The organism is Eubacterium sp. 1001713B170207_170306_E7 (genome assembly GCF_015547515.1).
Classification (GTDB): domain Bacteria; phylum Bacillota; class Clostridia; order Eubacteriales; family Eubacteriaceae; genus Eubacterium.
The window spans coordinates 172,115-225,923 of record NZ_JADMVE010000001.1 but is presented as its reverse complement, the minus strand read 5'-3'; the positions used below and the strand labels follow the sequence as shown (position 1 = coordinate 225,923).

Genomic DNA, 53,809 nt, shown 5'->3' with positions numbered 1-53,809 from the left:
ACTGCCCGGTTCTCCTTAACAAGATACATTTTAGTTCATAAAGGACACACAAATGCCAAAATGTGTGTTATAATATATGGACTGTTAAATGTTTACATGCGAATAGGAGGCACTACACCAATGGGGCAGTTGTTAATTGCATGCGAAACCTTGAAGGATGAAATCCAAAAGGTAATGGATTTACATCAGCTGGAAATCCCTGTTCACTGGATGGGAAACTCACTCCATGCCGCTCCGGACCGCTTACGGGAAGCCCTGCAGGAAGTCCTCAACACCATCACGGACCTCGACCAGGTCCTGCTGGGTTACGGCAACTGCGGAAACGGCCTTGTAGGCATTTCGTGTCCCGGCGCCGCCATGGTGATTCCCCGTTTTGGCGACTGTATTGATATGCTCCTGAGCGGCAACCCAAAGCTGGATGAGATACGAAGCGATACCTATTTTCTGACAAGGGGCTGGCTCCGCGGCGAAAGTCCTGTGACAAAGGACCTGAGCTACCAACTTAAACGCTACGGAAAGGAGCAGTCAAAAAAAATCATGCAGGTACTCTTTAAAAACTATACCTACATGATGATGATCCAGACCGGCTCCTACGACATATCGGATGTCCAGGAGGAGCTCGACGCGTTCTCGGCCCTTACAGAGCTTGAGCTCATTGAGGGCGAGGGCAGCCTGACCATTCTGGAGCAGTTGCTGACAGGTCACTGGGCAGAGAATTTCTGCGTTATTCCGCCAGGGCAGCCGACAACGCTGGAGGACTTCAAAGCGCTTAACTTATGAAAAAAACTCCGGCGCCGGCAGCGGATGCCGGGCCGGAGGCTTGCGAACCCTCAGGAGACGACCGGTAAAATTTACCGGTCGTCTCCTGTTTATTCTACTGTGATCACTTCAACGGGACAGCCGTCCGCGGCTTCCTGAACACTGTCTTCCAGATTTTCCGGAATTTCTTCCATAATGACCTCGGCTACGCCGGAATCATTCATTTCAAAAACCTCAGGGCAGACCTGTGTACATAATCCGCAGCCAATGCAGCCACTTTCATCAATACTTACATTCATGACATTCAATCCTTTCTGAATCAATTCAACTGACAATTTATAATTACCCTTTTAAGGCCTTGTCAAACTGCTGCTCCAGAAAATTTCCTGTCTTTTGAGAAAACGCCTTATTTAATCAAGGCTTTCTCGATTTCACCCACATACAGGGTGTGGTAGTCCTTATCGGCGTACCACTTTTCATCGAGCTCCGGCCCGGCGGTAAAGCCTTCCGGACCCATCGGCAGCGCGTAGAGCTTTTTGCAGATCAGAGCGAGATTCCCTTCTTTAAAGTAAGGAGCCGTATCCGGCACCAGTGTCAACCCGCTTCTGGCGATCTTATCCTCATCCCGGCCCGAGACAGAGCCCAGATAGCCCAGCTCCTTTTTATAGCCTTCATCGAAGAAGGTCAGGGAAAAATGTTCTGAACTGTCCACAAATTCCCTGGTAAAGCGGCTTTCCCGGATGACGATAAAAGCGACATCCTTTCCCCACATAACTCCCAGGCCGCCCCAGCCGGCGGTCATAGTGTTGGCTTTCCCGGCCTTTTCGGCAGTAATCAGCATCCAGTCCTTCGCGATACGCTTAAAGGGGTTGAGGGATAAATCCCCGGTTGTTATTTCTTTATAATCAGACATTCTGTATCACTCCTTTATTAAAATTATTAACCATTATAAACCTTCCGGCTTAAAAAGTATACCCGTATCAAAAAATCATTAACCACCGGAAAATCCGGTGGTATGAACCGGCCCTGAAAGGGCATTTTGCTATGGTGCCCTTCCGGGCTCTGAAGATTTGACAGCCATAGCGCTTTTACAGGCGGCCCCTCAAAGGGGCTTTTTTCTATTTGCCTATTTCACCGATTCACCCGTAAACGGGTCTATATATTCTTTCATACTTATTTGATCACTCAATTTATCTTCCGATAATTGCTGCTGTATGTACTCTTTGATTCTCTTCTCATTTTTTCCCACTGTATCTACATAATATCCTCTCGCCCAAAATTTGCGGTTTCCATATTTGTATTTCAAATGCGCATGTCGATCAAAAATCATTAAGGTCGATTTGCTTTTTAAATATCCCATAAAGCTCGATATGCTGTATTTCGGTGGAATCTCCACTAACATATGAATATGATCCGGACATCAATGATTTCAATCCCTGGCTTCCTTTCAACCAATGTTCTCAATATTTGTCCAATATCTCTTCTTAACTTGTTATAGATTACCATTCGCCTATATTTCGGAATGATGATAATGTGATATTTGCATTGATATACCGTATGTGATAAACTGTTTTTGTCTTTCATAAAGACTTACCTCCTATCTGGATTTTAAGTATGGCTGCCAAACCTTACCTTATTTTCCACTTGATAGGAGGTTTTTTGAACCCTCGCTTTAAGCTTTTCCGGACCACTTGCATAGCAAGTGGTTTTCTTTATAATAAAAACAGCCGGAGCGGCAAACGCCGCCCGGCTGTTTTCGGCTTAATTAAAATTAAGCAACACTAACGTTTTTAGCCTGTAAGCCTCTTGGACCTTCTTCTGTATCAAAGGTAACTTCCTGACCTTCATTTAAAGTTTTGAAGCCATCGCCAACGATCGCAGAGAAATGTACGAATACATCGTCGCCATCTTCTCTAGAGATAAATCCAAAACCTTTTTCACTGTTAAACCATTTTACTGTACCTTTATTCATTTTACGGTACCTCCTAAATTAAAACTTCATTCCAGGAACATATAAATAAAAAAACACATATTTTTGTAAATCATTTCGAAAAGTAAAACCAAAATGACTTGCAAAAATATGTGAAATCAATTGATACTTCCTTGAATACGAGACTTATTATATACTCTTTTACGCTTTCTGTCAATCCCCAAAGCAAAACTTTTTCTTTTAAGCTTTTTTGAATAAAAAGCTGCTGCTCAGAAGGACCTCCGGTAGCAGCCATTAACGTCAGGAATACTGTACCACCGAGCGTGTGCCGGCAATGGCGGTATCGAGCAGGGCGCGGGCCTGGGCCAGGTCCTCCCTGACCCCTGGAAAAGAAAGATGAGCGAAAGCATCTCCCCTGAGCAGAAACTGGTAACAGCCATATTCCGCTGCCTGCAGCCATTTCAGGGCACGCAGCACATCCTTTTCCATGCCTTCACCCTTTAAGGCGCAGTGCCCCAGCCGGGCCGCGATATTTGGATACTCTGGACAGTCCTCATCAATCTGTCCGATGGCCCTGCGGTACCAGTACACTGCCTTTTCAAAACGCTGTTCCACATATTTGCCGTGGTAGTACATATCGCCGATTTTGTACATGCCGCAGTGATTGCCAAGGGCGGCGGCACGTCCGAAATAAGTCCAGGCCTTTTCATAATCCACCTCAACCTCACGGCCATAATAGTAGCAATACCCCAGGTTGTTAATGCCCCAGACATCGCCGGCCTCCGCGGCTCTTTCATACCATTGCCGCGCTTTGGTATAATCCTGTTCGATATTGACACCCTCGTAATACATGGCGCCGATCACGGCCATGGCGTGTCCGTTTCCCTGCTCTGCCAGCGTGTGGTACCAGGACCAGATACGGCCAAAGTCCGCCTCGCTCAGCATCTGCTTATTGGTTTTGTAAAAATAATAATCCGCTGCCTGTTCCATGGCCTCCGCATCGCCGGCTTCGGCCAGGCCTGTCAGCAGCTCCAGGGTTTCCTGCTCCATTTAGTCCTCACTTTCAATATAGCCCAGAGGTGTGTTCACCCCCGCCTTTTGTCCTTCCGCCACACAGATCTCACAGAGAATGCCGTCCGCTGGCGCGGTCACAGCAATGCTCTGCTTTTCAATCTCACCCTCTGCCACCAGCTCTCCCTGGGACACCAGCGCGCCGACTGTTTTCTGCCAATAGATCACAGCCTTTTTATAGGTCATAAGCACCGGCTCTTTTTTACATTCGCAGACATTTTCATCCTTGATAACCGGCGCTGCCCGGTGATCGATTAAAATCGGAAGCTTCATCACCACACCTCACATCTGGAAAAAGGGACAGGCCTTCCCTTTACAGTCCTCGTTCATATCGCTGAAGGTACACACAATTTCCCGGGGCGCCTCAAGGGTAATGTCCAGTGTCTGCTTCAAAAAGGACACAGCGTACTGCAGCGCCAGAAAGCAGTTGCGCTTGCAGCAGCGGGGGCCGTCGATTTCAGCAATCTTCATCAGGCTGCCGGCTGTAATCCGGTTGGTCATGGCCCAGGTTTCCACCGAGTGAGGTGTGGTCCCGGTCAAAACACTCATAAAAATCCCCAGCCCCACAGCCGCGCCGCAATCACCATACAGGCCACAAAAACCCTTGAGCACATTGAGCGCCCGGCTTCTGGCTTCTTCCAGAGAATCCCGCAGGGCCTGCTCGGGCTCATTCTGGAGCCGATACACCGCGGTCAGCATAACCGCCGGTACCAGATAATGGTGGTAAGGGTAGTGCATGGGAAATTCCGGATGCTTCATGATCCGAACAGCCTGCGCCACCGGTACCACCGGTGTTTCTTCTCTGTAAGCATTAATACATTCCTCCGTAATATAGGTATAACCATCAAAACACATTTCCATTTTCTCACTCCTCAATATTAGACTAAATCCAGTGTTATTTCTATTATAATGAGTCTACCCTGGCGCGTCAAGTGGACTTTTAATAAAGTCTTAAGCCTTGACGCGCTACACCAGTAAAATTTCATACAATAAAATAAAATTTTGGACATCGTGTTGATTGTAGCTCAATATGGGTATAGAATATACCATATAAAAAACACTACAGGCAAAGGAGATGCTAACCATGAGTAATGAAAAAGAACGCAACGATGAAATTATGTTTGGTGCAGATGTAAAGGATGATCCGGCAAGAACAGGTGAAAAGACCAAAGAACAGGAACGCGATGACGAGGTATTCTTCGGCGCTAAAGTGAACGAAAAGGAAGATAAGCCACTTTCCGGTGAAGAACAGGAACGCGCAGACGAAGTTCAATTTGGCGCAAAAGTGAAAAAATAAACAGAAAAAATCCCGGAGCTTAAGGTTCCGGGATTTTTTTATATACAGGTTTCCCGCAGTCTCTTGCCAGACTGCGGGAAATGTCAAAAGAGGGAATGAAGATCCTTTTTATATTTCTTCCGGGTCTGGACGGAGCCCCATAGGGTTTAACGCCTCCGCCCGGTTAAAATAAGCTCTGGTTTCCGCGACCACCACGCCGCTGAGGGCAATGATGGCAATCAGATTCGGCAGCGCCATCAGTGCGTTAAAAATATCTGCGATGGTCCAGACCGCCGAAACCGTCATAAACGGACCGATGAAAACAGCCAGAATATACAGCCAGCGATAGGTGGTCACCGCCGCACTTCTTCCATTGGACAGATATTCCAGACAGCGTTCGCCATAATAGTTCCACCCCAGAATCGTGGTGAAGGCAAAGAACACCAGACAGGCCATCAGCAGAAAGGAGCTGACCTGCGGCGCAAAGGGCAGGCCGGTCTGAAAGGCGTGGGTCGTAACCGCTACACCCTCAAGGCCGATATTCCAGGCCCCGGTGATCACAATACTGAGCCCCGTCATGGTACAGATGATAATCGTATCGATGAAGGTCCCTGTCATGGAAACCAGACCCTGACGGGCAGGCTCCTTAGTCTGGGCGGCTGCCGCCGCGATGGGGGCGCTGCCCAGGCCTGCTTCGTTTGAGAATATGCCTCTCGCAATCCCCTTCTGCATGGCCACGATGATCGCGCCGATGGCGCCGCCTGTAACCGCGCGGATACCAAAGGCGCTCTGAATGATTTCGAGCAGAGCGGCCGGAATGGCTTTAAAGTTCATGATCAGAATCAAAAGACAGCACAGAAAATAGGCAACCGCCATAAAAGGGACAATAATTTCAGAAACCCGTGCAATACGTTTGATCCCGCCGATCACCACCAGCCCCACACAAAGGGTTAAAATCAAGCCGCTGATCACCACCGTCCAGGAGTAGTCCGAGCCAAAAAGGCTGACCGTCCAGGCGTTATTGGGATCAAAAAAGCCGTTGACCGCAGAGGCAATTCCATTGACCTGCGTGAAGGTGCCAATACCTAAAAGACCGACTCCCGCGCCAAAGAAAGCGAAAATCTTGCCCAGCCAGCGCCATTTCACCCCCATACCGCGCTCGATGTAATAAAAGGGGCCGCCCAGCACATGGCCGTCCTGCTCAATGACACGGTACTTAATGGCCAAAACGCCCTCGGCGTATTTGGTGGCCATACCAAAGAATGCAGCGATCCACATCCAGAACAGCGCGCCCGGGCCGCCGGCGACAAGGGCTGTTGCCACGCCCACGATGTTGCCCGTACCGATGGTGGCCGACAAAGCCGTACACAAGGCGCCAAAGCTGGTAACCTCGCCGGTGCCGCCCTCTTCATTTTTAACCATGAATTTAAGTGCCTTCGGCAGATGGCGGATCTGTAAAATATGCAGACGGCAGGTCAGGTAGATGCCGACTGCCAGAATTAAGACAATGAGCGGAATTCCCCAAACCTTATCGTCCACCCATACTAGAAAATCAGTGAATTGTTGAAACATTTTTGTTCCTCCTTCTTGATGTCGTTGGAGTTGAACAAAAGCAAAATAACTGCTCTGTCCTTTTGCCTGAGAGATATCCCTGAAACAGGGGGTACACCTTCGGCGCTCTTATAAAGAGACTCTCCAGAGTTTTGTTGCATCTTAAGCCTTTCTTAAGGCAACGTATAAAAGTGTACCACATCTTAAAGCAAAAGACAATAGTCTTTTCAAGAGAGACAGAAATAAAAATACCTGAAATAAAAACAGCAGATCCGGCACAGGGTATGTACCAAAATCTGCTGTCCGCTATTTTTTAAATTTCACCACCATCTGAGGCCAGACCGGAACCGGTGTGAGAACAACGCCAAGCTCCTCCCTTACCCTTGTGGTAAACTGGAAGGCCAGCACATCCGGATTGACGCACCGTGCATTGGCAGCGTAGTGTGTGGTGCTCTCCGCAATGTCCTTTATCCGCCTGTATTCGCCGTATTCCAGGTTTTCTTCTGTCTCATAGACATATTGCTGTCCCTTGACACCAACGACCAGGAGCGGCTTTTTCTGTTCATCCATTTTTAATTTCCTCCTATTCTGGGAAATGATAGCGGCCCTGCGCGATCTTAAGCAGATCGCTGCCGAGATTTCCCTTTTTAATGGTATTAATATCCAGAATCACGATTCCCATCTCCCGCGCCCGGATATAAAGGCTGTGATTAACATTCAGACAATTGTCCGCAGTAACAAGGACAGCCTGGGCCATATCACCGCCGAAACGCTCACACAAGGTTTTAATCTCATATAAATCGTAGGGCGAACGCTTGGTAATGCTGGTTTTACAGGAAATAAACAGGGCCTTGATGCCCTTCATCAAAATCACATCAATTTCATTCTGCGGGTAATGCTCCCGATTCTCATAGTCCCATCCAATGACAGCGCTCATGACCAGATCGTCAAAGCCGCCGGTTTCCGCGGCGCTCAGGTAGGTACAGAGCTCCAGCCAGACGCCCTGATTGGTGAGAAGCCGTCTGATTTTCGTGCTTTCAAACCGAAAGCTGATGCGCCAGCTGTCTACGGCCAGATCGTGAATAGCGCCCGCCTTCTGCAAAGCGTAAAACACATCCAGATTTTTAAACTGCCGCAGCAGCATATTAACCCGGTCGTCCCGCTTCTCACTAACCTCCAGGCATTCGTAAGCCCGCTCCTCCTCAGCCGCGTTGCGGCATACATACTGGAACCAGACGCTGACATGGGGCCATTCCTCCAGAAACCGCAGAAACACCTGGCAGATCCGGCCGATACAGGCCTCCTGAGCCGCATCGCCCAGATCTGGATAATAATGGTCGGTGCGTTCCAGACGCGCGCCGTAAGCCAGCAGCAGATCGCTGATGCCAAGCTTCGGCAGCGCCAGAGGCTCCCGCCGTTCCCCTTCACCTGTGATCCAGATCAGCTCCTGACGATCCATATCCTTATACAGCTGCGGAACACCGCGCAGGGCGCAGAAATGCCCCACCAAAGCCAGCAGCAGATCCGGGCCGCCGGAAATCTCAAAGACACAGTCTGCGTGCTCCCAGGTGATCTGTTCAAGCATCCGCACCACCCGGTTGCCGTCCTTTAAATCCGTCTCGATAAACCTCAGCTCAGCCTCAATGCCTTTTCGCCGCAGCAGCCGCTCAATAAGGCTTTGTACCCGGTCTGTAAGGCTGCCCTTCAGGCCAATAAACACCAGGGCTTCGGGCTTAAAGATCAGCGACGCCAGAATATTTTTGACCGGATGGGCCGGATCATAAAGCTCAATTAAGGTTTTCATAAGCCTTTTCATAAGCCGCCAGAGTGCGCTCGTCAAACAGGACAAACAACACGCGGTCAAAGCTGCCGGCATGGGCGTCCCAAAAATCCTGGACAGTTTTCAGGGCAATGGCTGCCGCCTGATCCACCGGATAATGGTACACCCCGGTCGAAACTGACGGAAAGGCCACTGAGCGGGCGCCAGCTTCCAGAGCCCGTGTCATGGAATTCTGATAGCAGTCCTTCAAAAGCGCTGCCTCGTGCTGACCGCCGCCATGCCACACTGGCCCGACCGTATGGATAACATATTTGCAGGGCAGACGGTAGGCAGCCGTTGTTTTCGCGCCGCCGGTGGGACATCCCTTCAAGGTCCGGCACTCCGCTAAAAGCTCCGGCCCCGCAGCCCGGTGGATGGCGCCGTCCACACCCCCGCCGCCCAGCAGCGAGCTGTTGGCCGCGTTGACAATAGCGTCCACACCGTGGTCCTTTGTAATATCCCCCAGTAAAAGTTCAATGTTTCCCATCCTTATCCTCCTCTACTTCCATTTTACATAAAATTCCTCAAGGGTTTCCAGGCACACAGCGCCCAGAGTCCCGTTAAACACACACCCGCAGTCAATGGCCAGATGTCCGTTTCCCCAAAAGACCCGGTCAGGCTCGGCAAAGCTGGACGTAGGCGTATGCCCTGTCACCAGCACTGCCTCTTCAAAATAGACCCGGCTGTAATCTGGCCGCTCCCACACCAGCTCGTCGATGGTATAGTCGCTGAGAGCCTTTTTCTCGGAAAAGTGGCCAAGCCCGGCGTGGACCATAAAAAAGATCTGCCCGCCGGCCTCCACTGTCTCATACTGTTTAAAGCCCTCCAGGTATCCCAGCACTCGCCGCTGCTGTTCGCAGGGCAGTCTCAGATACTGATGGAGTGTTGTCTTCCCACCGTTCATCATCCATAAATGATAGTTGGCAAACCCTTCCGTGTCCAGAACCGCGTAAAAATCCCGCTCGGTCATACCGGGCTCCAGCTGGCTCAAAACACTGTAGGCCATGTACTCATGGTTGCCCAGAAGCGGCACCACATTGGGCGACTCAAGCATCTCCAGCAAAATGCCTATCGGGTCTGGACCCCGGTCCATCACATCTCCCAGGATATAAAGCGTATCCTCCTGTCCAAAGTCTATACGCTCCAGCATAGCCGTATAAGCCGCCCCGCAGCCGTGCAGATCACTCATCACGTAACGCATTGGCACCTCCTGTTTTATTCCTGTTTGATCAAATCCTCCCAGTTCACCTCATAGGGCGAATCGTACGACGGATTGCGCACAAAGGAAAAGGAAGCCTCGTCATAATAAAAATAGTTGGTATCGCAGATAATATCATCCCGGATCTTCTGCATTTTATCCGAATAATCCCGGGCGCTTTTGAGCCGCCCCTCCTTGAACTTGAGCAGATAGACATCCTTGTAGGCATAGTGCTTCTGCACGCCTGTGGATTCATAAAAATCCTCCACCAGATCCCGGCCGATAAACATACCGCCGCTGTAGGCCGCCGGGATATTGATGCCACGGTAAACCTTAAAAAGACTCAGAAAAAAATCCTGGCGGTTGGCCTCCGGAGCCACGCCCCTGATTTCCGGATAATCCCCCAGGGTGGTGATGTACAGGTTTCTCAGGCAAAGCCGGCCCTCGCGCAGACCGTACTGTCCATAAAAGCCTCTGGCGCAGGCTGGGCAGAAGGATATTGGAAAGGCGCCGTAATCCGAAGGATCAAACACCAGCGTGTTCTCCAGGGCTGTGATATTATACGCTTCATTTTTAAAAATATACTGATCTGTAAATTGAACTGTCATTTTTTATTCCTTTCCGTAACGGAAATTTCCTCTTGATTCCCCATCATTTTATGAAAAAAGGCAGACCTGAATAAAACCTCAGCCCTGCCCTCTATCGTTTTTCATTATACCCCAACGCCTTTAAAAAATCAACGCAGCTAAAGGTTTATACCTCAAAGCTTGGCCATCCGTTCAGGCTGTCTTTTTACGCAGGGCGGTCAAAGCCCGTTTGTAGGCTTTCGTCACTGCCGCGGGGCTCACCCCCTTTTGGGCCGCCAGATTTTTAAAGCTTCCCTTCTCCTCGTACCGCCAACGAAAAATCTCCTGCTGGCCTTGTTCCAGCTGCCCTTCTGACATCTGAGCACTCCAGATCTCCGCAGTTTCTCAAAGGGCCGGATGTGTCCCGTATCATTCCCATTCTGCCAGAGCAGCTTGGCCATATCTCCCATGGAGATGGACCCCTGTGAGGCGGTAATGCTGTCCGCAAACAAAAGCTTTGGTCTGGCCCGGCCAAGGGTTTCCCTTAAAACAAGCACCTCCTCCTGCAGCTGCCGGCTTTTGTCCATTTCCTCCGCCAATGCCTGAATCAGGCTGGCTTCAGGGTCCTCTGCTGTATCCCTTTTAAGGTTTCCGGCGCCATATAGGCCCTATATTTTAAAATAGAGGGGACTACCATACCCGTTACCCAGCTGCGAAACCGCTTCGCCTCGATTGTCCTGCTGCCAAGAATCAGAGCGATGAGCCCCTGCAGGTTCAGCACGGTGGTCATCTTCAACCACAAAAACGCATATTCCACTGATTTTATCACGGAATATGCGTTTATTTTTATGCTTTATTCACAATCTTTCGTTTGATCCCAAAATTCTCTGGTCTCCCGCCCAACGTCCTGCACACTTCTTACTTTTATATAGTGGGATAAATGCGGCGGGAAGAGCCTGCGATAGCTGCTGCTTGAAAACCGGCTGTCGATAAAGAGCACCATCCCCCGGTCTGCCTCATCCCGGATGACGCGTCCAACGGCCTGAAGAACTTTATTCATGCCTGGAAACTGATAGGCGTAGGCGAAGCCGCTGCCCTGTTTATCATCGTAATAATTCCTTATAATATTGCGCTCATCGCCAATTTGCGGAAGACCCACGCCTACGATAACCGTTCCGATAAGTCGGTCTCCCTTGAGATCGATTCCTTCGGAATAGATACCGCCCATGACGCAGAAACCAATAAGGGTTTCAGGATTTTCGGCGTCGAAAGCTGCCAGAAAGGCTTCTCTTGCGGCTTCGTCCATATCCCGCTCCTGGGCCATGGTCTTGATATCTGGAAAGCACTCCTTAAAAATCTCGAAAACTGCGTTAAGATAAGCATAGGATGGAAAGTAGACCATGTAATTGCCCTTTTTTCCTGCCGCAAAGGCGGCGATCATTTCAGCGATGGGGGCATAGCTCTCTTCTCTGTCCACATAGCGGGTGCTGATGGTATCTGCCAGAAGGATACCAAGCTTTGACGGGTCAAAGGGTGAAGGCAGCTCATAGCGCGGGGTTTCCTCCTCGCCGCCCAGCACTGCGATAAAATATTCCAGAGGGGTAAGGGTGGCTGAAAAGAGGACCGAGGCCTTGCCGCAGGCCAGACGTGCCCTCAGCAGCAGAGCCGGATCCAGGCATACCTGCTTCACGATGACCTCGCTGCCATAGGTGTGGACGGTGGTGATATAGTGCTCATCATAAAACTCGGCGATCTTTAAATAGGTCCGGACCTGAAAATAAAGCTCCAGCACCACGTCGGCCGCTGGGTGGTCCGGGTGCTTTTTCTGCCAGTCCTCACAGGCAAAGCAGAAGAAGCCCAGAAGCTCATTAAAATCTCCAAGCTCCTCTTTGCTGATACGGGACCGGCTGTCCGGGCAGCTTTTCCGCAGGTCGATCATGGCCTGATTCACCTTGTTCAGGGGCTCCTTCAGGCGTTTGTCTGTTTTGGTCAGCTGCCGTTTAAGATTTAGAAAATCTGATTTTCTAAGGGATGCGGAGTACATTTCTCTTGCCCGGTCCACCAGATTGTGGGCCTCATCCACTAGAAAGACGTAATCGCCTTTCTCATCCATGAAAAAGCGTTTCAGGGCGACCAAAGGGTCAAAAAGATAGTTGTAATCACAGATAATGGTGTCACACCAGAGGGTAAGATCCAGCGAGAACTCAAAGGGACACAGATTATTTTCAAGCGCAATGGCCTCAATGGCCTCTCTTGAAAAGACAGTTTCCTGCTGGAGCACCTCGTAGAGCACATCGCTCACACGGTCGAAATAGCCGTCGGCGTAGGGGCAGTCGTCCGGGTTACAGCTGCGTTCGTCCAGAAAGCAGATTTTATCTTTGGCGGTCAGAGTAACAGTCCGAAGCTCCAGGCCCTCTTCCTTCATAAGTGTAAAGGCGTCCACAGCAGCCTGGCGGGTGATGGTTTTGGCCGTCAGGTAAAAAAGCTTTTCTGCCAACCCGCTGCCCAGCGCCTTCACAGAGGGAAAAAGTGTAGATAAGGTTTTTCCAATGCCGGTGGGCGCCTGGCAGAAGAGCTTACCGCTTTTTTTGATGGTGTTAAAAACGGCCACAGCCATCTCTCGCTGGCCTCTGCGGTAGGTTTTATAAGGAAAATCCAAGGTGCGGATGGTTTCGTCCCGCTTTTCAACCCACTGGCGCTGCATCTCCGCCCAGCGGATATAGGCGTCTAACAGGGCAAGGTAGAAATCCTCCAGCTCGATAACGGAAAAGCTTTTACGGAACCGCCGGATCTCTTTTGTATCCACCTGATAGTAGGTGAGCTGAATATCGATGAAGTCAAGCCCCTGCTGGCTGCCGTAAATATAGCCGTAGCACTTGGCCTGGGCCCAGTGCACCGGGCGGCTGTCTTCATCCATGTCCTCCAGGCTTCGGGTGATGGTTTTGATCTCATCAATAACGGTGATACCTTCTTCCTCGAAGATTCCATCCGCCCGGCCCTGTATTTTAAAGGTGAACCCCTTGATGTCTGTGGCCTCGGCCAGGGTAACCTCTGCGCGGTAATGCTCTCCGGCTTCTTTTTGCAGCTTTCTGTGGATACGTGCCCCCTCCGCCGCCCGGTCAAACCCGCCAAAACGGCTGTCAATACTGCCTGAACGCATAATAAATTCTACCAGCTCCCGCACCGAAAGCTCTACCACCTCATAGGCCATGCTCATCCCTCCATTCTCAGTAAAGCTATTGTAGCACAAACCCGCACCAATGTGAAATTGCCTCTGCTGCCTTTGCATGCTATAATGGGCATAACTTACAAAGTGAGGTATCAGACGATGTACGATTATATGAAAAGCAATCCTGAAGAGGGCGCCTACCGCGGTGCCTTTGACGAAAGCCGGCGCAGGCTGCGGGCCCTTGATCCTGTGGCGATCACAAAAAATACTGGCTGCAAATACTATGAAAAAGCGGGTAATTTCACCCTTGACTGCTTTGGACAGCTTCTGACCATCCCCTACCCGGACGGCGATGTGTACTTTGCAGGCACAGCCGAAAAGCCAGATATTAGCTGGCGGCTCATCGCGCTCAATTATTTTTCCCACGCTGTGGAGCTTCCCCTTTCAGGAAGGTGGATTTCTTATAAGGATCAGCCCAGGGGCGCGGTCTTTTATCCGAATATCCGGCAGAATGTCATTGAGCCCATGGGCGTTTTTTATGACCGCTGTGACCCTGACCTCCTGAATGCGGCTCTGCCAGAGATCGGCTTTTCGATTGTCGAGGACAAGGCTGATCTCTGCGCACAGGGATTCTTTGCGCCGCGTATTCCTGCCCGTATCCAGTTCTGGGCCGGCGATGAGGATTTCCCGGGGGCCTTCCAGCTTCTCTTTGACGCTACCATCAGCGAGCAGATGCACATTGAGGACAGCGTGGCCCTCTGCAGCCTGGTGGCTGATCTGATCCAGCAGCAGTACCGGCTAAAACTTAAAAAAGCAGCTGACGACGACCGGTAAATTTTACCGGTCGTTAAAATGTCTGCTTTATTTTCATGAGGGCGGGTATATTTATACTATAAAAATAAATTTCAATCAGGAGAATGCCATGATTTTTTTAATACCTGCCATTATTATTTTCATCCTGTTTTACCGCCTGTACTACAAGCAGAAGCGCCCCATTGCCGGCGGCATTTTGATGACAGTCTTTCTCGCCCTTTTTCTTCTTGGACTTTTCGGCTATGCCTTAATGTCCCCTCTCAACCCGGTTATCTGGGTGATACTTGGAATTGTCGCGCTGGTATTTCTAATGATGCCCCTGCTGCTGCTTTTCTCAAGCATTGCGCTGATGATCAATGGACAGCGAATGGTATCGCGTGAAGGAGCACGGGTCAGTAATCTTTTAACCCTGCTTCTCGGGCTCATTATTCTTGCCGCGCTGTTACTGTTCTACACACTTCCCTTTTTTATGAATGTCAATCCTGTCATTCCACTGATCTATTCCATGCTGGCGATTGTTGTTTTGTTTTTTGGATTTCTGTTTATCAGCTTTGCCAATGCCTCTGCCCTTTACTATTTCAATAAGCCTTCCTACGACGAGGACTTTATTCTGATCCTGGGCTGCCGGGTAATTGACGGTAAGGCCACGCCGCTTCTGGCCAGGCGCCTGGACCGGGCCATTGCCTTTTATGAAAAGCAGGTGGAAACGACTGGAAAAAAGGCAAAATTTGTTGTTTCCGGCGGTAAAGGAACCGGTGAATCTGTTTCGGAGGCCTCTGTGATGAAGGATTACCTTTTATCCAAGGGCTATAGAGAATCGGATATTTTAGTTGAGGATCACTCCCACAACACGAAAGAAAATATGGTTTTTTCCAAGGCGATCATTGACAGGCTTAAGCCGAATGCCCGGGGCGTATTTGTAACCAGCAGTTTTCATGTTCTCCGGGCAAGCCTCTATGCCCGTGACGCTGGTCTTGATTTTACAGGTGTTCCGGCAAAGACAGCGCTTTACTACTTTCCAAACGCTTTCCTCCGGGAATTCATCGGAGTACTCTCAATGAACCGGCAGACCTATGCCATTGTCTTTGCGGCTCTGGCCCTCTGCACCATGGTTCCTCAGCTTGTCTTTTTAAACATGGGTCTTTTATAAAATAAAAAAAAGACAGACGCGATCGTCTGTCCTTTTTTTATTGAAGTTTTATTTCATGTATTTGTCAATAATGTCATCGGCTAATTCTTCCAGAACCCCCATGTCATAGAAGAACTGAAGTGCGGCGTAGCGGTTGCGCAGTTCCTTGGCATACATTAAAATATCCTTAAATTCTTCCTTTGTTACATTGAACTCTGCCGGGCTGGTAAGGCCGTGGAGTGCTTTTAACAGTTCAGGCGCTTTCTGAGTATCTGCCACCACGTCTTCCATCAGGCAGACCAGCTTCGCTTCGTTGTTCTGAATGCTGTCAATACGCTTTTCAACCACTTCAGGATCATTCTGGTATACCTGCTGGTATAGCTTGATCACTTCATCTGCACCCAGTCCAAAGGAACGTTTGATTTCTTTTTCCCATGTGTTGTAGTCAAAGGTTTCTGCGTGCGCGCGTGCTTTGTCATAATCAAAAGGCATGGTCAGGAATTTTGCGTACATATCGCTGACAATACAGGTTGCCATGCCCACACAGGTGCCATGCAGCTGACCGTATTCACCTTTAAAGATGGACTTCATTTCTAGGAAGTGGGAAATATGATGTTCGGAAGCAGACGCAGGTCTGGAGAAGCCGATATAGCTCATGGCAATCCCGATAAGCACCAGGGATTCCATGAGATACTGAAGGGCATCAGAATCTCTGTTCACAAGCCCCGGTACAGTGTCCACACATTTTTTGACAGAGTAGAGAACCAGCTCGCCAACTTCCGGACAATAGTATTCGCCATTGATCAGCTCAGACATTTTCCAGTCGTTAATGGCTAAATATTTACCTAAAACGTCGCCTAAACCGGCTGCGATCATGACATCCGGCGCGGTGGCCAGGATATCGGTATCGCCGATGATGGCATTGGCGCATTCGGCCGAATAGGTGATTTTGAGGTTGTTGTGTACTAAAGGCGAAACGTTGGAGGCATAGCCGTCCATGGATGGGGCGGTTGCAACGATATAGTAAGGCAGGCCAGCATCAAAGGCGACGTAACGGGTTAAGTCGTTTAAAGAGCCCGAGCCAATGGCAATGACCAGCTTGGTATCTGCCGGTAAATGCGCTTTCATTTCTTCGGCATATTTATCTTCTGCGTGCATGCTCTTGTGCGGGAAGATGTATTTTTCGACCGGATAGCCTGCTTCCGCTACCATGCTTTCAACACGTTCACCGGCCACTTCCCAGGTATTTACATCGGCCACGATAAAAATTTTATCGTTTTTACTCAGGGTGCTGCCGTCTTTTAATTTCTGGGTTTCCATAATGCCTGGCAGTCTACCTAAAGCATTTTTGCCGATGGCGATATTTTCGATGCTGGCGATATGTTTTTTGCCGCAGCTGCAATCAAATTCGTGGTTGATCAATTCGTTAATAGATAATTCTTTAAAACTCATGTTTTTCTCCTTTTGATTTTATAATTAGGTTAGATTCAGATATTTAATTTGTTTTTAAGCTTGTTTTTAAAGGAACACAAAACCATAGATTTAGGTTCTCTGGTTCTCTACTTCTGGCCATAATAGGCGTTTTCGCCGTGCTTGCGGTAGAAATGTTTGTTTAAAAGCACATCCTGCATGGGATATGCACCGCCGGCCACCTGCTCGGTATAGAAGGCCATCATGGCCAGCTGGTCTAAAACAACGGCATTGTGCACCGCTTCATGCGGGTCCTTCCCCCAGGTAAATGGGCCGTGGCTTTTAACCAGAACAGCTGGCATATAGTCGGGATTGATGTCCATATCATTGAAGGTTTCGATAATAACCTTACCGGTGTTGAGCTCATAATCCCCTTCAATTTCTGCCTCGGTCATAACGCGGGTGCAGGGAATCGGCCCGTTAAAGTAATCGGCATGGGTGGTTCCGTAAGCGTTGATATCTTTTCCTGCCTGTGCCCAGATGGTCGCCCACTGGGAGTGGGTGTGTACCACACCGCCGATATTGGGAAAATTGCGGTAGAGTTCAAGGTGCGTATCGGTATCGGACGAAGGATTCAGGTCTCCCTCTACCACTTTACCATCTTCCAGCGCGACAATAACCATATCCTCCGGCTTGAGCTTATCGTATTCGACACCGGAGGGCTTAATGGCGATCAGACCTTTTTCTCGGTCAATACCGGATACATTACCCCAGGTAAAGGTAATAAGCTTGTACTCCGGCAGCAGCATATTGGCTTCATAAACTTGCTGTTTCAGTTCTTCTAACATGGTTCCTCCCTAAATTACTAAAATCTTCTGTCGATCTTAAAATGTTCTTTTTGTTACTTTATGTTTTTATAATAGCACATTTCTAACATTTCGTCAATTGTAAATTGCTAAAATTCTCTAAAAACCCAAAGCTTTTAGGACAAAAAAAGTCATTCCTCTGTTTGAGGAATGACTTTTAAGGACTATTTTGCAGCTTCTGCCTTGATGGTTTTCAGACGTTTCATTACGTCGTTTTCGCCACGGCCGAAGTAATCGTGCAGGATGGCGTATTCCGCAAACAGCTGGTCGTATACTTTTGCGTTTTCTTCATTTGGAGTATAAAGAATATCTTTTTCATTTGCCAGAATCTGAGCAGCTTCAAATACAGAGTCGTAGCCGCCTTCTGCAGAACCAGCCGCCACGGAGGCCATAACAGCAGCACCGAGGGCCGGACCGTATTCGGAACCTGCGATACGGATTGTTCTTCTGGTAACATCCGCATAGATCTGCATCATCATGGCATTTTTCATGGCGATCCCGCCGGTTGCATACAGATTATTTACGGTTACACCGCATTTTTCAAAGTTTTCAATGATTTCTCTGGTACCATAAGCCGTTGCTTCGATTAATGCACGGTACATTTCCTCCGGCTTTGTCTGCAGGGTCATACCAAGCATCATACCGGTCAGGTCGTTGTCGAGAAGGACGGAGCGGTTGCCGTTCCACCAGTCAAGCGCGATGAGTCCACTTTCACCGACCGCCATTTTTTCTGCTTTTTCTGTTAACAGCTGATGCAGATTTAAGCCGCGTTTCTTGGCTTCCTGTGCATAGTCTTCCGGAACACAGTTATCCACAAACCACGCGAAGTGATCGCCTACACAGCTCTGTCCGCCTTCGTATCCAAAATAACCTGGCAGAATACCATCTTCAACCACACCAAACACGCCGGGTACAATCTTTTCTTCTTTGGAAATGAGCATATGGCAGGTGGAGGTTCCCATAATCATAAGCATCTGATCCGGGCCAGCCTGTTTCATGGCACCGGGTACGCCAGCGTGAGCGTCGACATTTGCAATGGCCACAGCCGTGCCAACCTTTAAGCCAGTCAGCGCTGCGCCTTTTGTGTCAATTTCGCCTGCTCTGCTGCCGATCGGTGAGATTGGGCAATTCAGTTTTTCTTCGACTACATTCTCAAACTGTGGGTCTAACGCTTTATAAAAATCCTTTGACGGATAACCATCTACCTTATGATATAAAGCCTTATAGCCTGCTGCGCAGGAATTTCTGGTCTGTTTTCCGGTCAGCTGCCAGATTACCCAGTCCCCAGCTTCAATGTAGTAGTCCATGTCTTCATATAATTCATGATCCTCGACACAAATCTGCCACAGACGCGGTGTCATGGATTCAGATGAGGCCTTGCCGCCATAGCGGGCCATAAAGTCTTCGCCGCGCTGTTCTGCGATTTCAGTCAGTCTGTTGGCATAGCTCTGAGCGCCGTGATGCTTCCACATCATAACATAGGCCATTGGGTCGTTCTTATATTTGTCAAGGAAACACATTGGTGTGCCGTCAGCTTTTACCGGCAAGACTGTACATGCTGTAAAGTCAACCCCTACGCCGATAACATCTGCCGGGTCTACCTGTGTGCGTGATAAAACCTCTGGAACCGCGTTCTTGAAAACATCCAGATAATCCTGCGGATGCTGGAGCGCGTAGTCCATTGGCAGCTTTGTGCCATCTGGCAGCTCTCTGTCCATTACCGCATGTGGGTAATTATAAAATGCCGAACCAATTTCTTCCCCTGTTTTTACATTGACCACAACTGCTCTACCGGAGAGCGTACCGAAGTCGATACCGATTACATACTTTGCCATCTTTGTTATTCCTCCTCATGTTTTAAATGAACCTTTAACATGTTCGTTTGGATACTTTATGTTTGTATAATAGCACATTCAATGATGAAAGTCAACCGTTTACCTTTAATCCACTTGCAATTAATCCTAAAATAGTTTATTCTATAGATAAGTGACACAAAAGAGCACATAAAGGAGACATAAACGATGTTAAAAGAACAAAGAGAGGAACAAATTCTGCAACTATTGGAACAACACGGCAGCGTGGAGGTTTCACAGCTCTGTAACCTTTTTGGGGTTACCAAGATGACAATCCGCAGAGACCTTGATAAATTGGAGAATGAAGGAAAGATTTCCAGAACCCATGGCGGTGCTGTTTTAAACAATACCGATATTCTTTTGGAAAAACCGCTTTATGTGCGTTTAAACACAAATATCGAACATAAAGAGCGTATCGCCCAAAGGGCTGCCGCCATGATTACAGACGGCCAGAAAATTTTTCTGAGCTCCGGCACCACTGTCTTTACCCTGGCGCGGCAGCTGGACAATTCCCGGCGCCTGCTCATTGTAACTGACGGCCTCAACACTGCCCTTGAGCTCAGCAAACGCACCAATATTTCCATTATCATCATCGGCGGTGAGCTGCGCAGCAATACCCTGGCAACCACCGGCAGTTTTGCAGAGGGCATGATCCGTGAATTTAAATTTGAAACCGCTTATATCGGCGTAACCAGTGTCGGAACAGACGGTTCTCTGCATCACGGCAGTCTGGTGGAAATCGGACTTTACAAGGTACTGGCGGAAATCTCTAAAAAGCTGGTGATTATGGCTGATTCCGATAAGCTTGGTAAGGATGACTTTGTCTGTGTCGGCAAATTAAAATCCGGAGACACCCTCATTACAGACTCCGATGCAGACCCTGACATTGTAAAGCTGTACCGGGATATGGGGGTTGAGATTATTCTGGCTTAAATTTCGTTTTCGTAATTTCGCAAATATGCTATAATGGTATTAAGTTTATCTTATCAAAGGATGTGAAGCCATGAATACGACCCTTACGCTCAATAAAGCAATCCAGAATCTTTCAGAGGCCATTCAGATAAAAACAATTTCCAACCGGCCCGGTCGTGCGCCGGATTATCAGCCCTTCGATGATTTCATTGTTTTTTTAAGGGAAGCCTATCCCGTTTGCCACGAGCATCTTGAGCATACCCGTGTGAATAATTACGGACTCGTTTATCGCCTGAAGGGTAAAAACCGCGATGCCAGACCTCTGCTTTTTCTGGGGCACTATGACGTTGTCCCTGTCGGCCCGGGCACTGAATCGAAATGGACCTACCCTCCCTTCAGCGGCACCGTTGCCGACGGCTATATCTGGGGGCGCGGTGCACTGGACGATAAGTTTCAAGTTATTGCCCTGTTTGAGGCATTGGAACGCTTTATTACCATGGAGCAGCAGCCTGAGCGCGACGTTTATCTCGCCTTTGGATTTGACGAGGAGGTTGGCGGCAACCTCGGAGCCTCCCGGATCGCTTCTTTTTTTAAGTCACAGAACATTCAATTTGACTGTGTGCTGGATGAAGGCGGTATGTGTATTGAGAACCTCTTTCCGCAGATTAACCGCCCGATGGCAACAGTCGGCGTCGGTGAAAAGGGGCAGGCTAACCTAAAGGTTACCTTCTCACAGAAGGGCGGGCATTCCGCTGTGCCTTCACCGGGCAGTGCCATCCATCAGCTTTCAAAGCTTTTGGTCAGTATTGAGGAGCATCCCATGCCGCCGCACCTTACCGATCCGGTCAAACAGCTGCTCAAAAAAGTCTCACCGGATGTCCACGGCAGAAAACGGCGTTTTTACGATCATATCGAGCTCTTAAAGCCCGCGCTCTATAAAGAGCTTTCAAAGGTTCCCATGACCAATGCCATGATCCGGAGCACCATCGCCCCGACTGTTCTGCAAGGCAGTGATATGGCCAATGTGGTTCCAGGAGAGGCATCCGCTATTTTAAACTGCCGTATGCTGCAGGGCGATAGCGCAGAGGATATGATCCGGCATATCACTAAGCTCTGCGGTAAGAAAAAACCGGATTTTGAAATTTTGATGAACCATCCGCCGTCCGCTTTCTCCGGAACCGACACTCAGGCCTACAGACACCTGGAAGCCTGCATTTCTGTTATCTTCCCTGGCGCAGAAACAACTCCGTCTATTTCACTGGGCGGCACTGATGCGCGGAAGTATGATATTGTGTCAAAAAATATCTATCGTTTTACCCCTGTTCAGGTCACTAAAAGCGAACGTGATGCCATGCACAACATCAATGAACGCATATCCATCGAAAACCTGGGTCGGGCCATTACCTTCTACACAACATTTATTCAAAATTATCAGTAAATAAAAAAGACACAGGGACCTTTAACCTTTGTGTCTTTTTATTTTTGGAATTGTACGAAAACCCCTTGCGGGTTCTCCTTTACAGCGTTATCATAAGAGCAGGCTTACATAAACGAGGAGGAGAGAATGTATAAACGTAATTATCGAAACACGGAAGAGGCCATTTCGATTCTGGGATTTGGCTGTATGCGCCTGCCAAAGCTCAGCCCGGACGGGCCGGAAATCGACGAGGAAGCCGCCCAGGCGCTTTTTGATTATGCCTTTGAGCATGGCGTTAATTATTTTGACACGGCTTTTAACTATCATCAACGTCTGTCTGAGCCTTTTGTGGGCAAGGCTCTGAAAAAGTATCCCCGCGATCAGTTTTATCTCGCCAGCAAGATGCCCGGCTTTCTGGTAAAAGAAGAAAAGGATGTTGACGATATCTTTGAGAAGCAGCTTGAAAACTGCCAAGTGGATTATTTTGACTTTTATCTCTGCCATGCGATCTCAGACGAAAGCTTTAAGGTATATAACGACTGCAACATCATGGAGCACCTGCTGAAGCGCAAAGCCGACGGTCAGATCCGCCATCTGGGCTTTTCTTTTCACGGCTCACCGGAAAAGCTGGAGGAGTTGGTTGAACGTTATGACTGGGATTTTGTCCAGCTTCAGCTAAACTATGTGGACTGGAACATCCAGAACGCTAAACGCCAGTATGAAATTCTGGAAGCACACGGACTCCCCTGTATTGTCATGGAACCGCTGCGAGGCGGTACTCTGGCAGTGCTCTGCGAAGAGGCGGCATCGGCCTTTAAAGAGAGCGATCCTGATAAGAGCCTTGCTTCCTGGGGGCTTCGCTACGCAGCCAGTCTGCCCAATGTCCTTACCGTTCTCAGCGGTATGTCCGCCATGGAACAAGTGGCAGACAACATCAGCACCATGGAAAACTTTAAGCCCTTATCTGAATCTGAACTGGACCTTGTCCATAAAGCCGGCGATATCTTTACTAAAACCAAGACGATCCCCTGCACAGGCTGCCGGTACTGCATGGAATGCCCATCCGGTGTGGAAATACCAGAACTTTTCAAGCTCTACAACGAATATATGCTGGGCGAAGACAAGGCGGACTTTATCAAGGGGTATACTGCTCTCGGCTCAGAAAAGCAGGAAGCACAATGTATTGCCTGCGGCCAGTGTACCGAGCACTGTCCACAGAGCATTGACGTTCCCGAGGCCTTTAAAAAGGTAGCCGCTCTGGCTCAAAAACTTTTATAGCTTAACCTGTACTAAAAAACGACCGTGTGGGCTGATGGCCTGCACGGTCGTTTTGGTCGTTCTATTTTTTTATTTCCAGCAGCTTCTGCTTCAACTCGCTTTCAATTTTCTGCATTTCAACCTCGGCAGCCTGGCGTTTTTCCCGGCCTTCAGCCTGGATTTTCAGGACCTCATCAAAGGTAGAAATCAGCGATTCATTCGTATGCTTCAGCGTTTCAATGTCCACAATACCCCGTTCGGATTCCTTGGCCGTTTCAATGGTTGCCATTTTAAGGGTATCGGCATTTTTCTTGAGAAGCTCATTGGTCATATCCGTAACCTGTCTCTGTGCCTCGGCAGCCTGTCCTGAGTGGACCACCCCCAATGCCAGCACCATCTGGCTCTTCCAGAGCGGAATGGTATTCACGAGTGAAGATTGGATTTTCTCCGCCATCAGAATATCATTATTCTGAACCAGACGGATCTGAGGCGCCATCTGCAGCGAGATCATACGGGTGAGCTCAAGGTCATGGATTTTCTTTTCAAAGCGGTTGCACATGGCAGCCAGGTCGTTGGCGGCCTGAGCGTCCTCTGGTAAACCGCTGGCCTTTGATTTCTCCACCAGTGCGGGTAAATCCTCATTCTGTGTTTTGAGCAGCTTCTTTTTGCCAGCCAAAATGTACATGGATAATTCCTTAAAATAGGTTTTATTGACCTCGTACATTTTATCCAGCATGGCCACATCCTTCATCAGCTGGATCTGGTGGCCCTCTAAAATCTCTGAGATTTTATTGACATTGGTTTCTGCCGTTGCGTATTTTGCCCGCATAGCTGTTATCTTATTGGCGCTTTTTTTAAAGAAACCGAGAAAGCCTTTTTCTTCTTCCTGAACATCAAAGCTTTTGAGCTCTGTAACCATATTGGTAAGCATATTACCAATTTCGCCAAGATCTTTACTCTTAACGCTGTCCAGAGCCGTTTCAGAAAAATCCGCGATTTTTTTCTGCGCTCCCGCACCATACTGCATGATCATATTGGAATTGGTAAGCTCAATCTGCTGCGAGAAGTTCTCTACCATCTGCCGTTCTTCCGGCGTCAGGGTGTTTTCATTAAAGGCGGCGTCCTCTACAGCTACCTCCTTCACCGTCTCTGGCATTGGGGTCGTTACTTCCTCAAAAGGATCAAAGGTCAGGGTTGGCGCAACTGTTTCAAAATCTTTTATTTCATCACTCATTTTACTTTCCTCCAGTGTTAAAGTCTTTTTCTGTCAGGCCCTCCTGGGCCAGCATGGTCTCAAGCACTGTAATATCTGTTGAGATATCCATCGCTTTGTCCTGATAAAAGCTGTCGAGTAGGTTTTCAAAGGCATAATTAATGGTATCCAGCGTTTCCTCAATCTCATGCTTTGCGCTTCGGATATTGTCACCCTGAATAGGCTCAGCATCCATTTCACGATAGGCATTGACCAGTTTTAAGGTCGTTGGCAGGTAATAGCCCATAAATTTGCGGGTTTCAGGCAGCTCGTCTGTATGGTTTTCGACATATTCAAAAATTTTACAGAGTATAATTTCCAAACGGTCAAGCTTCTGCGAAATCACTTCTCCGGAAATAGCTTCATTAGCCTCACGAATCTGATCAATACTCACCTTACCCTCTTCAATGAGCAGGCGCGTTTCCTTCAGAATTGGATTTTGGGCTTCCATTCTCTGCTGACGCTCTACCTGTTCTCTTAAGCGGCGCTCTTCCAGCTCGCGCAGGCGGACGCCCTGCTCGTATTTTTCATAGGCGTCATAGGCTTCATCACTTAACAGAAGATAGGTTTTTTCATCATTGATCCGGCCTTCAGGAAACATACCGGAACGAATCATCTTCAGCAAATCCTTGACGACAAACTTATCGTTTTTATCCACACTGGCCGCAAGCTGTTTGATCGAAATATAGGCCTGACCGTTAAGGGTGCGCACATACTCATAAAACCGCTTCACCCGGCCTCTGGACTTTGTTCCTGTCACGGCCAGAATGATGCAGATAATCAGGAGGGGAATCAACACACCCATGGATATCCCCATCGCAATAAGGCTTCCAGATATGCCCACCGCTATTCCAACAGCGGCAAGAACAAAGGCGCTGAAACCTACGCCGAAATAGCCCAGCACCATCATAATAATACTGGATATTTTACCGGCCGGCGATTTTGCCACCGGTGCGCGCAATGGCCGCTCCACCACCTGCGTCTCTGTTTCTGTTTCTTCTTCATCAATCCTGGCGCTTGTTTCATACCATACGGCTTTTCCTCTCTGCACGCCTTTTTTCACTTCATCCAGCGCGCTGTTCACCGTATTGCTTATATTTTTGTTGAGCTGTTTAAAATCCGTCGAGTTTATGGCTTCTTTCACAATGGATTTAATTTCCTCGCCAAGATTGGAGTAATCATTTTTAGACACTTTTTTCCTCCATAATATTCATGCTGTAAAACAATTATATCCTATAACGCTTAAAATAACAATTGAAATTGCTAAAACAGGCGGTTTGCAAGGTTTTATTAAACAAAAATACAGCCGTCAGAAGCTGGGCAGCTCTCTGGCGGCTGTATTCTTATCGAATCACCTGATTATGGATATCCTGCATTCTCACATCTGTCTCCGCAATGGTATCTGCGCACTCTTTAAGCTCACGGGCGACCGACTCGGGGATATTGGCTGAGTCCACTGCTTTATAACGCAGCTGATGCTCCAGACTGGCCCAAAAGTCCATGGCGATGGTCCGAATCTGTACCTCGACCTTGACCATCTCCTTATGGTCAGAAAAGAATACCGGTACCTTTAAGATCAAATGCAGGCTTCGGTAGCCGTTGGGCTTTGGCTTTTTAATATAATCCGTCACCCGAACCAGCTCAATGTCATCCTGAGCCTTCAAAAGGTTCTTGACGGCATAGATATCCTCGATATACGGGCAAATAATGCGAATCCCCGCGATATCATCCAGATTATCCCTGGCCGACAGGACGCTCAGATCAAAGCCCTTGCGGTCCAGCTTTTCAACAATGCTTTTGGGCGATTTTACTCTGGACTGAATGGTGTGGATCGGGTTGCGCTCGTGGGTGGACTGAAACTCATCATTCAGAATTTCAAGCTTTGTGCGCACCTCCTTAATCGCCGCTGAAAAGGTGTTTTCCAGATCATATAATTCCTTGATTAAAGCCTGAGCCACCTCGTAGGGATCATTGGTATCGTTTCCAACAAATACCTCCGCCTCAACCTTTTTTAGTATATCCACCATGGGGGTCTTCTCGGTTATTTTTGTATTTAGCATACTATCTCTCCTGTTGTGATTATAAAGCAATCTCAATAACAAACTCTATTTTAATATGCTTCGCTTAATTTTTCATAAAATAAATTAAAAAGCAGACGCTTTTTTCGCATCTGCTTTTATTCTACCATTCTTTTGAGAAGGCTTCAACCTCTAAACAGGCATTCTTGACAATCTCCTGTACCTTATCTGGCCGTTCCTCCATACCCTGAGCATAAATCACCGAGACATCCTCAATTCCACACAGGCCAAGAATCCCCTTCAGCCAGTCTACGCCATAGCAATGCATTATGCGGTTGTCCGTATTGCAGGTGCCGCCGCTGGCCAGCAGAATCAGGGCTTTTTTATTCTCCAGCATGCCGACCGGCCCTTCCTCTGTATAACGGAAGCTTTTGCCCGCACGCATGACGGCCAGAGAATAGCTGACCATCTTTGGCGGTACGGTCAGGTTCCAGTGCGGCAGGGCAAAGACAGTTCTGTCTGCCGTCATAAATTCTTCGCAGAGTGCATCGATTTCCGAATAAGCGCTTTTGTTTTCACCGGACTGCCCATTAAAATAAGCGATCAGCTCCTCATCAATTTCTGGAAGTTCCAGGCGGCTGAGATCAATACGCTTAAGATGATCCTCAGGATGTGCTTCCTGATAATTTTTCATAAAAATTTCTGCCAGTTTACAGCTGACGGATGCCTCCGCCAGCGGACTGGCTGTTATAACTAGTATCTTCTCCATTTTTACCTACACCCTATTCTGTGGATTGCCCTCAAGCCAGCAGCGAATATTATCAAACACGATGACTGCGCGCTTATACAAGGATTCTTTTGTAGCGTATGCCACATGTGGTGTGAGGACGGTGTTGGGCGCGCTTAAAAGCGGATAATCCTTTGGCAGCGGCGGTTCTTCCTCGTAAACATCAATACCTGCGCCAGCTACTCTTCCTTCCTTCAATGCGTCTGCCAGGGCTTCATTGTCGATAACGCCCCCCCTTGACGTATTGATGATTATGGCTTCTGGCTTCATAAGCGCCAGCATATCCCGGCTGATGAGCCCCTGTGTTTCCGGACTCACCGGAATGTGGAGGGTGACAATATCGCTCTGCTTAAGCAGTTCCTCTAAATCCATATACTTGATGCCCATCTCCAGCCCTTCCGAGCGCACGGTCCGGCTGTAGGCCAAAAGCTCACAGCCAAAGGCTTTTCCAATTTCTGCCACCTTCAGCCCAATGGCGCCGGTTCCCACAATTCCAAGCTTTTTGCCGCAGAGCTCATAGCCGATCAGGCCGCCGATGGTTCCGCCATTACGGGTTTCATGGTCACAGGTCACAATATAGCGGTAGACATCAATCATCAGGCCAAAAGCCAGCTCGGCCACCGCGTTGGTGGAATAGCCTGCCGCATTGCATAGGATAATGCCTCTCTCCTGACAGGCGGCAACATCTACATGGTCAATCCCTGTAAAAGCAATATCCACCAGCTTCAGGTTTTTGCAGGCGTCAATGACCTCTTTGCCAAAGGGCTGGTTGGCCAATACGACAGCATCGGCATCCTTTACCCGTTCAATCAGCTTTTCTGTGTTGGTTTCCCGGTTCTCATAAGCAATAAACTCGTGCCCGTCCGCACGGAGCAGCATGCTCAATGTCTGCAATGCATCATCCGTGATGCCGAGAGGTTCCATTATTACAATTTTCATCGCTCGTTGCCTCCGAATCCTTATTTAATCCTAATAAGCTTATTATAATACAAACGCGCATGCTTTTTAAGGATAAATTTACACCAATAACCAAAATTCTTTGTGCACCTGATGTCTAAGCAGATAATTATTCGTCTTCTTCTGTCATTATTCGTATCTGATCATAACGGTATCCCCGGCTCATCAAATTTCGTGTAACCCGCTGCTTCAGTTCTCTGCCTGTATAGCCTTTGTTTTCCTGCATTCTGCGGTATTTTTCGTAGTAACGCCGCAGTTCCGCCATCTGGGTTTCCAGCAGCGCCTCCGTTTCTTCGTCTGTCAGATTCTCCGTCTCATCCTCAGGCAGATTCGCCTCGATCACTTCCCGGATGACCTCATTGGGAAACCCCTTCCTCTGCAAAAAGGTATAGATTTTACTCCTGCGCTTTTGATAGTTTTCCCGGCTGTACTGACGGGCCGCTTTTTCAAACTGCTTTTCGCAGCATATTCGCTCCTGCTCTGGCGTATAAAGCTCGTCTAGACTGGCGATCAGCTCCTGGGGGATTCCCCGCTTTTTTAAATCATAGCGCATCTTCACCCTGCCCCAGAAATTAAAATGGAGATTGTTGTAACAGTAATTTTTCACGTAAGCGGTATCATCGACAAAGGCATATTGCACGAGCTTTGCCATGACCTCAGCGATCACACGCTCACTGTATTCCTTCTTTTCCAGATAGTCGACCATTTCCTTTTCCGTCCGGTTCTTAAAGGAAAGATAGTTCAGGCTTTGGTCGTAAGCTTTCTGAACGGTTTTAGGATCACTCATAGGATTTCCTTTCCACTAAAAAAACTGCCGGCTGATTCCGGCAGTTTTATTTTAACAAATTTTAGACATATGCGCCAGACGAAACAGGGATATAATCCTGAATAAGCTGGGCAACACCACCGATCTTTACTTCAAAATGAAGATGATTGGCTGTTGAGGATCCGGTAGAGCCGGTTCCCCCGATGTATTCTCCCTGACCAACTGTCTGACCAACACTGACATCAATACTGCTCAAATGGCCGTACAGGGTTGAATAGCCACCCTCATGCTGTATTTCAATGCAGTTTCCGTAACCGCCAAAGCTTGACGCGCGCGTTACTGTTCCAGCCGCCGAGGCATAGACCGGGGTACCGTAGCCGTTCAAAATATCCACAGCACAGCCATTGGAGTGATTACTTGATCCGCCGCCCGGACGTCCTATCTCACCCACAAGACCGCTGGTCGGGATCAGAAACTGTCCGCTGCCGCTGATGGAGCCTCTGGATACAGGCGCAGACGCCGCTTCCTTTGTCCCCACACGCTTAACTGCCTTGACCGGTTCCTTGGTCATATTCTCTGCTTTAACTTCCTTGCCGACTTCCTGACCGTTTTCATAGGTGAAAACAGCATCGACATCCTTCTGTCCATTCTCACCCTTTTGTACTTCCTCCTCTTCACCAGTTATCAGCTCATCGGTAAGCTGTTCCTCTGTCTCAAAGGGGATTTCTTCCTGATACTGCTTTTCGACAACGGTAACCACTGTCAGTACCGGAGCCTTCTGTGTTGTGTTCAGGATATCGCCCTCCTTCAGGGCATTCAGGTCTTTATCGGCGTTCATAGCTGCCAGACGGTCAACCGTTGTTCCACGGTTGGCTGCAATGAGGTTTCCATCGGTTTCTCCCGGCTGAACTGTGCTCTGGGCCGTAATCTCATTTCCCTCTTTAAGATACGACATGGTGGCTTCATAATTTCTGGCGTCGGGTACTTCCACATTTTGTTCGTCAATGGCGACATTCTGCTTGAGCTCAGAGCTCAAAACTGTCGCGCCCTCTACCTGAGCGTATTGCTGTTTAAAATCATTCAACGCCTTTTCTGCTGTCTCCTTAGAGTCGGTCTGGATGGCGGCCTTTCCATCAATCACAATGGCAGCACCTTTCAGCTTAACATCAACTCCAGCCTTGTAAATCGTCTCGGCACACTGGTCCACATCAAGCTTTTCTCCCACAGTACGGGCTGGCTTGAGCTTAATATCATCTGCGATAAAAACATTTTCATTGCCGTATTCCTGAGAAAGCTTTTGCTGCAGCTCCCCAATGGCATTGTCAAAGGTATCTGGATCTTTAACATAGCCAATGCTCTGCCCATTGTACAGCACCTCATAGGCTGTTGTCTGGGCATGGGCTATACCGGTTCCGGCGCAGACCATAAAGGCGGTCACCACAATGGCGGAAGCCCTGGCTGTAAAAATCCGCTTTCCAATTTTATCGTTAAACTTATCCAGCCTTGCGTTAATTTTTTCTTCAACAGAACTCAGTTTATCTCCGAATTTTGAGGTTTTCAATTTATATTTTCTCCTTAAATTAGCGCTAAAACATGTTGTTAGCTAAATTTTAACATAAACGTAAATTTTTCTCAAGATTTTTGTGACTTTTTCGTTACAAAAAGGACGAATCTTTAAGATTTTTGTTTTTTAGTCCCATCCCGCATCCGCTTATGCTATAATAGAATACAAAATACAATTTACTATTGAGGTGAATAAAATATGATAACTGAAAGCCCTGATAACATAAATAATGTGATTGCGTCAGATATTTTTAACACGCTTTCCTTTTATCGTCCCGTTCTGGAGCACCCGATCCTCAAGGATTTTCTGGTTCTCTCGAAAGCCTATGAATCCGGCTTAAAGGGTATCGAATACAGGCAGGAATACCTGGACACCTACTATCACTTAAAATCCCTGATGCTGAGCTATTCCTTTAATAAAAGCGAGGATACCAACTATGCAAAAACGCCCTGGAAGGATTTTCTGATCACACAGATTGTTGGAAACGAAAACCCTCTGACCCTTCTTTTTGAGAGAGGCCCCGTCACCAAGCAGCATCCCTTTGCCAAAAGCATGTATCATGAGTTTGAAATTTTCATGAAGCTCTATCATTTTGACTGGGATACCTTTTTAAAGGAAACAACCCTTGACGACACCAATATCTTTTCCGCCCATATCTTTTTCCCGGTTCCGCCCTGTGATGAAATTGACCTGGCCTTTTCAACCAAGGACATTGACAAAGCCTTTGCTGCCACCAACGAATATATTAACCATCACGGTCTTGGTATTTTTGAGATTAATGTCAGCTTCAAAATTGTGGACGGCGGGCGGCTGTCCCCCATCACCAATCAAAAGTACAAGCCAATGGATTCCCTGGTTGGCTACGACATGCAGAAAAAAGAGCTCATTGCCAATACCGCCTCCTTTATCAATAATTATACCGGCCTGAACGTGCTGCTCCAGGGCGATATGGGCACCGGCAAGTCCACCATGGTTAAAGCCTTGCTGGACACCTTTAAAGATACCAAGCTCAAAATGGTGGAAATAAAAAAAGACCAGCTGGAATATATTCCTTCGGTCATCGAATACGTTAAAAAGCGCCCTTACCCGTTCATTCTTTTTATCGACGATCTCTCCTTTGACGAGGATGATGCCGACTATAAAATTTTCAAAAACGTCATGGAGGGCTCGTTGGAAGAAAATCCGCAGAATGTGCTCATTTATGCTACCTCCAATAAACGTCATCTGGTGACTGAAACCATGTCTGAACGTGATAACGCCGTCCATACCAAGGATGTTATGGAGGAAAAGCTTTCCCTCTCAAGCCGATTTGGTCTGGTCCTTACCTTTGAGGTTCCCAATCAGAAGGGCTACCTTTCCATGGTTCTCGAACTCGCAAAGGAAGCCGGCATCCATATGCCCACGGCAAGGATCGAATCTCTGGCCATTCAGTGGGAGCTGCGGCATCTCAACCGTTCCGGCCGTACTGCCGAACAATTCATCGATTATTTGAAAATCAATTCCTTCACTGAGGATTAACCTTTAAAAAGCTGCTGCAGGCACTCTGCAGCGGCTTTCTGTAACTTTCGACGACCGGTAAATTTTGCCGGTCATCTTTTTTTCCGAAAAAAAGAAAAAACATTGACAGCGCCGCGCGATCAATGTTATACTAGTGTTTGCGTTCAAATTATTTATCTTGACTAATTTTATAATTATATCACATATCGGTTTTTTTGTCAATAGGCAAGGAGGATATTTATGAAGAATTTTCAGATTGCACTGCTGAATTCTGGTACTCTGGACATTATTGAAAAAGAAAATGCCCTTCTCCGTACCAATGATGACGCCGCTAATTACGGCCTTTCCCTCACCCCCGACGAAGCCCATGAGCTGACGCTTCACAATGCCAACGAGCTTAAAAGCCATGGACGTGTAGAAATCGGCCAGGGCATACTGCCAAAAATTATCCGCGCAGTCTGCCATTCCCAAAATCTCTGGACCGAAAATTATGCACAAATTCTGGAAGAGCTGGTTGATGCCTTCTATATTATTAAAGAAGATACTCTGGACCGTATCAGCGACGACTGTATTATCGAGCATCTGGCCAATGCTCTGGACCGTGGATTGACAAATGCCGAAGATATCCTGATGGATCAACAAATTGACGCACTTTGCAGAAGCAAATTATACAAACAGGAGATTTAGAATGAAACAAATGGAGCCCGTTAGCACACTAAAAATCAAGAATTTAGACCCTGCCGAGTACACAAAGACTCTGCTTTATGAGGGAGTCCGCATTGGAATGATTAATAAAAACAACCTTGAAACCTTTCAGAAACATCTCAGCGCACTGCTCACAAGGCAGATCAGCCAGTATACTCAGGGTGGAAGCTCAGTAAAAACTGAGATTGCAGGCGTCCTGACCGATGGTATTTTTTACTGCATTGACACCATTTTATCCCAATACGAAACCCCTGAAGAAGCCCTGGAAAAGCTTCAAAGCTCAACCCTTCCAAGTCTTTTTACCGAAGGGCTGACTCAGATCAAACAGGAAATTAACCAGTCAAAGCTGCTTTATAACCGTCTCAGGGGAAACCGCCTGAAGGTGGACGTCTATGCTTACAACACCACCATTGACGATATCCCTCTATTCTTCAGGGATTATAATCCAGAATTCAAGGCAACCGAAACCCCCGGGATGTTAGAGTACCTTCCCTGCTACTACCGGAAAAATCTTTCCGGTATCCATTATATGAAAGAGATCATCCATAATCTTTATCTCGAAAACCATTTTTGTAATCAGTTTGACCAGGATGAAATCATGACGCTTTTAAACCAGTTCGCAGCCAATGTCGGTTATCCAAGCAGGGACCTAACGGAAAATATTTTTGGTCTGGTGCTCAGTAATGCCATCGCCCGCAAACTCATAGGCAATGACAGTGATTCAATCATCCTGACAGAACCGGAAGCTCTGTCTCTGGCCGAACAGTTTGAAGGACAGCCCCGTAAAAAATGTAAGGAAGCCGTCAGTCAGGCCATCTCTGCCATCATCGTCGAAAAAGGTCTGCGCTGGCCCTCACTTAAGACCTATCTGGGCAAGTGTCAAGATAAAACCGTTGCCGGCTTATACCGCTCGGTCAAGCAGGAGACGATCCGTTCCTTTCTGGCTGTCCGTTAAACTCCGCTCAAGCGCTTTTTTTCACCTGATGTGCCAACGCGCTCAGGCTGGTGCTCAACCGTATGGGACCAATAACGTTTTGGCATATGCGTCATCTGGCATTTAGGATTAAAACGCTGCTTAATACCGATGGTTTTGTAAAAGCGCTGCCACAGCTGCTGAAAAAGAAGCTCCTCTTCAGCAGCCTCCGGCAGTGTAAAATCCTCAATCGGCACAAGTATCCACTCATAGGGATGATAGATAAGGGCCGAGTGGTGGACCTCGTCATAGATCATGAAAGTTTCTCCGTTATAACGGTCACTGAAATGCTCAGCCAAAAGAGGAAGCACCCAGTTTTTAGGCGCAATTACCGAGACGAGTGTCTTGTTGTATTCTCCAAACCGGATAAATCCGCGAAGGAGATGTGCTTCGTTTTTAAGGTGCTTTACCGCCTTGTGGAGCTCATGGACATCCGGATCGGCAAGACAGTCAATAATCCCTCCTCCCACGCGGTAACCTTTACGGATAAAACGATACATCAGCATTTCTTTTTTAGGGTGGCAGGTCAAAAAGCCGCATTTTATAAAATCGGCCGCATCCGGAGACATTTTAATATCAAACGAACAGAAAACCCTGTCGGCATGCTCGCGGTTTGTTTCAATTTCCTTAACAGGATAAAGAAAAAACTGTTCAAAGGTGTCCGGTACAATGTCGACAGGCGTTTCTTTTTTCATATAGCTTTCAAAAACACAGCACAAAAACCCCTCAAAAGTGCCGTCATAAAGATAAACCGGCTTCATTGCGTCAGACATTTTAAAACCTCCCTGTGCAGCACAGGTGACTGATCTTTGTCAAAGAAGGACAGCTGTTCATATTTCCGCTCAATTAAATCGCGCTGTCCCTGCTCTGAAATCAAGGCTCTCAGCACACCGTCCGGCGTCACCTTAAGCCCCTCAACCATTTTTCCATTGCACAGAATAAAATACTGAGCCCGCTTTAAAACCACACCGATTTTACGCAGTCCCACAAAATCCAGTCTTCCCATCCGCCGCGCCTGAATAATGCGCATGGTGCTTTTGACCCCAATACCCGGCACCCTCAAAAGCATCTCTCTGGAGGCGGTGTTTACCTCAATGGGAAACTGGTCCAGATGAGCCAGCGCCCAACTGCATTTTGGATCGACCAGTGGGTTGAAATTCGGGTGCTCGGCATCCAGCAGCTCAGCTGCGTGAAAGCCGTAAAACCGAAGCAGCCAATCCGCCTGGTACAGCCGGTGCTCCCGTAAAAGCGGCGGTTTGGTATCGAGGGCCGGGAGCAGCTTATTCTCGGATACAGGCACATAGGCTGAAAAAAATACACGTTTAAGGGAATATTTCTGATAAAGGCCTTCTGTCAGGTTTAATATTTTGTAGTCTGTGTCCGGTGTTGCGCCAATGATCATCTGCGTGCTCTGGCCGGCCGGCACAAATTTGGGCGTATGCCGGTATTTAACTACATCATAGCTGTTTTCTTCTATCTTGCTGGTAATCATCCCCATGGGCTTAAAGATGGCTTTTTTTGTCTTATCCGGCGCCAGCCTTTTCAGGCCCTCCTCCGACGGAAGCTCGATATTAATGCTCATCCGGTCTGCCAGATAGCCCAGCTCTGTTAAAAGTCTCTGGTCTGCCCCTGGTATGGCCTTTACATGGATGTAGCCGTTAAAATTATATTCATCTCCTCTCAAAAGCGCCAGGGTCTCAATCATCCTCTCACAGGTATAATCCGGATTTTTAATGACCGAAGAACTCAGAAAAAGGCCTTCAATATAGTTTCTCCGGTAAAAGCCAATGGTCAGATCCGCCAGCTCCCTTGGGGTAAACACAGCGCGCTCGACGTCCTGAGAAATCCTGTTCACGCAATATTTACAGTCGTACACACATACATTTGTCATCAGCACCTTCAAAAGGGAAATACAGCGGCCATCCAGTGCAAAGCTATGGCAGATCCCGTCTGCCACTGTGTTTCCCAGTGCGCCTTTCTTCCCCTTCCGCTTTACCCCGCTGGAGGTACAGGCCACATCAAATTTCGCAGCGTCGGTTAGGATTTCCAATTTTTCTAATAATTCCATTTCAAGCCCTCATCTCTTCAAATATCCGTTCTTTCTTTAAATTAGTATAAAACATTCGATCTATTTAGTCAATAGAAAAAGAACGGATTTTCTATTTAATTCCAAACTGAGTTATGCTATAATGAATCATCACGAAAGGAGTGTCCCTATGCGCTTACAACCACCGGCTTTTCCTGACCCGTTAAAGCCCTGCGATGACCTGCTTACCATTATTTATGACTGCCTTGACAAGGAAGAGGATATTGAAAGCTTTGAATTCAGCGATACTGGTCTTGAAGCTTTTCATCAGTCTAAGCTCGAATTCCATCACTGTCAGTTTAAAAACTGCCAGTTCCAGTCCTCCAGCCTGACCCATACCTTTTTTGCCGATGTCCTCTTTACTGGCTGCGACTTATCCAATCTCAACCTCAGTGATTCCACCTTTCATCGAGTCATTTTTAAAAACTGCAAGCTGCTTGGCACAGATTTTAATGCCTGTATTCTGGAGGAATGCCATTTTACAGAGTGCCTTGGAAATTTTATGAATTTTTCCACCAGCAAAACCAAGCACGTTCTGTTTGAAAATTGCCCGCTTCAAAATGTCAGCCTTCAAGACTGCAAGCTTAAAAACACCCACTTTCAGCAGTGCGACCTCACTGAAGCCGATTTTCTCCATACACCTCTAAAGGGTATGGATTTTACAAGTGATACCCTGAGCCGGATCACAGTTTCAGGCAGCCAGGAACTGCGTGGCGCTGTTGTGAACCTCTTTCAGGCCGCCGAGCTGGCAAAGCTTTTGGGCGTTGTTATCAAAGAATAGGCGATGGTAAAAAAATAAGCTGCCGGAAGAATCCGGCAGCTTATTTCAGCTTTACAACTCAATAACAACCTTTTTATGCTTGGCCTCATAGGCCTCATAAACAATTCCAACCATATCAAACATTTTTTTGGAGGCGATGACCGCATCGGTGTCCGCGTATTTATCTTCCATATAGATAACCTTTTGGATTCCCGACTGTATAATGGCCTTTGCACACTCGTTACAGGGAAAAAGCGTCGCGTATAGAGTTGCCCCCTTTAATGAACGGCCTCCATTGTTCAAAATGGCGTTAAATTCGGCATGACAGACGTAGAGATACTTTGTTTCAAGAGGTGCCCCCTCCCGCTCCCAGGGCATATCATCATCGTGGCAGCCTGTAGGCATTCCGTTATAGCCCATGGTTAAAATTTTGTTGTCCGGGCTTACAATACATGCGCCCACCTGTGTTCCGGGGTCCTTGCTTCTTTTTGCAGCCAGCAGGGCGATCCCCATGAAATATTCATCCCAGGATAAATAATCTTCTCTTTTCATTTTTCTTCCTCCTCATCCTGTCCTTTAAAAATCTTCCGGCACAGCGCGCAGCCGGTGGGCGTTGCGGCCATCCCTCCAAGGGCTGTCTCCCGCAGCTCCGGCGGCAGCCGCCTTCCGACCTGCAGCATGGCGCTGACGGCCTCGTCGAAGGGCACCAGGTTTTTGATGCCGCTCAGGGCGATCTCTGCACTGATGATGGCGTTGGACGCTCCGATGGCGTTCCGCTTCTGGCAGGGTGCTTCTACTAACCCTGCGATGGGGTCACAGACCAGGCCCAGCAGGTTTGAAAGGGCGTTGGCGGCGGCGCTCAGGCACATCTGCGGGGTGCCGCCAAAGAGCTCGGTCAATGCGCTGGCGGCCATGGCGCTGGCGGCGCCGACTTCGGCCTGGCAGCCGCCCTCGGCTCCGGCAACGGTTGCGTTCCGTGAGATAATATAGCCGATGGCTCCGGCGTTAAACAGGGCGTTCTCCATATCGGCGTCGCTGAAGTGGTGTTCTTCCTGAACGGCCATGAGCACGCCGGGCAGCACGCCGGAGGAGCCGGCTGTAGGGGCGGCGACGATGAGTCCCATGGAGGCGTTGACTTCAAGTACGCCCATGGCGTAGATGATGGCTTTGGCGGTCAGGGGGCCGCTGATGCTGCTGCCTGCCTTTCGGCGCGCGTTGAGCTTCTGTGCTTCTCCGCCGATAAGGCCGCCGACGGAGGTCCGCTTTTCTTCAAGCGATGTTCGGACTGCGTCTTTCATGATTTCCCAGGCATGACGCATCCGGGCTTTTGTTTCTTCTGGGGTGTTTTCCAGATGGGTGGTTTCTCTTCTGAACATTGCCTCTGAAATCGGGCACTGGTGGCGGTGACAGGTTTTTAACAGGGTGCTTCCGTTGGTAAAATTCATGGCTTTTCTCCTACAGCTCTATCCGTGTAGCGCTGTTTATGTTTTCGGATGCTTCGATGGCTGCTATGACTTCGCTGGTGATTGCTTCGTCGGTCTCGATGATGGTGTAGGCGATTTCGCCTTTCTTTTCCCGGTAGAGCTTGGTAAAGGCAATGTTGATCTGACAGTCGCTGAGGCACCGGGTGATGTGGGCCAGGACGCCGGGCTTGTCCATCTGCCTGACCAGAATGGTGTTGTACTCGCCGGAAAGGGCGATCTCGACGCCGTTGATTTCCCGGATCACGGCGGCGCCGCCGCCGATGGATTCGCCGGTCACCATGGTGGTCTGCCCCTCGGTGTCGGTGATGGTGATGGCGACGGTATTGGGGTGGATGTCTTTTTTCTCGGTATTAACGATGAAACGGTAGTCCAGCCCTGCTTCTCTGGCATATTTGAAGGAATCCCGGATACGGTAGTCCTCGGTGCCAAAGCCCAGAATTCCGGCTACCAGGGCTTTGTCTGTGCCGTGGCCGCGGTAGGTCTGGGCAAAGGAGCCGTAGAGCTCAAACACCACCTTCTGGATGGTTCCACTGACCATTTTCCGGGCCAGCAGCGCGATTCTTAAGGCGCCTGCGGTATGTGAGCTGGAGGGCCCAATCATGTTTGGACCGATAATGTCAAATACGGATAGTTCTTTCAATTCCTTCCCCCTTAGCTTCTATAAGTTCTTCCATTTAAGATTACTCTTATTTTAATGGATTCGATACTTTTTATCAAGCCGTAGCTTTTGTGCATTTTTGTGAATCTGCACATTTTGCTTGGCCGGGGCTGCATTTTCAGCTCCCGCATTGTCCGCAGCCTTTTCCGGCTGGCTGTTTTGCTCTTTTTCCAATATATTTTTAATATCGGTCAGCAGGTCAATCTCTGTTACTGCGTCCTGTTGATCCTGGTTCTGCTCCTTACGGCTGATTTTCTGAATCGCCTTTGTCACAATATAAATGGACAGCGCTATAATAAAAAAGTCAATGACATTCTGCAAAAAGTCCCCATAGGAGATTACAAGCTCCGGCCGGATAATTTTATCGCCCTCCAGCGTGGCAGGGTGCAGCACCAGCTTTAGTGTCTTAAAATCAATACCTGCCGTGAGATAGCCGAAAAACGGCATAAGAATGTCGCTGACCACCGAGGATACTACCTTGTTAAAGGAATTACCAATGACTACACCGATGGCCAGGCTGAGGATATTCCCTTTAAATGCAAATTTCTTAAAATCATCAAACACAAAGCTTCCTCCCTTCGTCTTATACTTCTTACCCTTTTTCAAAAAATAAAAAAAGAAAGCCTGAGCTTTCCGAGCGAACGTTTATGCTGTCAGACTTTCTAATGTGGATTTCACATAGCATTTTTTAGCAGACGGTCCGCTTGGAAGCGCATTGATAATCGCATCTTCAAAGCCTGCCTGCTTCACTTCATTCAGTGTCAAATTTGTTTCTTCCATTGTCATTTTTAACAGGGCAATGACGGTTTCTTTCTCTGTTTTCATCTTTTCAGCCTTGGCACAGGCCATCAAAAACAAAGATCTTCCTTTTTTATCGATACGGTCTGAATAAGCGTGTCTTGCAAGGGACATAGCTTTCCGCATCATTTCTGTACTATATAACATGATTTAAACACTCCTTTCTTTTTCTATTTCTATTATACATATTTACCCAACAGATTAAATTAGAAACAGGTTAAAACTTGTGCTCAATCGCATTAAATCAGAAAGGCTTAAGCCTTTACAGCTACCGCATTTCTCCGGTACTGAATAAAAAAGAAAATCCCTGCGCCGATTAGGGATGCCCCCAACCCAGTATAAAATATCCCCAGGTAAAGTGGCGGAATGACGTGTGACATTCTCAGGGTTACCCCAAAGGTAATCATAAAAATCATAATCAGGTAGCTTTTTTTATCAAAAAACCGGTAAAACGGAACCTTCTCATCGCCGTAATTCATAATACGGGCGCTGTGCCTAACCACCATTTTATAGAACACAAATTTAAAAAACAGACCGAATACTATCACCGAAAATAACAACGGCAGCAGCGGCCCTTGCCAGTTGGCGATCATATCCGGTGTGCCGATACGCATAATGTTAAATCCTGCGATAAACCAGACTGCGCCGGCCAGCACCAACAGCGTTAACTTATCAACCCTTGGAATTATTTTTTTCACTTGATTCATCCTTTCTTTCTTCGCGATAGAGCAACTGCTCAAGCAGCTGGGTTAAAAAGCAGCAGTCCTTCTCTCTTTTTCCCATAAGGAGCAGTAAATTATCAAAAACAAAATCAATCAGGCCAGCTTTTGTAAACGAATCATTCCAGATGTCCTGCCTGATAACCTCATCGTTTTCCAAAACCTCCAGAATTCCCTTTTTAATATGCTCAAAGTGACGGGCCTCCTGCTCCTTACCGCTCTGGCCCAAATCAAGCCTGGTGATTTCTTCCAGCCAGCTTTCATAAACCTCCTGCACATTCCGGTATAAACGCTCGTAGACACCCTTTATAAAAAGGCAAAAATTCTTTTCTTTAAATAAATCATCGCCCACGCCATGAAAGGCTGATCGCCAAAAATCTTCGATGACTGCGACCATCAGCTCGCTTTTGGTTGGAAAATAATTATATATGGCTCCGACCGAGATACCGCATACTGCGGCAACACGGCGGATGCTTATTTTAGAAAGGCTTTCTGACAGCGCGATTTCCCGGGCCGCTGCCACCAGCGCCTCTCGTGAAGTGACATTTGCATTCATTGCTTCCTCCAAAGTGAACATGGTTCATATTATAATATTAAATCTTTTTTATGGGTTTGTCAATCTATCAAAACAGAATTGTTTTAATTTAAGAAATTGTAAATAAACCAGAACCCGCAGTGCCTTCGCCAAAACTTAGGCTCACTTCTTTATATTAAATTGATTCTATTCTAACTTTCTGTTTAAAGCTCACCATGCGGGTATAAAGAATGCAAACAAACATTAAAATATTTTGACAGAAAGGAACCTTCATAATGAAAAATCTCGATGAATTAAAAGAAAAAACACAGGAAATTAACAATAAAGTCAGCCAAAAAGCAAAGGAAGCGGTTGATAAAATTAACGAAAGTGTGGAAAAGGGCGCAGACAAAGTCAATGAAACAGCCGAAAATATGGTCGATAAACTAAGTAAGACAGCCGACAAAGCCAAAGACTCAGTCGATACATCCCAAAAAAACTTTAAAGCTCATTCGAAAGAAGTGGCCTCCAAGGCAAAATCTAAAGCCGATGAAACCATTGACAGATTGAAACATAAAACCGATGAGACAGCAGATGCCGCCAAGAAAAAAACAGACACAGCCGCCGATAAGCTTAAAGAACAGCAGCAGACACGTTGAGTCTGCCGGTTATCCCTGGAAAAACGTTTGTACCACATAAAAAAGCTATCGCCGGAAATACAGCGATAGCTTTTTTATGACTCTCTGTCACGGCTTAATATAAGCGTAGCCCTCTTCCTGCTTCTGGGCGAGTTCAATAATCCCTGCGGGCACAACATCGACAAAATCACATAAATCTTCTTTTGTAAGCTGATGGGCCCTCATCGCATTCTGACAGGCTGCAATACGCACATGGCTGTCGGAAAGCTTTTGAAGGCTCTGGTATAAAGGCTCCTCTATACCCTTGCGGACCAGTCCGGTAACGGCTTCGCCGTTCACCACTATCTCAGTCTCCAGCTCAAGCCGATTATCCTGAACATACCTGGCAGCGTTGGCGGCATTGGTTGCTGCCATGCCCAGACGGTTCGTATCATCAACGTGAAACAGTATTTTCATTTAAAACACTTCCTTATAATGGTTTCTTTAGTCATTATACCCCGGCAGCTCTCTGTCTACCGAAATCCCGTTTGCTTTAATCTTTTCTTTGGATTTCTGCGGACGTCTGCTTTTTCCGTTTGACCAAAACCGTTGTGCAGTGGGGACAGCGCACGGCTTTTTTCGGTATTTCGGTAAAGCAGTAAGGACAGGTTTTCGTTTTTTCTTCCTCATCGCTCTCCTTTGTTTTTCTGAGGCCAGCCAGCTTGTTCATGCCCTTGACCATCAAAAAAATAACAAAGGCCATGATGAGGAAATTAATAACCGCTGTAATGAAGGCACCATACCGAATACTGGCATCCCCGATGTTGACAGCTAGATTACTGAAATCAACCCCGCCAAAAAGACCGAGAATCGGCGAGATAATATCTCCGGTTAAAGAGCTGATAATCCCCTGAAAGGCAGCGCCCATAATCACCGCAACGGCCAGTTCCATCACATTGCCTCTGAGGGCGAACTCTTTAAACTCTTTGAGTAAATTTTTCATAAACATAATCCTTCCCTGAGTTGTTTTTAATAAATATATCCAACTTACAGAAAAAAACAACATTTTTTGTCAACTTTTTAAAACCAGTGGTTCCGTTTAAAATAAACGACTGAAGCGATAATAACTCCGGCACTCAGGATAATAACCATGGGATAGCCATAGAGACTCTGATACTCCGGCATGTTAAAATTCATACCATACCAGCCGGCAATCAGACTCAGCGGAAAAAAGATGGTCGTAATCACGGTAAATATCTTCATGGTCGTATTGAGGTTTATGTCCACTTCTGCCTGATAAGCCTCCCTTATCTGGGCCACATACTCAATAAGCGAGAGTACATTATTATAAAGGCGGTCCACCTTGCCAGCTAAAATCCGCAGCAGCTTTAAAGACTGGTGGTCAAACAGCTTATTTTCATTCAGATCAATATATTTAAAAACAACACTAACCTGTTCGTAGTATCTTTTCAGCAGTACCAGTTTTTTTCTGTAGCCAATAATATTGTTTACATAATTTTTATTTCTTTTGTCATCAATGATCTTTTTTTCAAGCGCCATGATTTTTTCTTCAAATTTATCCAGATAACTGTTGTCATCCTCCAGAAGCTTATCAAAAAGATGAAACAGAAGCCGGCCATAGCTTACCTCAAGCTTATCGTAGGCTGAAATCTTCTCAAGAATCCTGTGGACAAACTTTTGATCCTCACAGACAATAAAGAAAATATTTTCCCAGATAAACAGGTGCATTGTCGGGACATCCAGCTTCATGACCGCCAGATCCACCACGGCAATGCACAGCATATCCAGGTGGTCATAGCTTTCAAAGCGGATGGCATCATTGGCCAGCGTCCGGCTTAAAAGCCCGGCCCGGAGCCCGAATTTATCCCCTTGTCCGTCAGCTTCTTCATACGTACTAACGCCAACGTATTTTTTATCGGACTCCAGCGCTGTTTTATCATCAATACGGTGGATCCCTGATTTTTCCATTAGATATAGCATTTCATTATCCATTCCTAGTCCTGTATTTTTATGGAAGATTAATCATCAACACCCCATAAGCCCGTTCGTTAATCCAGACAGACAAAGAGGCCTTAGAAACTTTAAAAACACCGTAGCCTTCTTCATCAATAATAACCGGCTCCGAAAAATGGCGGGTACAGTCTCTGAAGGACTGGCCTGTAAAGGCCGGACCGATGTACATACGTTTTTCCCCTTCCGGACCATTGGACAATAAAACAGCAATACCCGAATCCGGATGCTCAACCTCTCCCTCTCTGGTCCATCCTACAATATTCGCATCGTCAAAATAATCGTGCTGCTGGCCATAGGCATAAAGGCTCCGGACTCTCAAAAGCACTTCCAGGCCAATGACTGCCGGCAGGTTATCGTGCGGCATACCGTAATAGTCTCCATAGAAAATGCAGGGATAGCCGCTTTCTCTCAACAGAATCACCGCATAGGCCTGGGGCTTGAACCATTCCTGAACCCAGGATTCCAGAGACTGCCCCGGCTGAGTGTCATGGTTATCCACAAAGGTCACTGCTTTGTCCGGAAAGACATTGACCAGTGTATTTTCAAGCAGACTCCCCATATCAAAGGCCAGTCCCTCGCAGGAGGCCTGATGAAGCTTGAAGTGCAGCGGGACGTCAAAAAGGGACATGCTCCAGTTACAGACCTTAAAGTAATGCTCCAAGGTTTCGACATCTGCGCTCCAGTACTCTCCTACCGAAAAGAGCTCCTTACCGGTTGTCTCTCTGAGATAGGAAAGCCACTCATCAAAAAACTCGAAACGAATATGCTTAACCGCATCCAGGCGGAAGCCGTCCATATTGGCAGTCTCAAGGTACCATTGGCCCCATCGCTTCAGTTCTTCGACCACCTCACGGTTAGTCATATCCACATCCGTACCCATCAGGTAGTCATAATTACCGTTTTCCGGATCGACCTCGCTGTCCCAGCCCTTGTCGTGGAAACGGTAAATACCTCCGCTGTTGCTCTTATTATCCCAGTCTGTCCCGTCAAAATAACGCCAGTTCCAGGTGAAATCTGAGTATCTGCCATTTCTTCCCGGGAAGGTAAAGCGCGTCCAGGCTGTAATGACACTCTTTTCGCCAATCTGCTCATTTCGGTCTGTTTCCTTGCTCTGGATCGCTTCTGTTTCCTCACATTCATCTGCGCCGATTCGGTGATTCAACACAATATCGGCCAAAACCTGAATCCCCTCATTATGAAAGGCATCGATGGCCATTAAGTATTCTTCACGAGTGCCGTATTTAGTGGCAATGTCCCCTTTCTGGTCAAATTCTCCCAGATCGTATGTATCGTAAACCGCATAGCCCACATCATAGACACCATCCGCGCCTTTATAGGCAGGTGGAAGCCACACGGCAGTAATTCCGGCTTTTTTCAGATTCCCCGCCTGTGCGGCACACCGTTTCCACAAGAGCTTATCCGCCGGAAGGTACCATTCAAAATACTGCATCATTGTTCCGTTATTCATTTTATCACCTTCTCAAAAGATTATAGGTTTTGGTTTTTATTATATCATGCAGAGATTATAAAAACATTAAACCATAATGAAAACGACGCCACATTTTAACAAAACAAAAGACACGCCCTCAGACGTGCCGGATTTGCCCAGTTGCGTTTATTCCACATCCGCCGCTGCATCGGGCTTCGGTGATTCTGAATCAATGCATCCCTGTGGGAATTCAGCAGAGCAAATGGTTTCTTCATAAATGTACTCACCACATTTGCCTGTATTATCAGCAGTCAAGGCTGCACCTCTTTTATCTTTTAAAAATGCACTCGTATCTTTTTCCATCATAAATACCTCCTTTTAGTGTTGTTTAATTTTTACCCAAAGATCTGTTGAAAATAACACTTCCTCTCAAATTTCAGAAAAGAATAAAATCCATGGTTCAATGTTGTATTTTTTTATTTGAACAAGTATAATAGCACTGAGCCAAAACGTTCAACTAACAAAAGAAAAGGAGGAAAATATGGGCTTTCAATTTGGTAAGAGAGGCTATACCTTCGGGGTAATTGCCATTATTCTGTGGGCGCTTAATATTCTATTGACCTTTCAAAACAACACAAATCCTGTTTCACTTGTCTTAAGCGGTCTGATTATTGTCTGCGGCGCTGCAGCCTTTTTTATGGGGAAAAAAGAGCTGGCGGCAGACCCTAAAAATGATAATGCCAAAACAGGCCGGACCATTGGCCTTATGGTCGTTGTCTTTAAATTTGCCAGTCTGCTGTTTTTTATATTCGGCGGCGGACGTCTTTTCTGATACTTGATGCCTGGTTTTCCAGGCTTTTTTTAGTATAAAGCGGGGCTCCTGCCAAAATGACAGGAGCCCCCGAGAGAAATGAAAAGTTTTCTGGTGTCTGGTTTAATTATAACCGGTCTCTGCCCCGAACACCAGTTAAAAGCTTGTTAAATCATTCCGAGGTCAGTTTTTTGATCTCGCTGTCCGAATATCCCAGGCCCTTCAGCATCTCTTCGGTATGATGACCGACCGGATACCCGCCGTATCGGTATTGGGCTGGGCTTTCCGAAAGCTTGACCGGGCTGCCGTATTGGGCGACTTTTTTACCACCTGACAGAGGCAGCTCTACCTCCACCACCATTTCACGCTCCCGGATATGCGCGTCCTCACCCAGTGCCTCACCGACTGACAGCACGGGCTCCACACATACATCATGCCCTTCAAAAACAGCCCTCCACTCATCTCTTGTTCTCTCTTTAAATATCGCTCTGATCGTATCCTTGACAGCCTCTGCATTTTCTGGCCATACCGAGCCCTCAATCAAGTCCTCTCTGCCGATACAGCGGCAGAACTCCGCCCAGAATTTAGGTTCAAGAGACCCGACGCTCAGGTATTGTCCGTCCTTTGTCTCATAAAAATCATACATGCAGCCACCGTTCAGGCGCTCTCCTTCCCTTCTCGGCACTTTTCCAGCTGCCAGAAAAGCCGCGCCGTCCATTCCATTAAAGGGAATCAGTCCATCTAACATGGCAATATCGACATGCTGCCCTTTTCCTGTCCGGTTCCGGTACTGAACCGCTGCCAGAATCCCAATGACAGAGTTCATCGATCCGACGGCCACATCTGCAATCTGCATGTTAGTCAGCACAGGTCCGGTTTCCACACGGCCGGCCTGACCCATGTTGCCACTTCTCGCCAGATAATTAATATCGTGCCCTGCCTTATGACTCAAGGGCCCTGTCTGACCATAACCGGTTAGCGAACAATAAATGAGCCGCGGATTGATCTCTGCAAGGGTTTCATACCCAATCCCCAGCTTCTCCATGACTCCGGGCCTGAACTGCTCCATAACAATATCGTACTCCAAAATCAGCTTTTTAACCACCTCGATGCTTTCTGGTTTTTTCAGGTTTAAAAGCATGGTCTTTTTATTGCGCCCAAGCCAAGCCTGGTTCGCCGACACAGTGGTCCCCTCAACAAAGGGCGGATAGTCCAAAACAATATCCGGCTTGCCAGGCCCGCTTATTTTTAACACCTCTGCTCCAAGGTCTGCCAGCATGGTGGTGGCAAAGGGGCCTGGCAAAAGGGTTGAAAAATCCAGTATCTTCAGGCCCTCCAGAGCCCCTTCTTCTCTTTTATCTGTCATTGTATAAGTCCTCCCCATTTTTAGCTTCATTTTAACAGAATGGCCGCCATTATGCAAAAAAAATGCCTCCGGCGGACCGGAGACAAAAAATGAGGGGAAAAGAATCGTTCAATTCTTTTCAGTCGCTTTTGCGTTTAAAGACAAAAGCTCTTTTGGAATTCCTCATTATTTTATTCTTTTAACGCTAAGGTTTCAATGTATTTTACCTCTGTTTACTGCTAAAATCTTGACTGAAAAAGAAGCTTACCTATCACGAAACTGACAATCCGTTTTAAAAATGCCTGCTCAAGAATTCCAAAAGAGTAAAATTTTGTCATTTTTTACATTTTTTCTTTCATTGCTTTAAAAAGCGGAGTGAAAAGCTTCCGAACAACGCTTCCAGCATCGAACTGTTCATCAATGGCCTCAAAGGCTTCAACCATTCTTTCAGGAATCTCCTGCTTCTGAAGCTTTATGCAACAGCATTGTTCTATCCCTTCGGCAACCTCTTTTGCCAATCCCTCTGCGGCCTCGGCTTTACCTGTCAGGTATTTCAGACAACAGCGATGGATAAGCCGGAGAGTTTTATACCAGAGAGGGCGCGCCAGTATCAAATCCGTCGTTAATCTCACGCGTTCAGCGCTTTCTCCAACGACGAAGCCAAAATCGCACAAAATCTGGTTAGCTTCAAGCTCTTCTTTAAGAACAGCTTTGCGGATGTCCAGATCAACGCTGATCCCGTCCGCATAATTTAAAATCAAAATACCCTCTGGCTTTTCAGTATAATTGGTCATAGCCAAAGGGCCGTAATCTGTCAATATTTTTTCCAGCTGCTCCACATTTAAGTTCCCGGTTAAAATCAAATCAATGTCCGAAAAACAGCCGGCCTTTCCAGACGCCAGTGAGCCTTCCAAAACAAGAGAAAGCTTCTGATCTTTACAAACAGCCTGTATATACTCTATATACTGCTTATGTTTTAATGTTGGATAATTTATTTTCATCTTTGCTCTCCTGAATTACAGATAAAAACGATTTTTCTTAAAGATTTATTGCGGGGCCGGCAGACGGACATTGGGAGCGTTATTCATGATGTGCTTTGGATATATTTGTTCTATAAAAATATATACACCTTTAGTATCGAAAGGAGTGATTACAATGATGTCACAACTCGTAAATCCTGGTACAGACAATCAGGCACCGGGCACCTACAAGGAAGTAGGTCCTCGCGGCGGTGAAATTAAAAACGGCCGTGTTGTTACAATTGCAAAAGGCGACCGCCTTCCACCTACTCAGGAAGCCGGTCATAAATGGAAAAAGCAATAATCGCAAGCCACTGCCTGTCAGTGGCTTTTTTCATCTTCACATGTTATAATGAGAAAAAAGGGCGTGAATTTTATGTCAATGCATTTTGTCACCTCAACCCTGGTCGATTCCATTGGGTACCACAACGGTAATCTGTATATACAGTTTAAAAACGGCAATCTATACGAATATTTTAATGTCCCTTTTCGCCATTACCAAAGCATGCTGGCCGCAGAATCTGTTGGCAAATATTACGGCAGGTACGTTCGTGGACAGTATCCGCGTAAAAAGATCGCCTACAGCTTATAGATAACAGGTCATCAGATTGGCCGGAGCGTACTGATCTCCAATTTTAAAGAATTTTTCATAGACGCCAATGGTTCTAAAACCAAACTTCTCATAAAGATGGATAGCCGCCCGGTTATCGGACCGCACCTCCAGCTCAACGACTTCACAGCTTCTGCTCTCCTTTGCAAAATCCATCAGGGCCCGCATCATTTTTGTGGCGATTCCCTGATTCCAGTACGGCTTACGGACGGTCAGACCCAGCTCTCCCCGATGGCGGATGCGCGGCTTATCATAGGCTGTGATCGAACCCAAAGCCACAATCTCATCATTAATTTTCCCCACGTACATGACCGATGTTTCAGATTCCCTTGCTCTTTGGATAAAAACCTTCTGAGCTTCCAGTGTCATACCGGAACCTTCTCTGCCAAAGGTCAAATTTTCGCTCTCCACACCGATTGCATCACGGTATTTTAAAAGCGCCTCTGCATCCTTCTTCTCAGCCTGCATAATGGTTAGACTCTTCATGCCGACCTCCTCCTTTCTCAGATCATTAGCATTACATTATACTCTAAATTTTATTTTTTGACAAATAAAAAGGGCCCTCCTGGAGCCGGTTTTAAAAATTTACTGAACGACCACTAAAAACATTTTAAAAGCTTCAAGGACATCTACACTGTGAGGAATTCCCTTTGGCATAATAATCATTTCGCCTGCGCTGACAGCCTTCTGTGAGTCATCGCCAACGGTGATTCCTGCTTTTCCATCCATGACATAGAGTAAAGCATCGCCCCCTGCTACATGTGTGCTTAAACCTTCTCCCTTCGGGAAAGAAAAGGCTGTAACACTCAAGGCGTCGTTCTGTACAAGGGTTCTGCTCTCTACTCTGCCCTCAGCATAATCAACCAAATCTGCCAGGGCATATACTGTTTTTAAATCTATATTTTTAAAACGCTCATTCATTGTAAGTACCTCCATTAATTTTGTTATTTTTTAATATACACCCTTTCTCGCGATAAATCCGTGACATTCGCAACATTTAAGCGAAGCTTAATGAAATTTCAGGCTGCTTTCAATTTAATTCGTTCCCCGATGTTTCTAAACAGAAAAATCCCCGGTTCACAAGGATCCGGGGATTTTAAAAAAGGAAAAGTTGGGGAGTAAGTTTTATTAATTTAAGTAAGAGGTATGTGTGTTCAGAAATAATTATACCCCAGACAAAATATTTTAATCATATCCGCAATCTAAATAATTAAGTTTTTCTTCTTTTTAAAATGAACACTCTCCTCCGGTGTCAGCTTATCCACCTCTGTGAGCATTTGCTCGAGAATACTGTCAATCAGCCCATCCACATAAAAAACATCCAGATTACGATCTTTTTCTTCCTGTGTTAATTTCATTTTTTCTCCTTTTATATAAAACCCTGTTCCGGCCTGTCTCAGATGTACTGGTAAACAAGCTGAACATAAAACATATTTCCGTACTTATACCTCCAGCCACCATTTGCTTTTAAGGCGATGGGGTTTAGATAAGCCACTTCTTCACCGCCAGATTTCTGTCTGGCATACTCCATGGCCAGCTCAGTCGTATAGGCGCCGCCGTTTTCCGCGATAAAGTCAAGGAAATCATCGCCAAAATTATAGGCCTGCACGACCGTGTTAAAATCGCAGCCCTTTTCCGCAGCAAGTCTCAGCAGCTTTGCGAAATAGCGGCACCCCTGGTCAATGGACTCCTCCGTCTCTAAACTGTTTGGCGGAAGACCTAATGATTCGCTGGACTGCATAACGTCCTCGTGCTTTCCTCCGGATTCCACCTGCATAACTGCCAGTAGATAATCTGTATATTCCTCGATCCCATATTCGGAAGCATACTGTGCAACCACAGGACGGTACTCAGCAACGGCTGACGAAAGGCCTTCTTCACGGGATTCGTCATTGTTTTTATTTCCTCTCCCAGCCATAAAGCTGCAATTAAGAAGAAGGACCCCTGTGATTAACACGATGCCCCAGATAAGCGGTCTGAATCGTTTTTTCTTCCTGGAACGTCCCTTTTTCTTCATAAATCAAAGTCCCTTTCAAAATAATATTCAGACACTATTCTAAACTTTAAATCTTATATAAGAATTAATTCAGGTACTCTGTTAAATGTAAATTTAATAAAAGTATACTGAGCACGGCCCATCCACGTTTCAAGTCCAAATAAAAAAGCCTGAATCCCGATCAGATACTGGGGTTTCAGGCATCTTCTTTACGATAATGGAGCGGAAGACGGGATTCGAACCCGCGGTCCCCGGCTTGGGAAGCCAGTGCTCTACCACTGAGCCACTTCCGCTTAAAACTACTGTCTTGTGTTTCATGCTGCGTTTTCTGCTTATGTCACTCCCCCGGACTAAACGACTCAAATCATACCTTTTCGAGGCACGCGAATCTCAGATTTGGCTTCTCTGTTTATACCACTGAGACACTTCACGCACGAGCAACTGCATATTATCTTACTCTTTTACTTTGAAAATGTCAATAATATTTGAAAAAAATTTATGGACAGACATAAGTAAAACCGATGTTTCATTATTTTCTTTTAGGATATATTAATGTAAAGGTATGCTATAATGCCATTAAGAATTTAATAAGGAAGTGATCTTTTATGAATGGGCAAATCTTTAACCCTGTTCTCTTCGAAATAACTTTAGAGACGCTAAACGACGCACTGAAGCTTCGGAATCGCAAACGGCTTTTAAACCAGGCGCAGATCCTGCTGGATCAGACAAATACTGCCGCGGTACCTAAGGCGCTGGTGATCCCCGGCACTGTCGATAAAAAAAACAAAACGCAGATCGTAATCAACGGCGCGGCTTTTACAAGCCCGAAGCTTATGGCAAATCTGGATGAGGGCGATGCCCTTTATGCCTATATCGCGACCTGCGGCGCGGAGATTGACGCTTACGCCGCTTCCTTAACGGATCAGATGGATCTTTTTATGATGGACGGCATCATGAACCTTCTTGTAGGTGCCGGAAAGGCCTTTGTGTCAAAGCAGGTTCGCAGTGCTGCCAGCTGGCCGGATATCTGCGACTATGTTCCCGGCGCGGGCGAATCCTGGCCAAAAGATGAACAGACCAAGCTTTTCAGTCTATTTGGCGGTTATCCGGCCGAAATCGGAGTTTCAATGGAGGACGCAGCCTTTGTCCTGCCCAGAAGATCGACCATCGGCATTTTGTCAAAAACGAAGTAAATTGTAAAGAGCCTGCACAGGCTCTTTTTTAAATAAAAAAAGCCGCTACATCAGCGACTTAAATTCAAGGTTGGAGGTGCTACCCAGAATCGAACTGGGGATAGAGGTGTTGCAGACCTTTGCCTTACCGCTTGGCTATAGCACCTTAAAATGGAGCGGAAGACGAGATTTGAACTCGCGACCCTCGCCTTGGCAAGGCGATGCTCTACCACTGAGCCACTTCCGCATAATAACTTACTAACACTGTCTGACCACTTAATGATTGAAGTGGTGCCCAGAGGCGGAATCGAACCACCGACACGAGGATTTTCAGTCCTCTGCTCTACCGACTGAGCTATCTGGGCTTGCATAAACTTGCAGTGACGAGTACTAATTATACTGTCTCAAGCAAATAGTGTCAAGTACTTTTTCAGAAAAAAATAAATACTTTCACGTTTATGTACAATAAAAAATGGCGACCTGGAAGAGACTCGAACTCTCGACCTCCAGCGTGACAGGCTGGCATTCTAACCAACTGAACTACCAGGCCGCAGTACATAAAAAATGGTGGTCGCTATAGGGCTCGAACCTATGACCCCCTGCTTGTAAGGCAGGTGCTCTCCCAGCTGAGCTAAGCGACCATCAACTTGAGTACGTGCATTATTATACGGCAGCACGCACTCTTTGTCAACACTTTTTCACACTATTTTTAAAAAAATTTGAATTTATTTTTTTTCGGCCACAAACTGAACACGGTCGCATTCGTTGCTTCCCTGCAGAAAGGTGCCAAAAGCGTAGATTTTAATATTAATAAAGCCCGCGTTCTTGAGCATATGATAAATTTCTTCTACTGTATAAATATACTGGCTCTGGCTTTCATCATAGCGCGAATATCGGCCGTCCTCCTCTTTTATGAAAAAGGAAAGGTCGTAGTCCATGCGTCCAGCTTCAAAGTCCGGAGCATTTTCCCACACGCAATAGACATTGTCCAGATCATAAACATAGGTATTGTCCTTTATAACCTCTTTAAATTTGACTGGGGTATTGATGTCAAAGAGCAGCATTCCACCGCTTTTAAGAGCATCCTGGCTGCAATAAATGAAGTTCTGGACTGCGGCCTGGTCCGGCAGGTAGTTGACGCTGTCACAGCAGGAGACCACGGCGTCAAATTCTTCGCCAATCTGAAAATTACTCATATCCCCCATAAAAAAACGGACATTTGAAAGGCCCTGGTCGGCGATTTTTTCATCCGCGACAGTCAGCATTTCCTCGGACAGATCCACAGCGGTTACTGCATAGTCCTTTTTTGCCAGCTCACTGGTAATGTTACCGGTGCCGCAGCCAAATTCCAGCACGCTTTTCACTTCACTTTTCGCGTTCAGCAGCAGGCGGAACACGTAATCCCCCCACTGCTTATAGTCGATTTCACGCATCAGGTCGTCATAGACCTGTGCAAATTCTTCATACATTCTCTTTTCTCCTCACTCTCTTTTAAAGGGTATATTCCCCCACTTTGGTAAGAATATTCATATAAACCTGAAGTCCTCTCAGAAGAACCTTTTCATCAAAATTAAAGCCGTGGGTGTGGAGGTTCTGGGTATAGCCCTTCCCCTCGCTGCCAGAGCCAAGGCCCATGAAAACACCTGGAACGGCTTTCCGGTACATGGCGAAATCCTCGGCCAGCATCACCTTTTTAAACAGCTTCTTTTCATCCGCCTCACCGCACAGAGGCCAGATCTGGTCGAACAGAGCCTCGCTATTGATGACCGGCGGGTACATATCCACAAACTTAATCTCAATTTTACAATGGTACATCTGCTCAATGCCCCTGGCCATATCCACCATGCGCTGCTTCATGGCCTTTTGGACATCCTCTGAGAATGATCGTACCGTACCGGAAAGGCTGACCTTATCGGCAATAATATTCATCCGAGTGCCGCCGTCTATGGTGCCGATGGACAGCAGAGCGCTGTCGTTAGGGCTCACGGTCCGGCTCACGATCTTCTGAAGGCTGGAAATATAGTCGGCAGTGGCTACAATGGCATCGATCCCCTGATCCGGATCGGCCGCATGGCCGCTTTTTCCCAGGATATCAATGTAAAATTCAGAGGTCATTGCCATCATCGGACCCGGGGTTGTACTGATAAGCCCTTCCTCTACGAAGGGAAACAGATGGTAGCCAAAAATAGCTTTGGTTTTATACTTTTCAAGCACCCCACTCTCAACAATAGGGCCAGCCCCG

The 53,809-nt window shown here is 47.1% G+C and carries 63 protein-coding genes, 6 tRNA genes, 1 pseudogene and 1 riboswitch (1 of these 71 only partly in view); of the genes and pseudogenes, 16 read left to right on the top strand and 54 right to left on the bottom strand.

Annotated features, from left to right (window positions below):
• Window positions 1-120: 120 nt before the first annotated feature.
• The gene (locus I2B62_RS01195; protein WP_195267153.1) at window positions 121-780 is read left to right on the top strand and encodes a DUF1638 domain-containing protein; all 660 of its coding nucleotides are present in this window, start codon (window positions 121-123) and stop codon (window positions 778-780) included.
• 89 nt (window positions 781-869) lie between these two features.
• On the opposite strand, the gene I2B62_RS01190 is transcribed toward I2B62_RS01195, so the two are convergent.
• The 7 genes and pseudogenes from I2B62_RS01190 to I2B62_RS01160 all read right to left on the bottom strand — a co-directional run bounded on the left by I2B62_RS01190 (window position 870) and on the right by I2B62_RS01160 (window position 4,621).
• On the bottom strand, window positions 870-1,058 hold the full coding sequence (locus I2B62_RS01190; protein WP_195267152.1) for a ferredoxin: 189 nt from the start codon (window positions 1,056-1,058) through the stop codon (window positions 870-872).
• 107 nt (window positions 1,059-1,165) lie between these two features.
• On the bottom strand, window positions 1,166-1,672 hold the full coding sequence (locus I2B62_RS01185) for a flavin reductase (RefSeq protein ID WP_195267151.1): 507 nt from the start codon (window positions 1,670-1,672) through the stop codon (window positions 1,166-1,168).
• Between the two features lie 213 nt (window positions 1,673-1,885).
• Window positions 1,886-2,343, bottom strand: a pseudogene (tnpA, locus tag I2B62_RS01180) (IS200/IS605 family transposase).
• Window positions 2,344-2,530: 187 nt separating this feature from the next.
• On the bottom strand, window positions 2,531-2,731 hold the full coding sequence (locus I2B62_RS01175) for a cold-shock protein (RefSeq protein ID WP_195267150.1): 201 nt from the start codon (window positions 2,729-2,731) through the stop codon (window positions 2,531-2,533).
• Window positions 2,732-2,989: 258 nt separating this feature from the next.
• Window positions 2,990-3,739 (bottom strand): tetratricopeptide repeat protein, encoded by a 750-nt coding sequence (locus I2B62_RS01170; RefSeq protein ID WP_195267149.1) that lies wholly within the window; start codon window positions 3,737-3,739, stop codon window positions 2,990-2,992.
• A complete protein-coding gene (locus tag I2B62_RS01165; RefSeq protein ID WP_195267148.1) occupies window positions 3,740-4,033 on the bottom strand; it encodes a lipoyl domain-containing protein in 294 nt (97 codons plus the stop codon). It lies immediately after the preceding gene.
• Window positions 4,034-4,042: 9 nt separating this feature from the next.
• Window positions 4,043-4,621, bottom strand: coding sequence for a DUF5714 domain-containing protein (locus I2B62_RS01160; protein WP_195267147.1), 579 nt, complete (start codon window positions 4,619-4,621; stop codon window positions 4,043-4,045).
• Between the two features lie 223 nt (window positions 4,622-4,844).
• On the opposite strand from I2B62_RS01160, the gene I2B62_RS01155 reads away from it, so the two are divergent.
• The gene (locus tag I2B62_RS01155) at window positions 4,845-5,057 is read left to right on the top strand and encodes a hypothetical protein (RefSeq protein WP_195267146.1); all 213 of its coding nucleotides are present in this window, start codon (window positions 4,845-4,847) and stop codon (window positions 5,055-5,057) included.
• Between the two features lie 108 nt (window positions 5,058-5,165).
• On the opposite strand, the gene I2B62_RS01150 is transcribed toward I2B62_RS01155, so the two are convergent.
• From I2B62_RS01150 to I2B62_RS01110, 9 genes are all read right to left on the bottom strand, one after another.
• Window positions 5,166-6,608, bottom strand: a complete 1,443-nt coding sequence (locus I2B62_RS01150; RefSeq protein ID WP_195267145.1) for a sodium:alanine symporter family protein — start codon at window positions 6,606-6,608, stop codon at window positions 5,166-5,168.
• Window positions 6,609-6,652: 44 nt separating this feature from the next.
• Window positions 6,653-6,745: riboswitch (glycine riboswitch) on the bottom strand.
• 148 nt (window positions 6,746-6,893) lie between these two features.
• The gene (locus I2B62_RS01145) at window positions 6,894-7,157 is read right to left on the bottom strand and encodes a hypothetical protein (RefSeq protein ID WP_195267144.1); all 264 of its coding nucleotides are present in this window, start codon (window positions 7,155-7,157) and stop codon (window positions 6,894-6,896) included.
• Between the two features lie 13 nt (window positions 7,158-7,170).
• A complete protein-coding gene (locus tag I2B62_RS01140; RefSeq protein WP_195267143.1) occupies window positions 7,171-8,391 on the bottom strand; it encodes a DUF1887 family CARF protein in 1,221 nt (406 codons plus the stop codon).
• Entirely contained in the window at window positions 8,375-8,893 is a 519-nt protein-coding gene (locus tag I2B62_RS01135) for an O-acetyl-ADP-ribose deacetylase (RefSeq protein WP_195267142.1), read from the bottom strand. Before I2B62_RS01135 ends, I2B62_RS01140 begins: the two co-directional genes overlap by 17 nt.
• 12 nt (window positions 8,894-8,905) lie before the next feature.
• Entirely contained in the window at window positions 8,906-9,607 is a 702-nt protein-coding gene (locus I2B62_RS01130) for a metallophosphoesterase (protein ID WP_195267141.1), read from the bottom strand.
• A 14-nt stretch (window positions 9,608-9,621) separates the two neighbouring features.
• Window positions 9,622-10,212 (bottom strand): hypothetical protein, encoded by a 591-nt coding sequence (locus I2B62_RS01125; protein ID WP_195267140.1) that lies wholly within the window; start codon window positions 10,210-10,212, stop codon window positions 9,622-9,624.
• 236 nt (window positions 10,213-10,448) lie between these two features.
• The gene (locus I2B62_RS01120) at window positions 10,449-10,757 is read right to left on the bottom strand and encodes a phage antirepressor KilAC domain-containing protein (RefSeq protein ID WP_195267139.1); all 309 of its coding nucleotides are present in this window, start codon (window positions 10,755-10,757) and stop codon (window positions 10,449-10,451) included.
• 20 nt (window positions 10,758-10,777) lie between these two features.
• Window positions 10,778-10,972, bottom strand: a complete 195-nt coding sequence (locus tag I2B62_RS01115) for a BRO family protein (RefSeq protein ID WP_195267138.1) — start codon at window positions 10,970-10,972, stop codon at window positions 10,778-10,780.
• A gap of 51 nt (window positions 10,973-11,023) precedes the next feature.
• The gene (locus tag I2B62_RS01110) at window positions 11,024-13,381 is read right to left on the bottom strand and encodes an ATP-dependent DNA helicase (protein ID WP_195267137.1); all 2,358 of its coding nucleotides are present in this window, start codon (window positions 13,379-13,381) and stop codon (window positions 11,024-11,026) included.
• A gap of 117 nt (window positions 13,382-13,498) precedes the next feature.
• On the opposite strand from I2B62_RS01110, the gene I2B62_RS01105 reads away from it, so the two are divergent.
• Entirely contained in the window at window positions 13,499-14,173 is a 675-nt protein-coding gene (locus I2B62_RS01105) for a DUF3786 domain-containing protein (RefSeq protein ID WP_195267136.1), read from the top strand.
• Between the two features lie 88 nt (window positions 14,174-14,261).
• A complete protein-coding gene (locus tag I2B62_RS01100; protein WP_195267135.1) occupies window positions 14,262-15,302 on the top strand; it encodes a YdcF family protein in 1,041 nt (346 codons plus the stop codon).
• A gap of 48 nt (window positions 15,303-15,350) precedes the next feature.
• Here I2B62_RS01100 and I2B62_RS01095 read toward each other — a convergent pair whose 3' ends face one another.
• The 3 genes from I2B62_RS01095 to I2B62_RS01085 all read right to left on the bottom strand — a co-directional run bounded on the left by I2B62_RS01095 (window position 15,351) and on the right by I2B62_RS01085 (window position 19,392).
• Window positions 15,351-16,733 carry a sn-glycerol-1-phosphate dehydrogenase gene (locus I2B62_RS01095; protein ID WP_195267134.1) on the bottom strand — a complete coding sequence of 461 codons (1,383 nt, stop codon included), beginning with the start codon at window positions 16,731-16,733 and terminating at the stop codon, window positions 15,351-15,353.
• A gap of 107 nt (window positions 16,734-16,840) precedes the next feature.
• A complete protein-coding gene (araD, locus tag I2B62_RS01090; protein ID WP_195267133.1) occupies window positions 16,841-17,539 on the bottom strand; it encodes an L-ribulose-5-phosphate 4-epimerase in 699 nt (232 codons plus the stop codon).
• A gap of 182 nt (window positions 17,540-17,721) precedes the next feature.
• The gene (locus I2B62_RS01085) at window positions 17,722-19,392 is read right to left on the bottom strand and encodes a ribulokinase (RefSeq protein WP_195267132.1); all 1,671 of its coding nucleotides are present in this window, start codon (window positions 19,390-19,392) and stop codon (window positions 17,722-17,724) included.
• A gap of 186 nt (window positions 19,393-19,578) precedes the next feature.
• Here I2B62_RS01085 and I2B62_RS01080 point away from each other — a divergent pair, with 186 nt between their 5' ends.
• From I2B62_RS01080 to I2B62_RS01070, 3 genes are all read left to right on the top strand, one after another.
• A complete protein-coding gene (locus tag I2B62_RS01080) occupies window positions 19,579-20,343 on the top strand; it encodes a DeoR/GlpR family DNA-binding transcription regulator (RefSeq protein WP_195267131.1) in 765 nt (254 codons plus the stop codon).
• 70 nt (window positions 20,344-20,413) lie between these two features.
• Window positions 20,414-21,760, top strand: coding sequence for a M20/M25/M40 family metallo-hydrolase (locus I2B62_RS01075; RefSeq protein WP_195267130.1), 1,347 nt, complete (start codon window positions 20,414-20,416; stop codon window positions 21,758-21,760).
• A gap of 126 nt (window positions 21,761-21,886) precedes the next feature.
• Window positions 21,887-23,017, top strand: coding sequence for an aldo/keto reductase (locus I2B62_RS01070; protein ID WP_195267129.1), 1,131 nt, complete (start codon window positions 21,887-21,889; stop codon window positions 23,015-23,017).
• 61 nt (window positions 23,018-23,078) lie between these two features.
• On the opposite strand, the gene I2B62_RS01065 is transcribed toward I2B62_RS01070, so the two are convergent.
• The 7 genes from I2B62_RS01065 to I2B62_RS01035 all read right to left on the bottom strand — a co-directional run bounded on the left by I2B62_RS01065 (window position 23,079) and on the right by I2B62_RS01035 (window position 30,337).
• Window positions 23,079-24,230: a toxic anion resistance protein gene (locus I2B62_RS01065; RefSeq protein WP_195267128.1), complete on the bottom strand. Its 1,152-nt coding sequence runs from the start codon at window positions 24,228-24,230 to the stop codon at window positions 23,079-23,081.
• 1 nt (window position 24,231) lies between these two features.
• Complete coding sequence (locus I2B62_RS20755; RefSeq protein WP_195267127.1) at window positions 24,232-25,440, bottom strand: 5-bromo-4-chloroindolyl phosphate hydrolysis family protein; 1,209 nt, start codon at window positions 25,438-25,440, stop codon at window positions 24,232-24,234.
• A 151-nt stretch (window positions 25,441-25,591) separates the two neighbouring features.
• Window positions 25,592-26,308 carry a GTP pyrophosphokinase family protein gene (locus tag I2B62_RS01055; protein WP_195267126.1) on the bottom strand — a complete coding sequence of 239 codons (717 nt, stop codon included), beginning with the start codon at window positions 26,306-26,308 and terminating at the stop codon, window positions 25,592-25,594.
• A 121-nt stretch (window positions 26,309-26,429) separates the two neighbouring features.
• Window positions 26,430-27,035 carry an NAD(P)H-dependent oxidoreductase gene (locus I2B62_RS01050; protein WP_195267125.1) on the bottom strand — a complete coding sequence of 202 codons (606 nt, stop codon included), beginning with the start codon at window positions 27,033-27,035 and terminating at the stop codon, window positions 26,430-26,432.
• Window positions 27,036-27,041: 6 nt separating this feature from the next.
• The gene (locus I2B62_RS01045; RefSeq protein ID WP_195267124.1) at window positions 27,042-27,992 is read right to left on the bottom strand and encodes a 2-hydroxyacid dehydrogenase; all 951 of its coding nucleotides are present in this window, start codon (window positions 27,990-27,992) and stop codon (window positions 27,042-27,044) included.
• A 127-nt stretch (window positions 27,993-28,119) separates the two neighbouring features.
• Entirely contained in the window at window positions 28,120-28,797 is a 678-nt protein-coding gene (locus I2B62_RS01040; protein ID WP_195267123.1) for a RecX family transcriptional regulator, read from the bottom strand.
• 61 nt (window positions 28,798-28,858) lie between these two features.
• The gene (locus I2B62_RS01035) at window positions 28,859-30,337 is read right to left on the bottom strand and encodes a M23 family metallopeptidase (RefSeq protein WP_195267122.1); all 1,479 of its coding nucleotides are present in this window, start codon (window positions 30,335-30,337) and stop codon (window positions 28,859-28,861) included.
• Between the two features lie 201 nt (window positions 30,338-30,538).
• Between I2B62_RS01035 and I2B62_RS01030 the strand changes: the two genes are divergently transcribed.
• The 3 genes from I2B62_RS01030 (at window position 30,539) to I2B62_RS01020 (ending at window position 33,497) form a co-directional block, all read left to right on the top strand.
• On the top strand, window positions 30,539-31,858 hold the full coding sequence (locus I2B62_RS01030) for an ATP-binding protein (RefSeq protein ID WP_195267121.1): 1,320 nt from the start codon (window positions 30,539-30,541) through the stop codon (window positions 31,856-31,858).
• 219 nt (window positions 31,859-32,077) lie between these two features.
• Window positions 32,078-32,524, top strand: a complete 447-nt coding sequence (locus I2B62_RS01025) for a DUF6323 family protein (protein ID WP_195267120.1) — start codon at window positions 32,078-32,080, stop codon at window positions 32,522-32,524.
• Window position 32,525: 1 nt separating this feature from the next.
• Complete coding sequence (locus I2B62_RS01020; RefSeq protein WP_195267119.1) at window positions 32,526-33,497, top strand: DUF6179 domain-containing protein; 972 nt, start codon at window positions 32,526-32,528, stop codon at window positions 33,495-33,497.
• Here I2B62_RS01020 and I2B62_RS01015 read toward each other — a convergent pair.
• Both I2B62_RS01015 and I2B62_RS01010 read right to left on the bottom strand, forming a co-directional pair.
• Entirely contained in the window at window positions 33,494-34,288 is a 795-nt protein-coding gene (locus I2B62_RS01015) for a TIGR03915 family putative DNA repair protein (protein ID WP_195267118.1), read from the bottom strand. The two genes, I2B62_RS01020 and I2B62_RS01015, sit on opposite strands and share 4 nt — an antisense overlap.
• Window positions 34,273-35,583: a putative DNA modification/repair radical SAM protein gene (locus tag I2B62_RS01010; protein WP_195267117.1), complete on the bottom strand. Its 1,311-nt coding sequence runs from the start codon at window positions 35,581-35,583 to the stop codon at window positions 34,273-34,275. The genes I2B62_RS01015 and I2B62_RS01010 overlap by 16 nt, the downstream gene beginning before the upstream one ends.
• A gap of 148 nt (window positions 35,584-35,731) precedes the next feature.
• On the opposite strand from I2B62_RS01010, the gene I2B62_RS01005 reads away from it, so the two are divergent.
• On the top strand, window positions 35,732-36,382 hold the full coding sequence (locus tag I2B62_RS01005; protein WP_195267116.1) for a pentapeptide repeat-containing protein: 651 nt from the start codon (window positions 35,732-35,734) through the stop codon (window positions 36,380-36,382).
• A gap of 51 nt (window positions 36,383-36,433) precedes the next feature.
• On the opposite strand, the gene I2B62_RS01000 is transcribed toward I2B62_RS01005, so the two are convergent.
• The 7 genes from I2B62_RS01000 to I2B62_RS00970 all read right to left on the bottom strand — a co-directional run bounded on the left by I2B62_RS01000 (window position 36,434) and on the right by I2B62_RS00970 (window position 40,576).
• Window positions 36,434-36,913: a dCMP deaminase family protein gene (locus tag I2B62_RS01000; protein WP_195267115.1), complete on the bottom strand. Its 480-nt coding sequence runs from the start codon at window positions 36,911-36,913 to the stop codon at window positions 36,434-36,436.
• Window positions 36,910-37,806, bottom strand: coding sequence for an L-serine ammonia-lyase, iron-sulfur-dependent, subunit alpha (gene sdaAA, locus I2B62_RS00995; RefSeq protein ID WP_195267114.1), 897 nt, complete (start codon window positions 37,804-37,806; stop codon window positions 36,910-36,912). Before sdaAA ends, I2B62_RS01000 begins: the two co-directional genes overlap by 4 nt.
• A gap of 10 nt (window positions 37,807-37,816) precedes the next feature.
• Window positions 37,817-38,485 carry an L-serine ammonia-lyase, iron-sulfur-dependent subunit beta gene (gene sdaAB / locus I2B62_RS00990; protein WP_195267113.1) on the bottom strand — a complete coding sequence of 223 codons (669 nt, stop codon included), beginning with the start codon at window positions 38,483-38,485 and terminating at the stop codon, window positions 37,817-37,819.
• Window positions 38,486-38,536: 51 nt separating this feature from the next.
• The gene (mscL, locus tag I2B62_RS00985) at window positions 38,537-39,067 is read right to left on the bottom strand and encodes a large conductance mechanosensitive channel protein MscL (protein WP_347707779.1); all 531 of its coding nucleotides are present in this window, start codon (window positions 39,065-39,067) and stop codon (window positions 38,537-38,539) included.
• 81 nt (window positions 39,068-39,148) lie between these two features.
• Entirely contained in the window at window positions 39,149-39,448 is a 300-nt protein-coding gene (locus I2B62_RS00980) for a hypothetical protein (RefSeq protein ID WP_195267111.1), read from the bottom strand.
• A 107-nt stretch (window positions 39,449-39,555) separates the two neighbouring features.
• A complete protein-coding gene (locus I2B62_RS00975) occupies window positions 39,556-40,008 on the bottom strand; it encodes a hypothetical protein (RefSeq protein WP_207735916.1) in 453 nt (150 codons plus the stop codon).
• A complete protein-coding gene (locus I2B62_RS00970) occupies window positions 39,974-40,576 on the bottom strand; it encodes a TetR/AcrR family transcriptional regulator (RefSeq protein ID WP_195267109.1) in 603 nt (200 codons plus the stop codon). The genes I2B62_RS00975 and I2B62_RS00970 overlap by 35 nt, the downstream gene beginning before the upstream one ends.
• A 254-nt stretch (window positions 40,577-40,830) precedes the next feature.
• Here I2B62_RS00970 and I2B62_RS00965 point away from each other — a divergent pair, with 254 nt between their 5' ends.
• A complete protein-coding gene (locus I2B62_RS00965) occupies window positions 40,831-41,193 on the top strand; it encodes a hypothetical protein (RefSeq protein WP_195267108.1) in 363 nt (120 codons plus the stop codon).
• Between the two features lie 87 nt (window positions 41,194-41,280).
• Here I2B62_RS00965 and I2B62_RS00960 read toward each other — a convergent pair whose 3' ends face one another.
• The 5 genes from I2B62_RS00960 to I2B62_RS00940 form a co-directional block, all read right to left on the bottom strand.
• Window positions 41,281-41,628: a DsrE family protein gene (locus I2B62_RS00960; RefSeq protein ID WP_195267107.1), complete on the bottom strand. Its 348-nt coding sequence runs from the start codon at window positions 41,626-41,628 to the stop codon at window positions 41,281-41,283.
• Window positions 41,629-41,704: 76 nt separating this feature from the next.
• Window positions 41,705-42,154: a large conductance mechanosensitive channel protein MscL gene (mscL, locus tag I2B62_RS00955; RefSeq protein WP_195267106.1), complete on the bottom strand. Its 450-nt coding sequence runs from the start codon at window positions 42,152-42,154 to the stop codon at window positions 41,705-41,707.
• Between the two features lie 77 nt (window positions 42,155-42,231).
• Window positions 42,232-43,152 (bottom strand): CorA family divalent cation transporter, encoded by a 921-nt coding sequence (locus tag I2B62_RS00950; RefSeq protein WP_195267105.1) that lies wholly within the window; start codon window positions 43,150-43,152, stop codon window positions 42,232-42,234.
• Window positions 43,153-43,180: 28 nt separating this feature from the next.
• Window positions 43,181-44,653 (bottom strand): alpha-amylase, encoded by a 1,473-nt coding sequence (locus I2B62_RS00945; protein ID WP_195267104.1) that lies wholly within the window; start codon window positions 44,651-44,653, stop codon window positions 43,181-43,183.
• A gap of 147 nt (window positions 44,654-44,800) precedes the next feature.
• A complete protein-coding gene (locus I2B62_RS00940) occupies window positions 44,801-44,980 on the bottom strand; it encodes a hypothetical protein (RefSeq protein ID WP_013379641.1) in 180 nt (59 codons plus the stop codon).
• Between the two features lie 175 nt (window positions 44,981-45,155).
• On the opposite strand from I2B62_RS00940, the gene I2B62_RS00935 reads away from it, so the two are divergent.
• Window positions 45,156-45,446 carry a hypothetical protein gene (locus I2B62_RS00935; protein WP_195267103.1) on the top strand — a complete coding sequence of 97 codons (291 nt, stop codon included), beginning with the start codon at window positions 45,156-45,158 and terminating at the stop codon, window positions 45,444-45,446.
• A gap of 151 nt (window positions 45,447-45,597) precedes the next feature.
• Here the strand turns inward: I2B62_RS00935 and I2B62_RS00930 are convergent, their stop codons facing one another.
• Together I2B62_RS00930 and I2B62_RS00925 are read right to left on the bottom strand one after the other, a co-directional pair.
• Window positions 45,598-46,791 carry a CaiB/BaiF CoA-transferase family protein gene (locus tag I2B62_RS00930; protein WP_195267102.1) on the bottom strand — a complete coding sequence of 398 codons (1,194 nt, stop codon included), beginning with the start codon at window positions 46,789-46,791 and terminating at the stop codon, window positions 45,598-45,600.
• Window positions 46,792-47,111: 320 nt separating this feature from the next.
• Window positions 47,112-47,771, bottom strand: a complete 660-nt coding sequence (locus tag I2B62_RS00925) for a nucleotidyltransferase domain-containing protein (RefSeq protein WP_195267101.1) — start codon at window positions 47,769-47,771, stop codon at window positions 47,112-47,114.
• Between the two features lie 154 nt (window positions 47,772-47,925).
• On the opposite strand from I2B62_RS00925, the gene I2B62_RS00920 reads away from it, so the two are divergent.
• Entirely contained in the window at window positions 47,926-48,093 is a 168-nt protein-coding gene (locus I2B62_RS00920) for a YjzC family protein (RefSeq protein WP_195267100.1), read from the top strand.
• A 72-nt stretch (window positions 48,094-48,165) separates the two neighbouring features.
• On the top strand, window positions 48,166-48,381 hold the full coding sequence (locus I2B62_RS00915; protein ID WP_195267099.1) for a KTSC domain-containing protein: 216 nt from the start codon (window positions 48,166-48,168) through the stop codon (window positions 48,379-48,381).
• Here the strand turns inward: I2B62_RS00915 and I2B62_RS00910 are convergent.
• The 5 genes from I2B62_RS00910 to I2B62_RS00890 form a co-directional block, all read right to left on the bottom strand.
• Window positions 48,376-48,885, bottom strand: coding sequence for a GNAT family N-acetyltransferase (locus I2B62_RS00910; protein ID WP_195267098.1), 510 nt, complete (start codon window positions 48,883-48,885; stop codon window positions 48,376-48,378). The genes I2B62_RS00915 and I2B62_RS00910 overlap by 6 nt on opposite strands.
• A 99-nt stretch (window positions 48,886-48,984) precedes the next feature.
• Window positions 48,985-49,320, bottom strand: coding sequence for a cupin domain-containing protein (locus I2B62_RS00905; protein ID WP_195267097.1), 336 nt, complete (start codon window positions 49,318-49,320; stop codon window positions 48,985-48,987).
• A gap of 281 nt (window positions 49,321-49,601) precedes the next feature.
• On the bottom strand, window positions 49,602-49,757 hold the full coding sequence (locus tag I2B62_RS00900; RefSeq protein WP_195267096.1) for a hypothetical protein: 156 nt from the start codon (window positions 49,755-49,757) through the stop codon (window positions 49,602-49,604).
• Between the two features lie 38 nt (window positions 49,758-49,795).
• Window positions 49,796-50,416 carry a lysozyme family protein gene (locus I2B62_RS00895; protein ID WP_279354761.1) on the bottom strand — a complete coding sequence of 207 codons (621 nt, stop codon included), beginning with the start codon at window positions 50,414-50,416 and terminating at the stop codon, window positions 49,796-49,798.
• 197 nt (window positions 50,417-50,613) lie between these two features.
• Window positions 50,614-50,688: transfer RNA gene (locus I2B62_RS00890), tRNA-Gly, on the bottom strand.
• A gap of 312 nt (window positions 50,689-51,000) precedes the next feature.
• Between I2B62_RS00890 and I2B62_RS00885 the strand changes: the two genes are divergently transcribed.
• Complete coding sequence (locus tag I2B62_RS00885) at window positions 51,001-51,588, top strand: hypothetical protein (RefSeq protein WP_195267095.1); 588 nt, start codon at window positions 51,001-51,003, stop codon at window positions 51,586-51,588.
• 71 nt (window positions 51,589-51,659) lie between these two features.
• Here I2B62_RS00885 and I2B62_RS00880 read toward each other — a convergent pair.
• From I2B62_RS00880 to I2B62_RS00850, 7 genes are all read right to left on the bottom strand, one after another.
• Window positions 51,660-51,733: transfer RNA gene (locus I2B62_RS00880), tRNA-Cys, on the bottom strand.
• A gap of 6 nt (window positions 51,734-51,739) precedes the next feature.
• Window positions 51,740-51,814 (bottom strand) — tRNA-Gly (locus tag I2B62_RS00875).
• A 42-nt stretch (window positions 51,815-51,856) separates the two neighbouring features.
• Window positions 51,857-51,932, bottom strand: a tRNA-Phe gene (locus tag I2B62_RS00870).
• Between the two features lie 108 nt (window positions 51,933-52,040).
• A tRNA-Asp gene (locus I2B62_RS00865) sits at window positions 52,041-52,117 on the bottom strand.
• 15 nt (window positions 52,118-52,132) lie between these two features.
• Window positions 52,133-52,208 (bottom strand) — tRNA-Val (locus tag I2B62_RS00860).
• 84 nt (window positions 52,209-52,292) lie between these two features.
• Window positions 52,293-53,036: a class I SAM-dependent methyltransferase gene (locus I2B62_RS00855; protein ID WP_195267094.1), complete on the bottom strand. Its 744-nt coding sequence runs from the start codon at window positions 53,034-53,036 to the stop codon at window positions 52,293-52,295.
• A 22-nt stretch (window positions 53,037-53,058) separates the two neighbouring features.
• Window positions 53,059-53,809: the 3' portion of a M20 family metallopeptidase gene (locus I2B62_RS00850; RefSeq protein ID WP_195267093.1), read on the bottom strand. 437 nt of this gene lie beyond the right edge of the window; only the last 751 of its 1,188 coding nucleotides appear in the window; its start codon lies beyond the right edge, outside the window; its stop codon occupies window positions 53,059-53,061.

Bases quoted from the DNA above. Each gene is read 5' to 3' on its own strand.
- I2B62_RS00910 (WP_195267098.1), bottom strand. From the start codon at position 48,885: ATGAAGAGTCTAACCATTATGCAGGCTGAGAAGAAGGATGCAGAGGCG.
- I2B62_RS01135 (WP_195267142.1), bottom strand. From the start codon at position 8,893: ATGGGAAACATTGAACTTTTACTGGGGGATATTACAAAGGACCACGGT.
- I2B62_RS01110 (WP_195267137.1), bottom strand. From the start codon at position 13,381: ATGGCCTATGAGGTGGTAGAGCTTTCGGTGCGGGAGCTGGTAGAATTT.
- sdaAA (WP_195267114.1), bottom strand. From the start codon at position 37,806: ATGAATTTTACCAACGGAAGCACCCTGTTAAAAACCTGTCACCGCCAC.
- I2B62_RS00920 (WP_195267100.1), top strand. From the start codon at position 47,926: ATGATGTCACAACTCGTAAATCCTGGTACAGACAATCAGGCACCGGGC.
- I2B62_RS01140 (WP_195267143.1), bottom strand. From the start codon at position 8,391: ATGAAAACCTTAATTGAGCTTTATGATCCGGCCCATCCGGTCAAAAAT.
- I2B62_RS01015 (WP_195267118.1), bottom strand. From the start codon at position 34,288: ATGTCTGACGCAATGAAGCCGGTTTATCTTTATGACGGCACTTTTGAG.
- I2B62_RS01020 (WP_195267119.1), top strand. From the start codon at position 32,526: ATGAAACAAATGGAGCCCGTTAGCACACTAAAAATCAAGAATTTAGAC.
- I2B62_RS00940 (WP_013379641.1), bottom strand. From the start codon at position 44,980: ATGATGGAAAAAGATACGAGTGCATTTTTAAAAGATAAAAGAGGTGCA.
- I2B62_RS01085 (WP_195267132.1), bottom strand. From the start codon at position 19,392: ATGGCAAAGTATGTAATCGGTATCGACTTCGGTACGCTCTCCGGTAGA.
- I2B62_RS01030 (WP_195267121.1), top strand. From the start codon at position 30,539: ATGATAACTGAAAGCCCTGATAACATAAATAATGTGATTGCGTCAGAT.
- I2B62_RS01005 (WP_195267116.1), top strand. From the start codon at position 35,732: ATGCGCTTACAACCACCGGCTTTTCCTGACCCGTTAAAGCCCTGCGAT.
- I2B62_RS00895 (WP_279354761.1), bottom strand. From the start codon at position 50,416: ATGAAGAAAAAGGGACGTTCCAGGAAGAAAAAACGATTCAGACCGCTT.
- I2B62_RS00950 (WP_195267105.1), bottom strand. From the start codon at position 43,152: ATGCTATATCTAATGGAAAAATCAGGGATCCACCGTATTGATGATAAA.
- I2B62_RS00855 (WP_195267094.1), bottom strand. From the start codon at position 53,036: ATGTATGAAGAATTTGCACAGGTCTATGACGACCTGATGCGTGAAATC.
- I2B62_RS00975 (WP_207735916.1), bottom strand. From the start codon at position 40,008: ATGAATCAAGTGAAAAAAATAATTCCAAGGGTTGATAAGTTAACGCTG.
- I2B62_RS01190 (WP_195267152.1), bottom strand. From the start codon at position 1,058: ATGAATGTAAGTATTGATGAAAGTGGCTGCATTGGCTGCGGATTATGT.
- mscL (WP_195267106.1), bottom strand. From the start codon at position 42,154: ATGAAAAATTTACTCAAAGAGTTTAAAGAGTTCGCCCTCAGAGGCAAT.
- I2B62_RS01070 (WP_195267129.1), top strand. From the start codon at position 21,887: ATGTATAAACGTAATTATCGAAACACGGAAGAGGCCATTTCGATTCTG.
- I2B62_RS01150 (WP_195267145.1), bottom strand. From the start codon at position 6,608: ATGTTTCAACAATTCACTGATTTTCTAGTATGGGTGGACGATAAGGTT.
- I2B62_RS00885 (WP_195267095.1), top strand. From the start codon at position 51,001: ATGAATGGGCAAATCTTTAACCCTGTTCTCTTCGAAATAACTTTAGAG.
- I2B62_RS01105 (WP_195267136.1), top strand. From the start codon at position 13,499: ATGTACGATTATATGAAAAGCAATCCTGAAGAGGGCGCCTACCGCGGT.
- I2B62_RS01055 (WP_195267126.1), bottom strand. From the start codon at position 26,308: ATGCTAAATACAAAAATAACCGAGAAGACCCCCATGGTGGATATACTA.
- I2B62_RS01175 (WP_195267150.1), bottom strand. From the start codon at position 2,731: ATGAATAAAGGTACAGTAAAATGGTTTAACAGTGAAAAAGGTTTTGGA.
- I2B62_RS01080 (WP_195267131.1), top strand. From the start codon at position 19,579: ATGTTAAAAGAACAAAGAGAGGAACAAATTCTGCAACTATTGGAACAA.
- I2B62_RS01045 (WP_195267124.1), bottom strand. From the start codon at position 27,992: ATGAAAATTGTAATAATGGAACCTCTCGGCATCACGGATGATGCATTG.
- I2B62_RS01040 (WP_195267123.1), bottom strand. From the start codon at position 28,797: ATGAGTGATCCTAAAACCGTTCAGAAAGCTTACGACCAAAGCCTGAAC.
- I2B62_RS01160 (WP_195267147.1), bottom strand. From the start codon at position 4,621: ATGGAAATGTGTTTTGATGGTTATACCTATATTACGGAGGAATGTATT.
- I2B62_RS01095 (WP_195267134.1), bottom strand. From the start codon at position 16,733: ATGAGTTTTAAAGAATTATCTATTAACGAATTGATCAACCACGAATTT.
- I2B62_RS01075 (WP_195267130.1), top strand. From the start codon at position 20,414: ATGAATACGACCCTTACGCTCAATAAAGCAATCCAGAATCTTTCAGAG.
- I2B62_RS01195 (WP_195267153.1), top strand. From the start codon at position 121: ATGGGGCAGTTGTTAATTGCATGCGAAACCTTGAAGGATGAAATCCAA.
- I2B62_RS01170 (WP_195267149.1), bottom strand. From the start codon at position 3,739: ATGGAGCAGGAAACCCTGGAGCTGCTGACAGGCCTGGCCGAAGCCGGC.
- I2B62_RS00915 (WP_195267099.1), top strand. From the start codon at position 48,166: ATGTCAATGCATTTTGTCACCTCAACCCTGGTCGATTCCATTGGGTAC.
- I2B62_RS00960 (WP_195267107.1), bottom strand. From the start codon at position 41,628: ATGAAAATACTGTTTCACGTTGATGATACGAACCGTCTGGGCATGGCA.
- I2B62_RS00945 (WP_195267104.1), bottom strand. From the start codon at position 44,653: ATGAATAACGGAACAATGATGCAGTATTTTGAATGGTACCTTCCGGCG.
- araD (WP_195267133.1), bottom strand. From the start codon at position 17,539: ATGTTAGAAGAACTGAAACAGCAAGTTTATGAAGCCAATATGCTGCTG.
- I2B62_RS01010 (WP_195267117.1), bottom strand. From the start codon at position 35,583: ATGGAATTATTAGAAAAATTGGAAATCCTAACCGACGCTGCGAAATTT.
- I2B62_RS01130 (WP_195267141.1), bottom strand. From the start codon at position 9,607: ATGCGTTACGTGATGAGTGATCTGCACGGCTGCGGGGCGGCTTATACG.
- I2B62_RS01145 (WP_195267144.1), bottom strand. From the start codon at position 7,157: ATGGATGAACAGAAAAAGCCGCTCCTGGTCGTTGGTGTCAAGGGACAG.
- I2B62_RS00970 (WP_195267109.1), bottom strand. From the start codon at position 40,576: ATGAATGCAAATGTCACTTCACGAGAGGCGCTGGTGGCAGCGGCCCGG.
- I2B62_RS01050 (WP_195267125.1), bottom strand. From the start codon at position 27,035: ATGGAGAAGATACTAGTTATAACAGCCAGTCCGCTGGCGGAGGCATCC.
- I2B62_RS00925 (WP_195267101.1), bottom strand. From the start codon at position 47,771: ATGAAAATAAATTATCCAACATTAAAACATAAGCAGTATATAGAGTAT.
- I2B62_RS00965 (WP_195267108.1), top strand. From the start codon at position 40,831: ATGAAAAATCTCGATGAATTAAAAGAAAAAACACAGGAAATTAACAAT.
- I2B62_RS01025 (WP_195267120.1), top strand. From the start codon at position 32,078: ATGAAGAATTTTCAGATTGCACTGCTGAATTCTGGTACTCTGGACATT.
- I2B62_RS01100 (WP_195267135.1), top strand. From the start codon at position 14,262: ATGATTTTTTTAATACCTGCCATTATTATTTTCATCCTGTTTTACCGC.
- I2B62_RS00930 (WP_195267102.1), bottom strand. From the start codon at position 46,791: ATGACAGATAAAAGAGAAGAAGGGGCTCTGGAGGGCCTGAAGATACTG.
- I2B62_RS00905 (WP_195267097.1), bottom strand. From the start codon at position 49,320: ATGAATGAGCGTTTTAAAAATATAGATTTAAAAACAGTATATGCCCTG.
- I2B62_RS00900 (WP_195267096.1), bottom strand. From the start codon at position 49,757: ATGAAATTAACACAGGAAGAAAAAGATCGTAATCTGGATGTTTTTTAT.
- I2B62_RS01000 (WP_195267115.1), bottom strand. From the start codon at position 36,913: ATGAAAAGAGAAGATTATTTATCCTGGGATGAATATTTCATGGGGATC.
- I2B62_RS01165 (WP_195267148.1), bottom strand. From the start codon at position 4,033: ATGAAGCTTCCGATTTTAATCGATCACCGGGCAGCGCCGGTTATCAAG.
- I2B62_RS01065 (WP_195267128.1), bottom strand. From the start codon at position 24,230: ATGAGTGATGAAATAAAAGATTTTGAAACAGTTGCGCCAACCCTGACC.
- I2B62_RS01185 (WP_195267151.1), bottom strand. From the start codon at position 1,672: ATGTCTGATTATAAAGAAATAACAACCGGGGATTTATCCCTCAACCCC.
- I2B62_RS01155 (WP_195267146.1), top strand. From the start codon at position 4,845: ATGAGTAATGAAAAAGAACGCAACGATGAAATTATGTTTGGTGCAGAT.
- I2B62_RS00935 (WP_195267103.1), top strand. From the start codon at position 45,156: ATGGGCTTTCAATTTGGTAAGAGAGGCTATACCTTCGGGGTAATTGCC.
- I2B62_RS00980 (WP_195267111.1), bottom strand. From the start codon at position 39,448: ATGTTATATAGTACAGAAATGATGCGGAAAGCTATGTCCCTTGCAAGA.
- I2B62_RS01125 (WP_195267140.1), bottom strand. From the start codon at position 10,212: ATGACAGTTCAATTTACAGATCAGTATATTTTTAAAAATGAAGCGTAT.
- I2B62_RS01120 (WP_195267139.1), bottom strand. From the start codon at position 10,757: ATGGACAAAAGCCGGCAGCTGCAGGAGGAGGTGCTTGTTTTAAGGGAA.